This window comes from Grimontia indica (assembly GCF_000333895.2).
Taxonomy (GTDB): domain Bacteria; phylum Pseudomonadota; class Gammaproteobacteria; order Enterobacterales; family Vibrionaceae; genus Enterovibrio; species Enterovibrio indicus.
In genome coordinates this window covers 1-57,671 of sequence record NZ_ANFM02000032.1, presented here as the reverse complement: position 1 = coordinate 57,671, position 57,671 = coordinate 1, and the positions used below count along the sequence as shown (strand labels likewise).

48 protein-coding genes and 2 tRNA genes (1 of these 50 running past the window's edge) are annotated in these 57,671 nt (G+C 49.4%); 36 read left to right on the top strand and 14 right to left on the bottom strand.

Translation table 11 applies throughout. The features are described 5' to 3' along the window. Together lgt and D515_RS17395 are read left to right on the top strand one after the other, a co-directional pair. A protein-coding gene (gene lgt, locus D515_RS17400; RefSeq protein ID WP_002540365.1) for a prolipoprotein diacylglyceryl transferase crosses the window boundary here: on the top strand, positions 1 to 176 show its final stretch. It extends 625 nt beyond the left edge of the window; 176 of the gene's 801 nt are visible here — the last part of the coding sequence; its start codon lies off the left edge, out of view; the stop codon is at positions 174 to 176. Between the two features lie 92 nt (positions 177 to 268). After that, complete coding sequence (locus D515_RS17395) at positions 269 to 1,108, top strand: thymidylate synthase (protein ID WP_002540364.1); 840 nt, start codon at positions 269 to 271, stop codon at positions 1,106 to 1,108. A gap of 197 nt (positions 1,109 to 1,305) precedes the next feature. Here the strand turns inward: D515_RS17395 and D515_RS17390 are convergent, their stop codons facing one another. Then, complete coding sequence (locus D515_RS17390; RefSeq protein WP_002540363.1) at positions 1,306 to 2,451, bottom strand: Na/Pi symporter; 1,146 nt, start codon at positions 2,449 to 2,451, stop codon at positions 1,306 to 1,308. A gap of 424 nt (positions 2,452 to 2,875) precedes the next feature. Between D515_RS17390 and nhaA the strand changes: the two genes are divergently transcribed. The 4 genes from nhaA to D515_RS17370 all read left to right on the top strand — a co-directional run bounded on the left by nhaA (position 2,876) and on the right by D515_RS17370 (position 5,667). Beyond that, positions 2,876 to 4,066: a Na+/H+ antiporter NhaA gene (gene nhaA / locus D515_RS17385; RefSeq protein WP_002540362.1), complete on the top strand. Its 1,191-nt coding sequence runs from the start codon at positions 2,876 to 2,878 to the stop codon at positions 4,064 to 4,066. After that, entirely contained in the window at positions 4,038 to 4,307 is a 270-nt protein-coding gene (locus D515_RS17380) for a hypothetical protein (RefSeq protein ID WP_039850264.1), read from the top strand. The genes nhaA and D515_RS17380 overlap by 29 nt, the downstream gene beginning before the upstream one ends. A gap of 60 nt (positions 4,308 to 4,367) precedes the next feature. Continuing rightward, positions 4,368 to 5,255, top strand: coding sequence for a transcriptional activator NhaR (gene nhaR / locus D515_RS17375; RefSeq protein WP_002540359.1), 888 nt, complete (start codon positions 4,368 to 4,370; stop codon positions 5,253 to 5,255). Positions 5,256 to 5,370: 115 nt separating this feature from the next. After that, entirely contained in the window at positions 5,371 to 5,667 is a 297-nt protein-coding gene (locus D515_RS17370; protein WP_039850263.1) for an ArsR/SmtB family transcription factor, read from the top strand. A gap of 62 nt (positions 5,668 to 5,729) precedes the next feature. Here D515_RS17370 and rpsT read toward each other — a convergent pair whose 3' ends face one another. After that, positions 5,730 to 5,990, bottom strand: coding sequence for a 30S ribosomal protein S20 (rpsT, locus tag D515_RS17365; protein ID WP_002540356.1), 261 nt, complete (start codon positions 5,988 to 5,990; stop codon positions 5,730 to 5,732). Positions 5,991 to 6,286: 296 nt separating this feature from the next. Here rpsT and murJ point away from each other — a divergent pair, with 296 nt between their 5' ends. The 10 genes from murJ (at position 6,287) to D515_RS17315 (ending at position 21,014) form a co-directional block, all read left to right on the top strand. Then, positions 6,287 to 7,846 (top strand): murein biosynthesis integral membrane protein MurJ, encoded by a 1,560-nt coding sequence (murJ, locus tag D515_RS17360; protein WP_002540355.1) that lies wholly within the window; start codon positions 6,287 to 6,289, stop codon positions 7,844 to 7,846. Positions 7,847 to 7,907: 61 nt separating this feature from the next. Next, complete coding sequence (gene ribF / locus D515_RS26060; RefSeq protein WP_002540353.1) at positions 7,908 to 8,849, top strand: bifunctional riboflavin kinase/FAD synthetase; 942 nt, start codon at positions 7,908 to 7,910, stop codon at positions 8,847 to 8,849. Between the two features lie 33 nt (positions 8,850 to 8,882). Next, positions 8,883 to 11,711 (top strand): isoleucine--tRNA ligase, encoded by a 2,829-nt coding sequence (ileS, locus tag D515_RS17350; RefSeq protein WP_002540351.1) that lies wholly within the window; start codon positions 8,883 to 8,885, stop codon positions 11,709 to 11,711. A 22-nt stretch (positions 11,712 to 11,733) separates the two neighbouring features. After that, entirely contained in the window at positions 11,734 to 12,246 is a 513-nt protein-coding gene (gene lspA / locus D515_RS17345; RefSeq protein WP_002540350.1) for a signal peptidase II, read from the top strand. Positions 12,247 to 12,400: 154 nt separating this feature from the next. Further along, on the top strand, positions 12,401 to 12,832 hold the full coding sequence (gene fkpB, locus D515_RS17340) for an FKBP-type peptidyl-prolyl cis-trans isomerase (protein WP_002540348.1): 432 nt from the start codon (positions 12,401 to 12,403) through the stop codon (positions 12,830 to 12,832). A 12-nt stretch (positions 12,833 to 12,844) separates the two neighbouring features. Then, on the top strand, positions 12,845 to 13,789 hold the full coding sequence (ispH, locus tag D515_RS17335) for a 4-hydroxy-3-methylbut-2-enyl diphosphate reductase (protein ID WP_002540347.1): 945 nt from the start codon (positions 12,845 to 12,847) through the stop codon (positions 13,787 to 13,789). A gap of 170 nt (positions 13,790 to 13,959) precedes the next feature. Further along, positions 13,960 to 14,766 (top strand): 4-hydroxy-tetrahydrodipicolinate reductase, encoded by an 807-nt coding sequence (gene dapB / locus D515_RS17330; RefSeq protein WP_002540345.1) that lies wholly within the window; start codon positions 13,960 to 13,962, stop codon positions 14,764 to 14,766. Positions 14,767 to 15,281: 515 nt separating this feature from the next. Continuing rightward, positions 15,282 to 16,421: a glutamine-hydrolyzing carbamoyl-phosphate synthase small subunit gene (gene carA, locus D515_RS17325; protein ID WP_002540344.1), complete on the top strand. Its 1,140-nt coding sequence runs from the start codon at positions 15,282 to 15,284 to the stop codon at positions 16,419 to 16,421. Positions 16,422 to 16,437: 16 nt separating this feature from the next. After that, positions 16,438 to 19,671 (top strand): carbamoyl-phosphate synthase large subunit, encoded by a 3,234-nt coding sequence (gene carB / locus D515_RS17320; RefSeq protein WP_002540342.1) that lies wholly within the window; start codon positions 16,438 to 16,440, stop codon positions 19,669 to 19,671. A gap of 491 nt (positions 19,672 to 20,162) precedes the next feature. After that, positions 20,163 to 21,014: a magnesium transporter gene (locus tag D515_RS17315; protein ID WP_002540340.1), complete on the top strand. Its 852-nt coding sequence runs from the start codon at positions 20,163 to 20,165 to the stop codon at positions 21,012 to 21,014. Here the strand turns inward: D515_RS17315 and dacB are convergent. Both dacB and D515_RS17305 read right to left on the bottom strand, forming a co-directional pair. Beyond that, on the bottom strand, positions 20,989 to 22,404 hold the full coding sequence (dacB, locus tag D515_RS17310; RefSeq protein WP_002540339.1) for a serine-type D-Ala-D-Ala carboxypeptidase: 1,416 nt from the start codon (positions 22,402 to 22,404) through the stop codon (positions 20,989 to 20,991). The two genes, D515_RS17315 and dacB, sit on opposite strands and share 26 nt — an antisense overlap. A gap of 102 nt (positions 22,405 to 22,506) precedes the next feature. Then, positions 22,507 to 23,481 carry a porin gene (locus D515_RS17305; protein ID WP_002540338.1) on the bottom strand — a complete coding sequence of 325 codons (975 nt, stop codon included), beginning with the start codon at positions 23,479 to 23,481 and terminating at the stop codon, positions 22,507 to 22,509. Between the two features lie 476 nt (positions 23,482 to 23,957). On the opposite strand from D515_RS17305, the gene greA reads away from it, so the two are divergent. Then, positions 23,958 to 24,431, top strand: coding sequence for a transcription elongation factor GreA (gene greA / locus D515_RS17300; protein ID WP_192815517.1), 474 nt, complete (start codon positions 23,958 to 23,960; stop codon positions 24,429 to 24,431). A gap of 81 nt (positions 24,432 to 24,512) precedes the next feature. Here the strand turns inward: greA and yhbY are convergent, their stop codons facing one another. Continuing rightward, positions 24,513 to 24,809, bottom strand: coding sequence for a ribosome assembly RNA-binding protein YhbY (gene yhbY / locus D515_RS17295; RefSeq protein WP_002540335.1), 297 nt, complete (start codon positions 24,807 to 24,809; stop codon positions 24,513 to 24,515). 131 nt (positions 24,810 to 24,940) lie between these two features. Here yhbY and rlmE point away from each other — a divergent pair, with 131 nt between their 5' ends. The 15 genes from rlmE to nlpI all read left to right on the top strand — a co-directional run bounded on the left by rlmE (position 24,941) and on the right by nlpI (position 40,831). Beyond that, positions 24,941 to 25,570, top strand: coding sequence for a 23S rRNA (uridine(2552)-2'-O)-methyltransferase RlmE (gene rlmE, locus D515_RS17290; RefSeq protein WP_002540334.1), 630 nt, complete (start codon positions 24,941 to 24,943; stop codon positions 25,568 to 25,570). 50 nt (positions 25,571 to 25,620) lie between these two features. Continuing rightward, positions 25,621 to 27,570, top strand: coding sequence for an ATP-dependent zinc metalloprotease FtsH (gene ftsH, locus D515_RS17285; protein ID WP_002540333.1), 1,950 nt, complete (start codon positions 25,621 to 25,623; stop codon positions 27,568 to 27,570). An 87-nt stretch (positions 27,571 to 27,657) separates the two neighbouring features. Beyond that, positions 27,658 to 28,509, top strand: a complete 852-nt coding sequence (folP, locus tag D515_RS17280; RefSeq protein ID WP_002540332.1) for a dihydropteroate synthase — start codon at positions 27,658 to 27,660, stop codon at positions 28,507 to 28,509. Then, the gene (glmM, locus tag D515_RS17275; protein ID WP_002540330.1) at positions 28,506 to 29,843 is read left to right on the top strand and encodes a phosphoglucosamine mutase; all 1,338 of its coding nucleotides are present in this window, start codon (positions 28,506 to 28,508) and stop codon (positions 29,841 to 29,843) included. The genes folP and glmM overlap by 4 nt, the downstream gene beginning before the upstream one ends. Before the next feature lie 211 nt (positions 29,844 to 30,054). Then, the gene (secG, locus tag D515_RS17270; protein ID WP_002540329.1) at positions 30,055 to 30,387 is read left to right on the top strand and encodes a preprotein translocase subunit SecG; all 333 of its coding nucleotides are present in this window, start codon (positions 30,055 to 30,057) and stop codon (positions 30,385 to 30,387) included. Between the two features lie 8 nt (positions 30,388 to 30,395). Next, positions 30,396 to 30,482, top strand: a tRNA-Leu gene (locus D515_RS17265). 74 nt (positions 30,483 to 30,556) lie between these two features. Further along, positions 30,557 to 30,633 (top strand) — tRNA-Met (locus D515_RS17260). A gap of 169 nt (positions 30,634 to 30,802) precedes the next feature. Then, a complete protein-coding gene (rimP, locus tag D515_RS17255; protein WP_002540328.1) occupies positions 30,803 to 31,258 on the top strand; it encodes a ribosome maturation factor RimP in 456 nt (151 codons plus the stop codon). Between the two features lie 21 nt (positions 31,259 to 31,279). Continuing rightward, positions 31,280 to 32,767: a transcription termination factor NusA gene (nusA, locus tag D515_RS17250; RefSeq protein WP_002540327.1), complete on the top strand. Its 1,488-nt coding sequence runs from the start codon at positions 31,280 to 31,282 to the stop codon at positions 32,765 to 32,767. Positions 32,768 to 32,788: 21 nt separating this feature from the next. After that, entirely contained in the window at positions 32,789 to 35,488 is a 2,700-nt protein-coding gene (gene infB, locus D515_RS17245) for a translation initiation factor IF-2 (protein ID WP_002540325.1), read from the top strand. A gap of 85 nt (positions 35,489 to 35,573) precedes the next feature. Next, positions 35,574 to 35,966, top strand: coding sequence for a 30S ribosome-binding factor RbfA (gene rbfA, locus D515_RS17240; protein ID WP_002540323.1), 393 nt, complete (start codon positions 35,574 to 35,576; stop codon positions 35,964 to 35,966). Continuing rightward, positions 35,966 to 36,916, top strand: coding sequence for a tRNA pseudouridine(55) synthase TruB (truB, locus tag D515_RS17235; protein ID WP_002540322.1), 951 nt, complete (start codon positions 35,966 to 35,968; stop codon positions 36,914 to 36,916). Before rbfA ends, truB begins: the two co-directional genes overlap by 1 nt. A 131-nt stretch (positions 36,917 to 37,047) precedes the next feature. Next, the gene (gene rpsO, locus D515_RS17230) at positions 37,048 to 37,317 is read left to right on the top strand and encodes a 30S ribosomal protein S15 (protein WP_002540321.1); all 270 of its coding nucleotides are present in this window, start codon (positions 37,048 to 37,050) and stop codon (positions 37,315 to 37,317) included. Positions 37,318 to 37,717: 400 nt separating this feature from the next. Next, complete coding sequence (gene pnp / locus D515_RS17225; RefSeq protein ID WP_002540319.1) at positions 37,718 to 39,847, top strand: polyribonucleotide nucleotidyltransferase; 2,130 nt, start codon at positions 37,718 to 37,720, stop codon at positions 39,845 to 39,847. A gap of 78 nt (positions 39,848 to 39,925) precedes the next feature. Beyond that, positions 39,926 to 40,831 carry a lipoprotein NlpI gene (gene nlpI / locus D515_RS17220; protein ID WP_002540318.1) on the top strand — a complete coding sequence of 302 codons (906 nt, stop codon included), beginning with the start codon at positions 39,926 to 39,928 and terminating at the stop codon, positions 40,829 to 40,831. Between the two features lie 56 nt (positions 40,832 to 40,887). Here nlpI and D515_RS17215 read toward each other — a convergent pair whose 3' ends face one another. The 3 genes from D515_RS17215 to D515_RS17205 form a co-directional block, all read right to left on the bottom strand. Beyond that, positions 40,888 to 41,754, bottom strand: a complete 867-nt coding sequence (locus D515_RS17215) for a U32 family peptidase (protein ID WP_002540317.1) — start codon at positions 41,752 to 41,754, stop codon at positions 40,888 to 40,890. 11 nt (positions 41,755 to 41,765) lie between these two features. Continuing rightward, complete coding sequence (ubiU, locus tag D515_RS17210; protein WP_002540316.1) at positions 41,766 to 42,761, bottom strand: ubiquinone anaerobic biosynthesis protein UbiU; 996 nt, start codon at positions 42,759 to 42,761, stop codon at positions 41,766 to 41,768. A gap of 172 nt (positions 42,762 to 42,933) precedes the next feature. Further along, positions 42,934 to 44,976 carry a sensor domain-containing protein gene (locus D515_RS17205; protein WP_002540315.1) on the bottom strand — a complete coding sequence of 681 codons (2,043 nt, stop codon included), beginning with the start codon at positions 44,974 to 44,976 and terminating at the stop codon, positions 42,934 to 42,936. Between the two features lie 199 nt (positions 44,977 to 45,175). On the opposite strand from D515_RS17205, the gene ubiT reads away from it, so the two are divergent. The 4 genes from ubiT (at position 45,176) to rimI (ending at position 47,137) form a co-directional block, all read left to right on the top strand. Then, on the top strand, positions 45,176 to 45,703 hold the full coding sequence (ubiT, locus tag D515_RS17200) for a ubiquinone anaerobic biosynthesis accessory factor UbiT (protein ID WP_002540314.1): 528 nt from the start codon (positions 45,176 to 45,178) through the stop codon (positions 45,701 to 45,703). Next, a complete protein-coding gene (locus tag D515_RS17195) occupies positions 45,687 to 46,190 on the top strand; it encodes a GNAT family N-acetyltransferase (protein WP_002540313.1) in 504 nt (167 codons plus the stop codon). The genes ubiT and D515_RS17195 overlap by 17 nt, the downstream gene beginning before the upstream one ends. A 115-nt stretch (positions 46,191 to 46,305) precedes the next feature. Then, positions 46,306 to 46,701 carry a DNA polymerase III subunit psi gene (locus D515_RS17190; protein WP_039850262.1) on the top strand — a complete coding sequence of 132 codons (396 nt, stop codon included), beginning with the start codon at positions 46,306 to 46,308 and terminating at the stop codon, positions 46,699 to 46,701. Then, positions 46,691 to 47,137 (top strand): ribosomal protein S18-alanine N-acetyltransferase, encoded by a 447-nt coding sequence (rimI, locus tag D515_RS17185; protein ID WP_002540311.1) that lies wholly within the window; start codon positions 46,691 to 46,693, stop codon positions 47,135 to 47,137. The genes D515_RS17190 and rimI overlap by 11 nt, the downstream gene beginning before the upstream one ends. A gap of 48 nt (positions 47,138 to 47,185) precedes the next feature. Here rimI and D515_RS17180 read toward each other — a convergent pair whose 3' ends face one another. From D515_RS17180 to D515_RS25885, 6 genes are all read right to left on the bottom strand, one after another. Continuing rightward, on the bottom strand, positions 47,186 to 49,123 hold the full coding sequence (locus tag D515_RS17180) for an EAL domain-containing protein (RefSeq protein ID WP_002540310.1): 1,938 nt from the start codon (positions 49,121 to 49,123) through the stop codon (positions 47,186 to 47,188). A gap of 61 nt (positions 49,124 to 49,184) precedes the next feature. Beyond that, positions 49,185 to 49,778, bottom strand: coding sequence for an OmpA family protein (locus D515_RS17175; RefSeq protein ID WP_002540309.1), 594 nt, complete (start codon positions 49,776 to 49,778; stop codon positions 49,185 to 49,187). Then, positions 49,778 to 51,184, bottom strand: a complete 1,407-nt coding sequence (locus tag D515_RS17170; RefSeq protein WP_002540308.1) for a TolC family outer membrane protein — start codon at positions 51,182 to 51,184, stop codon at positions 49,778 to 49,780. Before D515_RS17170 ends, D515_RS17175 begins: the two co-directional genes overlap by 1 nt. Positions 51,185 to 51,206: 22 nt before the next feature. Next, entirely contained in the window at positions 51,207 to 52,589 is a 1,383-nt protein-coding gene (locus D515_RS17165) for an HlyD family type I secretion periplasmic adaptor subunit (RefSeq protein WP_002540307.1), read from the bottom strand. Continuing rightward, positions 52,582 to 54,759, bottom strand: a complete 2,178-nt coding sequence (locus D515_RS17160) for a type I secretion system permease/ATPase (protein WP_002540305.1) — start codon at positions 54,757 to 54,759, stop codon at positions 52,582 to 52,584. The genes D515_RS17165 and D515_RS17160 overlap by 8 nt, the downstream gene beginning before the upstream one ends. A gap of 89 nt (positions 54,760 to 54,848) precedes the next feature. Further along, a partial coding sequence (locus D515_RS25885) for an Ig-like domain-containing protein (RefSeq protein ID WP_039850261.1) occupies positions 54,849 to 57,671 on the bottom strand: 2,823 nt, incomplete at its 5' end.

The window sequence follows — 57,671 nt, the reverse complement described above, 5'->3', positions numbered from 1 at the left end:
GTTACGGGGCATTCCGCTTTATTGTCGAGTTTTATCGCGAGCCTGATGCACACTTGGGCCTATTTGGCGATTGGATCAGCATGGGACAAATATTGTCGACGCCAATGATTATTGTGGGTGTGTTGATGGTAGTCTGGGCCTATCGCAGAGACCCAAGCGCAGCGCGCTCCGCATAACATTTTCAGTTTAAGCCGCAGATCCCTGCGGCTTTCTTTATATTTGTGATTTGTCACCCCGCTGTAGCGGGTAGTAAACGAAAGGAAGAACCATGAAGCAATATCTTGATTTGATGCAGGATATCATTGATAACGGCACAGACCGCGGTGACCGCACCGGTGTAGGTACACGTTCAGTTTTTGGTCGTCAGATGCGTTTTGATCTCAGTGAAGGCTTTCCGCTGCTGACAACCAAGAAGCTTTACACTCGTGCCATCATTCATGAGCTGCTGTGGTTCCTCAATGGCGATACCAACATTAAGTATCTGCAAGACAATAACGTGACAATCTGGGACGAGTGGGCAACAGGCGAGGGCGATCTGGGCCCGGTGTATGGTGCTCAGTGGCGTTCATGGGCATGTCCGGATGGTTCTACTGTTGACCAGATTGCCGAGCTGATTGAGCAGATCAAAACTAAACCAAATTCACGCCGCCATATCATTACGGCGTGGAACCCTGCTGACCTGCCTGACGAGACTATCAGCCCGCAAACTAATGCAGAGCAAGGAAAAATGGCACTGGCTCCTTGCCACTGTTTGTTTCAGTTCTACGTAGCTGATGGCAAGCTATCTTGTCAGCTTTATCAGCGTAGCGCCGATTACTTCCTGGGTGTGCCGTTCAACATTGCGAGTTACGCGCTGTTCACCCATATGATTGCGCAGCAGTGCGATTTGGAAGTCGGTGATTTCGTTCATACCTTCGGTGATGTTCACCTTTATCACAATCACCTGACCGATGATATCGTTTACGAGCAGCTCAAGCGTGAGCCGGGTAATCGACCAACCCTGACAATCAAACGTAAGCCTGACTCTATCTTCGACTACAAACTAGAAGACTTTGAGATTGAAGGTTACGAAGCGCTGCCATCGATTAAAGCGCCGATTGCGGTTTAATAGGGTTAAGGGTTCTAGGAAAAGAAGATCCTAGGTCCTAGAAAGAGCAAGAGCAGATCCTAGGAATAGAAAAAGCGGCAACTGATCACCAGTGCCGCTTTTTTAATGTCTCGATGTTCTTGAATAATTGCTCCAGGACCCTAAATACAAAAACGCCCGCATCAGCGGGCGTTTTCAAATCAGTTTGTCAGTATTGCTTACTGGGTTACCAGCATCACCAGCGAAGGAATCGCGATAAATACCAGACCTAAGTAAGCCACGACAGCCATCTTGTTCTTCGCTGCCGCTTCACCCAGCATTTCCGCACACTTCAGTGGGATTTCGCGCAGGAATGGTGTACCGAAGATCAGCAGGGTTGCCATGATGTTGAACGCCAGGTGTACCAAAGCGATCTGCAGGGCAAACACTGCGTTAGGACCGGTCACTGCCGTAGCTGCCAGCAGAGCAGTGATACAGGTACCGATGTTCGCGCCCAAAGTGAACGGATACACGTCACGTACTTTCAGTACGTTGGTACCTACCAGTGGAACCATCAGGCTGGTCGTCGTAGAAGAAGACTGAACCAGAATGGTAACCAAAGTACCTGACATGATGCCGTGGATAGGACCGCGGCCAATCGCTTTGTGCAGCATTTCTTTTGCACGGCCTACCATCAGAGAGCGCATCAGTTTGCCCATCATGGTGATAGAAGCGAAGATCAGTGCAATACCCAGTAGAGCCAGTACGATGCCGCCCCAGCTACCTGGCAGTGTAGACAGCATATCTTTAGTGCCATTAACCAGTGGCTTGGTGATTGGACCCATAAAGTCCAGACCTTTCATGCTCAGGCTGCCTTCAAACATGAAAGGCGCCACCAACCAGCTTGAGATCTTGTCCAGCAGGCCGAACATCATTTCCAGCGGCAGGAAGATAGCTACAGCAATCAGGTTAAAGAAGTCGTGAACAGTTGCACAGGTAAATGCACGGCGGAATTCATCTTTGCAACGCGCGTGACCTAGACTTACCAATGTGTTGGTCACGGTAGTGCCAATGTTTGCACCCATCACCATAGGAATGGCTGTTTCAACTGGCAGGCCGCCAGCGACGAGACCAACAATAATAGAAGTTACAGTACTGGAAGACTGGATGAGCGCTGTCGCTACGATACCAATCATCAGACCCGCAACGGGATGAGATGCGAATTCAAACAAGGTTCTCGCCTCGTCACCCGCAGCCCATTTGAAACCACTTCCAACCATGGAAACTGCCAGAAGCAGTACATAAAGCATAAGTGCCAGGTTGGCCCAACGTACCCAATTCTTAGAGCTGTTAATCGGTGCAGCAGTAGAAGCTTGGGAGGTCATAAGAGAAATCTCCGTGACAGTTAAATGTCAGATTTGTGTCAGTGAAAGAATCTGGCGCGGATATTAGGTACGAAATATTTCACTAATATGACAGTTATAAGGTGGTGTATCAGCCATTGATAAGAAAGGGTGTAAAGACTTTGTGTCACGTGTCCATATTCCTATAAAAAACATGAGGATAAGTTATTTTTGTAAGGGGGGAAATCGCAGTATAAAAAATAGGCACTTGAACCGTTTTAAGGCTTGATGCAGGCTGGGCTGGAACGTTTATTACAGAGTCACCGATTTTCTTTGCGAAAAAAGTAACAACTTTGATTGGATACTTCGGATATTTCGATGTTTAATCTCCGAAGAACCGATTTTTCTTTATCGATGATCGGCGCCTAGACTAGTAGAGATTAACTAATTTAACGGAGTGCTTTTAATGACTGATGCGATTCGTCAGTTTATGAAGATGGAATCAGCTGGTGGTTTAGTGCTGATCGTTGCTGCGATTCTGGCGATCATTATTGCCAACTCGCCTTTGCAACCACTGTATGACGGTGCGCTTCATAGCTACATAGCAGGTTTGTCTGTTGCACATTGGATTAATGACGGCCTCATGGCCATCTTTTTCTTACTGATTGGACTTGAGGTTAAAAGGGAGCTGATTGAAGGCGCTCTGAATACCAAAGAAAAAGCCATCTTCCCTGCTATTGCTGCTGTCGGCGGTATGGTAGCACCTGCCGCGGTATATCTGGCATTTAATGCTGGCGACCCTGTCACCCAAGCGGGTTGGGCAATTCCAGCCGCGACGGACATTGCATTCGCACTGGGTGTGATGGCGCTGCTGGGCAAGCGCGTTCCGTTGGCACTGAAAGTCTTCCTGCTCGCGCTGGCGATTATTGATGACCTTGGCGTTATCGTGATTATTGCTTTGTTCTATAGTAGTGATCTCTCCATTACAGCACTGACAGTTGCCTTCTTGGCTACAGCAGCACTCTTCCTGATGAATGCCAAGGGTGTCACTCAGACCCGGTGGTACTTACTCGTGGGGGCAATTCTCTGGGTCAGCGTTTTGAAGTCAGGTGTTCATGCGACACTGGCGGGCGTAGTGCTGGGTTTTGTGATTCCGCTTGAAGGTGGAAAGGACGGTAAGTCACCACTGAAAGAGCTCGAACATGCGATTCACCCGTACGCTGCTTTCTTAATTCTGCCTATCTTTGCGTTCGCAAATGCTGGTGTGTCACTGGAAGGCGTATCAATAGAAAGTCTAACTAATACGCTTCCATTGGGGATTGCATTGGGTCTGTTGATTGGTAAGCCTCTGGGTATCTTTACCCTGAGCTGGGCGTCAGTAAAACTGGGTATTGCTCGCCTGCCTGAAAACGTAAACTTTAAGCAAATCTTTGCCGTGTCATTGTTGTGTGGTATCGGCTTTACCATGTCCATCTTCATTTCGTCTCTGGCGTTTGTTGGTGTGGATGAAAGCTATATTACCTTCTCACGACTGGGCATTTTGATTGGTTCAACTATCTCGGCTGTGGCAGGTTATGCCCTGCTGAATGCTGTATTGCCGAAATCGAGTGAGGTGGAGGAAGATAGCGATGAGAAAAAAGTTAGCATTGATTATTAGCGGAGTGCTTTTTGCTACACCGGCACTGGCTGCGAACAATTACTCACACTGTTTCGATGATAATTCAACAGAAGTGTGTAAAGCGTTTTTAGCCGGGCTGGAAACAACCCAACCTGAGGTTGTTGAAAAAGCATCGCTGACAACAACGCCAAGCGTCGACAAAGACACCTTATTAGGCAGAGCGCTGGAACAGCGCGCCGGAGGTCGCTACAAGACCTCCACCATTGCCAAGAAAGGATAAGCTACCAGTTCAAAACGCCAGTCGCGGATAACGTGTCTGGCGTTTTTTCGTTGAGAACACATGTCACATTTAAATTATAACCACCTCTATTACTTCTGGATGGTCTGTAAGCAAGGTTCAGTGTCCAAGGCGGCTGATGCCTTGTTTCTGACGCCACAGACCGTTACAGGACAAATCAGGGCGCTAGAAGAGCGGCTCAAAGGTAAGCTGACCAAACGTGCAGGAAGAAACATTGAGCCCACAGAGCTTGGGCAGCTCGTATTTAAGTATGCGGATAAGATGTTTGGCCTGAGCTATGAAATGCTCGATATCGTGAATTACAGTCAACGTGAGCATCAGCTGTTTGATGTTGGGGTGGCAGACGCACTTTCGAAAAGCCTAGTGAGTCGTGTGTTGCTGAAAGCATTGCCGGAAGATGATGGCATTCATCTACGTTGCTTTGAATCGACCCATGAGTTGCTGTTGGAGCAGCTTAGTCAGCATAAGCTGGATATGATCCTGTCTGATTGCCCGGTTGATTCAACACAAAGCCCTGGGTTATTCAGTGTGAAGATAGGCGAGAGCATGATGAGCTTTTTCTGCTCAGGGGATATCTCCAAGAAGCGTTTTCCTGCTGTCATTGAAGAGCATAAATTGTTAATCCCTAGTACACGCACGGCCATGGGGCGAAAGTTAATGCATTGGTTTGATAGCCAGGGTATCACGCCCACCATTCTGGGAGAGTTTGATGATGCGGCATTGATGAAAGCGTTTGGCTCGAATCATAAAGCCATGTTTGTTGCGCCGACATTTTACTCTTCAGATGTGCTGGAATTACCGAATGTGATGGAAGTAGCGAAAGTTGAAGCACTTAAAGAGGAATACTACGTGATTTTCGCTGAGCGTATGATCCAGCACCCTGCAGTAAAACGCATATGTGAAGCTGATTTCAGCAAGTTGTTTCACTAATTCTCAACTTCTATATAGCATTCTTAGTTGCGAACCGTTGTTACTGACCTGAACAGTGTTAAACTTAAGTCAAACACAAACAAACCTTTAGATGTAATTTTTGCAGGCAGTAAGTATGGAACTAGAAAAAATGCAAGAAGCTGGGCCAAAGGCAGTGCAGTTGCTAAAAGCAATGGCAAACGAGCGCAGACTCTTCATACTTTGTTATCTGCTGGAAGGGGAAATGTCTGTTGGTACGCTGAGTGAGAAGCTCCAGCTCAGTCAGTCTGCATTATCTCAGCACTTGGCTTGGTTGAGACGCGATGGTCTGGTAGCAACAAGGAAAGAAGCGCAGACCGTCTACTATTCGCTGAAGAGTGTTGAAGTGCAAACCATCATGACTACGCTGCACCAGTTGTATTGCGCGAAGTAAAACGTTGAACAAATAAAAAAACCGGCCATGAGCCGGTTTTTTTATTTCAAATCGGAGCGCTATTACAGAGCTTTGATTTGAGCAGCCAGAGCAGCTTTATGACGAGCAGCCTTGTTCTTGTGGATCAGGCCTTTAGTAGCCATGCGGTCCAGGATAGGTTGCGCTTCAGCAAATGCTTTAGTAGCCGCTTCTTTATCGCCTGCTGCGATAGCTGCGATAGTTTTTTTCATGTAAGTGCGCATCATTGAGCGACGGCTTGCATTGTGCTGGCGACGCTTCTCAGATTGGATTGCACGCTTCTTAGCAGATTTGATATTCGCCAAGGGTCTAACTCCCAAATCTTATATTCGGTGACAATTTAAGGCCGAGGAATATGCCTCGTTTTACCCGAGTTGTCAATTCATTTGTGCAAATATCCGCCGCACTCACCTTAAGATTGGCGTGCTGCGAACATCGCGGTTAATATGGCGGCAGATTCTACCAGCATTCTTTACTTGAAGTAAGCCTTTTATCTGTGCTTTTCGTGCTATTCAAGATGCCTCCTTTCTTTTTATAACTACAGGGGGCGCGGGCGACAGGCAGGCAGGTTTACTTCCTTTTGTTTTTTAAGGGGATATAGGTGTCAAAGCGATTACTTCGCTCTGGATTGATTGTCAGTTCAATGACCATGATTTCGCGCGTTATGGGTCTTGTACGCGATGTGGTGATAGCGAATTTAATGGGTGCAGGCGCGGCGGCGGATGTTTTCTTCTTTGCCAACAAAATCCCTAACTTCCTGCGACGTCTTTTCGCTGAAGGTGCATTCTCACAGGCTTTCGTCCCAGTGCTGGCAGAATATCAAGCCAGTGATGATAAAACCAAAACCCGGGAACTGATTGCGTATGTGTCGGGCACACTGGGTCTGTTGGTGACAATAGTCACCTTGATTGGTGTGATTGCCTCACCGGTTATCACTGCCTTGTTCGGGATGGGGTGGTTCCTTGATTGGGTGAACGATGGCCCTTCGTCACACAAATTTGAGCTGGCCTCTCTGATACTAAAGATCACCTTCCCATACCTTTGGTTTATTACCTTTGTGGCACTGGCTGGGTCAATATTAAACACCTTGGGTCGGTTTGCGGTGTCCTCTTTTACGCCGGTATTCCTGAATATCGCCATGATTTCGGCAGCGATATGGATATCACCAAACATGGACCAGCCAGAGATAGGTTTGGGTATTGGTGTTTTTCTTGGTGGCCTGATCCAGTTCGGTTTCCAAATCCCGTTCCTTTATCGCGAAGGGATGCTGGTTCGCCCTAAGTGGGGCTGGTCGCACCCAGGCGTGGCAAAAATTCGTACCCTGATGATTCCTGCATTGTTTGGGGTTTCAGTTAGTCAGATTAACCTCTTGCTCGATACCTTCATTGCGAGTTTTCTGGCAACAGGTTCTATCAGTTGGCTTTACTACTCTGATCGCTTGCTAGAGTTTCCATTAGGTTTGTTCGGGATTGCCATCGCGACAGTGATTCTTCCTGCGCTCTCCAAAAAACATGTGGAGCAATCTTCAGGGCAATTTGCGTCCACCATGGATTGGGGGGTGCGCATGGTGTTGTTGCTTGGTGTTCCAGCGATGGTGGGTATGATTGTGCTTGCCAAGCCTATGTTGATGGTGCTTTTCATGCGAGGCGAGTTCGGCGCTGATGATGTGAATGCAGCAGCCATGTCACTGATTGCTTATTCGTCAGGCCTGCTTAACTTTATGTTGATAAAGGTGTTGGCACCTGGCTACTACGCTCGGCAGGACACCAAAACACCCGTGCGATACGGCATTATCGCCATGGCAAGCAATATGGTATTCAATCTGATTTTTGCCTATTTCTACGGTTATGTAGGCTTGGCGATCGCGACGGCGTTATCTGCTTTAGTCAATGCAGGCTTGCTGTATCGTGGTCTCCACAAACAACAGGTTTACCGCGTCAGCAAAGATACGGTGATTTTCACCTTGCGCCTTATCTTGGGTGTGGTGCTCATGGGGGCGGTGGTTTATCACTTTATGCCAGTATTTGAACAGTGGCTGGTGATGGATTTGTGGCAAAGAGTTTATACACTGACCGGCTTAATTGCTGCGGGCGCAATCACTTACGTAGTCTCGCTGGTAATTTTGGGCCTGAGACCGCATCAACTTCGCGCGGAAGGCTGATTGCGGCTTCTGATTAGTATATAATCCGTCGGTTTTTTAAGGGGAAAGCTGTTTTACCGCTATGGAATTAATTCGGGGTATCCATAACATCCGCGACAGACATCGTGGTTGCGTGCTGACAATCGGTAACTTTGACGGTGTCCATTTGGGTCATCAGGAAGTGCTGCGCCGCGTGGTGGAAAAAGCGCGTGAGCTTGGATTGCCTTCAACGGTAATGCTGTTTGAGCCTCAGCCGCGAGAGCTATTTTCAGGAGAAAATGCCCCGGCAAGGCTCACCCGACTTCGCGATAAGTATGTTCAACTGGCCAAACTGGGTGTTGAGCGTCTCGTCATGGTTAACTTCAACGCCAAATTCGCCTCTATCACGCCGCATGACTTCGTTCATCGCTTGTTGGCTGAACAATTGGGTGTTAAGTTTCTCGTGGTTGGTGATGATTTTCGCTTTGGCGCTAAGCGTCAGGGCGATTTTTGTTATCTGCAAAACGAAGCGACAACGGCTGGCTTTGAAGTGGTAAGTACTGACAGCTTTACTGTCTCTGAGCAACGTGTCAGCAGTACAGCCATTCGTAACGAATTGGCTGCAGGGCATCAAAGTGAAGCAGAATCTATGCTTGGCCGCCCTTACAGCATCAGCGGTCGTGTTTCCCACGGTAAAAAATTGGGTCGAACCATCGGCTTCCCGACCGCAAATGTTCCGCTCAAGCGTCGTGTATCTCCGGTTTCCGGTGTCTATGTGGTGCGTGTTGGTGGAATTGAAGAAGAACAATGGCTGGGTGGTGTAGCGAATGTCGGTACACGGCCTACTGTCAACGGTGTGCGCCAACAACTGGAAGTACACCTTTTTGACCTGGAGCGTGATCTCTATGGTCTTCAAATCGAAGTGCAGCTTTTACATAAACTGCGTGACGAGATGAAATTTGGCTCGCTCGATGAGTTGAAAGCCCAAATCGGAATTGATGCCCAGACAGCGCGTGCGTGGCTGGCTGAGCATGATGAGAAATAATGTCTAAACGTCCATATACGGAATGAACAATCAATGAGTGACTTTAAAGATACCTTAAACCTGCCGGAAACCGCGTTTCCGATGCGAGGTAATCTTGCACAGCGCGAGCCACAGATGCTCAAGCGCTGGTACGACGAAGATCTTTACGGTGAAATCCGTAAAGCTAAGAAAGGCAAAAAATCTTTCATTTTGCATGACGGCCCTCCGTATGCGAACGGCAATATTCACATTGGTCACTCCGTAAACAAAATTCTTAAAGACATTATTATTAAGTCCAAAACCCTTTCGGACTTCGACGCACCTTACGTACCAGGTTGGGACTGTCACGGCCTGCCTATTGAACTGATGGTTGAGAAGAAAGTCGGCAAGCCAGGCCAGAAAGTGTCTGCTGCTGAATTCCGTCAGAAGTGTCGTGAGTACGCCGCGAAGCAGGTTGAAGGCCAGAAGGCTGATTTCAAACGTCTGGGCGTGTTGGGTGAGTGGGACAAACCATACCTGACCATGGATTTTGATACCGAAGCAAACATCATCCGTGCACTGGGTAAAATCGCCGGTAACGGTCACCTGCACAAAGGTTTCAAACCTGTTCACTGGTGTACAGACTGTGGTTCTGCACTGGCAGAAGCTGAAGTCGAGTATTACAACAAAGTTTCTCCTTCAATCGATGTCATGTTCGGTGCTGTCGATGAAGCAGCAGTGCTGTCTAAGTTCAACCTGAACGAAGGTCATGCAGGTCAAGGTGATGTGTCTATCGTTATCTGGACCACCACACCTTGGACTCTGCCAGCGAACCGTGCAGTAGCGGTTTCTGATGCGCTGGAATACGTGCTGGTTCAGGTGGAAGGTGAAACGCCACGTCGTCTGATCATGGCAGCAGAGCTTGCGAAAGATGTGATGGATCGTGCCGGTATCGAGCACTTCCACAATCTGGGCTTCTGTAAAGGTGATGCGCTGGAACTGCTGCGTTTCAATCACCCATTCTACAGCTTCGACGTGCCAGTGATCCTGGGCGATCACGTGACCACTGAGTCAGGTACGGGTGTTGTACACACGGCACCTGGACACGGCCAGGAAGACTTCGCGGTTGGTCAAAAGTACAACCTTGAAGTAGCAAACCCAGTAGGTAGCAACGGTGTTTACTTGCCAGACACAGAGCTGTTTGCAGGTCAACACGTATTGAAAGCGAACGATAACGTGGTTGAAGTGCTTAAAGAGCACGGTGCGCTGCTGCATCACCACGCTTACGAGCACAGCTATCCACATTGCTGGCGCCACAAAACGCCAATTATCTTCCGTGCAACGCCTCAGTGGTTTATCTCTATGGAGAAAGCGGGCCTGCGTGCAAAAGCACTGGAAGAAATCAAAAACGTGCAGTGGATCCCTGAGTGGGGCCAGAACCGTATTGAGTCAATGGTAGAAGGTCGTCCTGACTGGTGTATTTCACGTCAGCGTACTTGGGGTGTGCCAATTGCCCTGTTCGTTCATAAAGAAACGGCAGAGCTTCACCCGAACACCGTTGAGCTGATTGAGCAAGTAGCTCAGAAAGTTGAACAGTCTGGCATCCAGGCATGGTGGGATCTAGAGGCTGAAGAGTTGCTTGGTACAGAAGCGGCGAACTACGAGAAAGTGCTGGACACTCTGGACGTATGGTTCGATTCAGGTGCAACGCACTATGCAGTGGTTAACCAGCGTGAAGAGTTTGCTGGCAATGAAGTAGATATGTATCTGGAAGGTTCAGACCAACACCGCGGTTGGTTCCAGTCTTCCCTGATGACCTCTGTAGCGATCAAGAACCACGCCCCTTACAAGCAGGTTCTGACGCACGGCTTCACTGTTGACGGCCAAGGCCGCAAGATGTCGAAGTCTATCGGTAACGTGGTTTCACCTCAGGACGTGATGAACAAGCTGGGTGGCGACATCCTGCGTCTGTGGGTGGCATCGACTGACTACACCGGCGAGATGACAGTTTCTGACGAAATCCTGAAACGCAGTGCAGACGCATACCGTCGTATTCGTAACACCGCGCGCTTCCTGCTGGCGAACCTGAACGGTTTCAACCCTGAAACTGATATGGTTGCAGCGGAAGATCTGGTAGTTGCAGACCGCTGGGCAGTGGGTAAAGCACTAGAAGCTCAGGAAGAGATCGTGAAAGCGTTCGAAGAGTGTAACTTCCACGCTGTTACGCAACGTCTGATGCAGTTCTGCTCGGTTGAGATGGGTTCATTCTATCTGGACATCATTAAAGACCGTCAGTACACCGCGAAAGCGGGTGGTCACGCACACCGTAGCTGTCAAACCGCGCTATTCCACATTGTGGAAGCACTGGTTCGCTGGATGGCGCCAATCATGTCGTTCACTGCAGATGAAATCTGGAACGAGATGCCAGGCAACCGTAACAAGTTCGTTTTCACCGAAGTATGGTATGACGGTCTGTTCGGTCTGGGTGAAGACGAGCAACTGAACAACGCATTCTGGGCTGAACTGCTTCGCGTGCGCGGTGCAGTGAACAAGGTTCTGGAAGCTGCTCGTAACGAGAAAACTATCGGTGGTTCTCTGGAAGCTGAAGTAACGCTTTATGCCAAACCTGAGTTTGCCGCCAAGCTGCAGGCAATGGGCGATGAACTGCGCTTCGTGCTGCTGACTTCAAAAGCTGAGGTCGTTGCTACTGATGCAGCACCAGAAGCGGCGGTAGCGACTGACGTTGAAGGTCTGTCTGTTGCTGTTGCCAAGTCTGACGCAGAGAAGTGCGATCGTTGCTGGCACCATGTTGCGGATGTTGGCACCATCGAAGGTCATGAAGCGATTTGTGGCCGTTGCGTAAGCAACATCGATGGCGAAGGCGAAAAGCGCCAGTTCGCGTAACAGGCAACGATAGGAAAGCTGGATGAAAGATCTGACAGCGAAACAATCAGGATTGCGTTGGCTATGGCTAGCGCTTCTGGTGTTCGTTCTGGATATCGGCAGCAAATTGCTGGTGATGAATACCATGGGTTACGGCTGGTCGAACCGCATTGAGGTCCTGCCGTTTTTTAACCTGCTTTATGTTCATAACTACGGCGCCGCGTTCAGCTTTCTGAGCGATGCAGGTGGCTGGCAACGTTGGTTCTTTGCCGCCATCGCGCTGGGTGTTTCTGGCATGTTGGTTTACTGGATGCGCCAAACACCCTCGACGAACCGTATACTGAATGTTGCGTATGCTTTGGTCATTGGCGGCGCTATCGGTAACTTGTTTGACCGATTGGTACATGGCTATGTGGTCGACTTTCTTGATTTCTACGTCGGTAACTACCACTGGCCAGCGTTCAACCTCGCTGATACGGGGATTGTGATTGGTGCGGTATTGATTGTGCTGGATAGCATCATCGCATCAAAAAAGCCTCAAGCTGAAGCTGAATAACCTTCGCGCTATGCGACGAAGGGATAATCATTGGCGCTGACTGCTCTGTGGTCGGCGCCAAGTCGTATAAACACCTTGATAACCCAAGTTAAATTGGGGATTTAAGGGCTCTGTTGCTTTTGGTAAATTGCCCGCCAACAAAGGATGTGAGTTAATGGCGCAAATTATTGCAAACAGCGAAGTCATCATGCACTTCACTATCAAACTCGAAGATGGCTCTGTGGCCGACAGCACCAAAACCTCTGGTAAGCCAGCCAAACTGGTGATGGGCGATGGTAGTCTGACGGAGAACTTCGAAAAATGTCTGCTGGGCCTAACTGAAGGTGAATCCGCAAGCTTCACGCTTGAACCTGAAGATGCCTTTGGTCAACCAAACCCAGACAACGTCCAGCACATGGACAGAAGCTTGTTTGCGGGTGATGCTCCAGCAGAAGAAGGCACCATCATCGCCTTCTCAGGCCCAGGCAGTCAGGAGATCCCAGGCTTAATCACAGAAGTGGCGGGCGAGTCTGTGACAGTGGATTTCAATCACCCACTGGCGGGACACCGTGTTATCTTTGACGTTGAAATTGTCAGTGTTGCTTAAAAAGGCTATTCCATGAAAGTCATGCTAGCTAACCCTCGTGGTTTTTGTGCCGGTGTTGATCGAGCGATCAGCATCGTTGAACGTGCTCTGGAACTCTACCAGCCACCGATTTATGTGCGTCACGAAGTGGTACATAACCGCTTTGTCGTGGAAGGCTTGAAAGCACGCGGCGCGGTATTTGTTGAAGAACTCAGTGAAGTGCCAGACGACAGCATTGTGATTTTCTCTGCGCACGGTGTTTCTCAAGCAGTACGCAATGAAGCGAAAGCCCGTGCGTTGACCGTGTTTGATGCTACTTGCCCATTGGTGACCAAAGTTCATATGGAAGTGGCACGTGCTAGCCGTCGTAATATGGAAGTAGTGTTGATTGGCCATGCCGGTCATCCAGAGGTGGAAGGCACCATGGGGCAATATGCCAGCGAAACCGGTGGCATGTATCTGGTAGAGAAACCGGAAGATGTCTACAAGCTGGACGTGAAAGATCCTTCAAACCTTCATTTCGTCAGCCAAACGACCTTGTCTGTGGATGAGACGGCAGAAGTGATTGAGACGCTGCGCAAAGTCTTCCCGGACATTCAGGGCCCACGCAAAGACGACATTTGCTATGCGACCCAAAACCGCCAGGATGCCGTTCGCGATCTCGCGACCCAATGTGACGTTTTGGTAGTTGTGGGCTCGAAGAACAGCTCGAACTCAAACCGTCTGCGTGAACTGAGTGAGAAACTGGGGACTCCCGGTTATCTGACCGATTGCGCTGAAGACGTGAAAGCTGAATGGTTTGACGGCAAATCCAAAGTCGGAATTACGGCTGGTGCTTCTGCGCCGGAAGAGTTGGTGAACCTCATTATCGCCCGTATTGAAGAGTTGGGCGGTACTGCGGTGGAAGAGCTGAAAGGTCGTGAAGAGAACATGTTCTTTGAAGTGCCACGAGAGCTTCAAGTAAAAGAAGTGCATTGATCGATAAAACCGAAAGGGAGCGAAGGCTCCCTTTTTTACGCCGCCATTCCCGCGATTGAACGCGCAGAGGTTGATTCACATCACGCGGCGAAAAGGGTAGAGTGGTTATCCAGTTACGAATATAACGCGCACAAAGTGGCGTGATGACAGGAAGTTAAAAGGGGAAATAGATGGTTCGCATTGCAATTGCGGGCGCTGCCGGACGCATGGGCCGACAGCTTATTCAGGCGACTGACGCGATGGAAGGCGCGGTTCTGGCTGCAGCAAGTGAGCGTCCTGAGTCGAGCTTGATTGGTACCGACGCAGGTGAACTGGCAGGTATTGGTAAGCGCGATGTAGCAATCGTTGATGATTTGGCGAAAGTGGCCGATCAATTTGATGTCATCATCGATTTCACTGCACCAGTAGCGACACTGGCAAACATTGAGCTTTGCCGTGCTCATGGTAAGCGACTGGTGATCGGTACGACTGGCTTTAGCGAAGAGCAGCGCGCACAGATTGATGCGGCGACCGATGTTGGTATCGTCATGGCGCCAAACTACAGCGTCGGTGTGAACCTCGTTTTCAAACTGCTCGAAAAAGCTGCCAAGGTGATGGGCGGCTACTGTGACATTGAAATCGTTGAAGCGCACCACAGACATAAAGTGGATGCACCATCAGGCACAGCAATTGGCATGGGTGAGGCAATTGCCGGTGCTATGGGTAACAAGTTGAGTGATGTTGCTGTATATGCTCGTGAAGGTATCACTGGTGAGCGTACCCGAGATGAGATTGGTTTTGCGACCATCCGAGCGGGCGATATCGTCGGCGAGCATACTGCTATGTTTGCAGACATTGGTGAACGCGTGGAAATTACCCACAAAGCGTCTAACCGTATGACCTTTGCAAATGGCGCGGTTCGCGCCGCGGTATGGTTGGCAGCAAAAGAAGCAGGCTTCTATACCATGCAAGACGTGCTTGAACTGGATACCCTGTAAGTCGCTCGTTTTTCCAGTTAATACGCATTCATATAACTATGCAGTGTCTTTCTGTATGCTGCATAGTTTTTCTCAATAAATGGCGATTTTATTTAAATAGTCACAATTTGCAAAAATCCTCCAACTTAACTGTATTTTAAGTGTCGTCGGTTTGGGATTTATGGTTAAGCCATCAAAAACCAAACTAAACTCTGATGATAAAAACGGTTGCGTGATGACCTGACTGTATTTCTTTCCCGTCTCATCCTTCCTTCCTTAAAGTGTTAACCTGTACGATGAAATTTCGTATAGAATCCTCAGATAATACTCACTTTTGCCCGTTTGAGAGGCAAAATCTCAGCTGCAGGCTATAAGTAATATTCTTTTTTTTGCCACTTATTGACAGCTTGTGAATCGATCTCTAGAATGCGCGCAATTTGTCAAAATTCAGCTTTAGTGATTTTTGACACTTGTATGGAATGCTTTGATGCAAGATTATATAGTTTTTCTGCATCTTTATTGATTTGGAGGTTGTCTTGAGCAAGTCTGCGCTCTTAGTCCTGGAAGACGGGACTGTATTCCACGGTGAATCCATTGGTGCTGATGGAACCGCTGTTGGTGAAGTTGTTTTCAATACCTCGATGACGGGGTACCAAGAAATTCTCACCGACCCTTCCTATTCCCAGCAAATCGTTACTCTCACTTATCCCCACATTGGCAATACCGGTACTAATACCGAAGACGAAGAATCCTCAAAAATCCATGCTCAAGGCCTGGTAATCCGCGACCTCCCCCTTATCGCTTCTAACTTCCGTAATCAGCAATCTCTTTCTGATTATCTGAAATCCCAAAACATCGTTGGCATCGCTGACATCGACACCCGTAAGCTGACCCGTTTGCTGCGTGAAAAAGGCGCTCAGAATGGCTGCATCGTTGCGGGCGACAACATCGATGAAGCGCTGGCACTGGCAAAAGCCAAAGAGTTCCCAGGCCTGAAAGGGATGGATCTGGCGAAAGAAGTGACGACAGCTGAAGCGTACGAGTGGAAACAAGGCTCATGGACGTTGGAAGGCGGCCTACCAGAAGCGAAAGATGACAGCGAACTCCCTTATCACGTAGTGGCTTATGATTTCGGCGCGAAACGTAACATTCTGCGTATGTTGGTTGACCGCGGCTGTCGCTTGACTGTGGTCCCTGCTCAAACGTCAGCAGAAGATGTACTGGCAATGAATCCAGACGGTGTGTTCTTGTCAAACGGCCCTGGCGACCCGGCACCATGTGAGTACGCGATTGAAGCGACTAAAGTTTTCCTGGACAAAGGCTTGCCAATCTTTGGTATCTGTCTAGGTCACCAAATTCTGGCACTGGCATCAGGCGCTCAAACCGTGAAGATGAAGTTTGGTCACCATGGTGCGAACCACCCGGTTAAAGACTTGGACCGCAATGTCGTGATGATCACCAGCCAGAACCACGGCTTTGCAGCAGACGAAGAAACGCTGCCAGCTAACCTGCGCGCGACGCACAAATCTCTGTTCGACGGCTCATTGCAAGGCATCCACCGCACGGATAAGCCGGCATTTAGCTTCCAGGGCCACCCTGAAGCGAGCCCAGGTCCGCACGATGCGGCACCGCTTTTCGACCACTTTATTGAACTGATCAAGCAACACAGCGCGTAATCCGGAGTAGCAGAGAATGCCAAAACGTACAGATATTCAAAGTATTCTTATCCTTGGCGCAGGCCCGATTGTTATCGGTCAGGCGTGTGAGTTCGACTATTCAGGTGCACAGGCGTGTAAAGCGCTGCGTGAAGAGGGTTACCGCGTTATTCTGGTGAACTCTAACCCTGCCACCATCATGACTGACCCAGAGATGGCTGATGCGACTTACATCGAGCCAATCCAGTGGGAAGTGGTACGCAACATTATCGAAAAAGAGCGTCCAGATGCGGTTCTGCCTACCATGGGTGGCCAGACAGCTCTGAACTGTGCACTGGATCTGGAAAAACACGGCGTACTGGCTGAGTTCGGCGTGGAGATGATTGGTGCAACGGCGGATGCGATTGATAAAGCAGAAGACCGTTCACGTTTCGACAAAGCCATGAAGTCTATCGGTCTGGAATGTCCACGAGCTGACACGGCTAAGACCATGGAAGAGGCTTACAAAGTCCTCGATATGGTGGGCTTCCCATGTATCATCCGTCCTTCTTTCACCATGGGTGGTACCGGTGGCGGTATCGCGTATAACAAAGAAGAGTTCGACGAAATCTGTCGCCGCGGTCTGGATCTGTCTCCAACCAATGAGTTGCTGATTGACGAGTCTCTGATTGGTTGGAAAGAGTACGAAATGGAAGTGGTTCGCGACAAAGCGGACAACTGTATCATCGTGTGTTCTATCGAGAACTTCGATGCCATGGGTATCCACACCGGTGACTCCATCACGGTTGCACCTGCTCAGACCTTGACTGACAAAGAATACCAACTGATGCGTAATGCATCGCTGGCAGTTCTGCGTGAAATCGGCGTTGAAACGGGTGGTTCTAACGTTCAGTTCGGTATCAACCCGAAAGATGGCCGTATGGTTATCATCGAAATGAACCCACGTGTATCACGCTCTTCTGCACTGGCATCGAAAGCAACGGGTTTCCCGATTGCAAAAGTGGCAGCGAAACTGGCTGTTGGTTTCACCCTTGATGAGCTGATGAACGACATCACTGGCGGTGCAACGCCAGCGTCTTTTGAACCGACCATCGACTATGTGGTTACCAAGATCCCACGCTTCAACTTCGAAAAATTTGCGGGCGCAAATGACCGCCTGACTACCCAGATGAAATCTGTGGGTGAAGTCATGGCTATCGGCCGTAACCAACAGGAATCACTGCACAAAGCGCTGCGTGGTCTGGAAGTTGGTGCGACCGGTTTCGACGAGATGGTTGACCTAGATGAACCAGATGCACTGACCAAAATCCGTCACGAGCTGAAAGATGCAGGCGCAGAACGTATTTGGTACATCGCAGATGCATTCCGTGCGGGCATGTCCGTAGACGGCGTGTTCAAACTGACCAATATCGATCGCTGGTTCCTGGTTCAAATCGAAGAGATTGTGAAGCTGGAAGCGGAAATCAAAGAAGGTGGCTTTGCTGGCCTGAATGCGAAAGTACTGCGCAAACTGAAGCGTAAAGGTTTCTCCGATGCACGCCTGAGCAAGCTGCTGGGTGTGAGCGAAAGCGAAATCCGCAAACTGCGCGACCAGTACGATATTCACCCTGTCTACAAGCGTGTAGATACCTGTGCAGCAGAATTCTCTTCTGACACGGCGTACATGTACTCATCTTACGATGAAGAGTGTGAAGCGAACCCTTCAGATAAAGACAAGATCATGGTTCTGGGAGGCGGTCCAAACCGTATCGGTCAAGGTATCGAATTCGACTACTGCTGTGTACACGCATCACTGGCATTACGTGAAGACGGCTACGAAACCATTATGGTTAACTGTAACCCTGAGACGGTTTCGACTGACTATGACACCTCAGACCGTCTGTACTTCGAACCGGTAACACTGGAAGACGTACTGGCTATTGCGCGTGTTGAGAAGCCAAAAGGCGTTATCGTTCAGTACGGTGGCCAAACCCCGCTGAAACTGGCTCGTGCGCTGGAAGCAGCAGGTGTGCCAATCATTGGTACCAGCCCTGATGCGATTGACCGCGCAGAAGACCGTGAGCGTTTCCAAGCGGCGGTTGAGCGTCTTGGCCTTAAACAGCCTGAAAACGCGACAGTAACAGCACTGGAGCAAGCGGTAGAGAAATCTCGTGAAATCGGTTATCCGCTGGTGGTTCGTCCTTCTTATGTACTGGGCGGCCGTGCGATGGAAATCGTTTACGACGAGAGCGACCTACGCCGTTACTTCAACGAAGCGGTAAGCGTTTCTAACGAGTCTCCTGTACTACTGGACCGTTTCCTGGATGACGCGACAGAAGTTGACGTCGATGCAATCTGCGACGGCGAGCGAGTGGTTATCGGCGGCATCATGGAGCATATCGAACAAGCGGGCGTTCACTCTGGTGACTCTGCATGTTCACTGCCTGCTTACACCCTGAGCCAAGAGATTCAGGACGAGATGCGCCGTCAAGTTGAGAAACTGGCCTTCGAGCTGGGTGTTCGTGGCCTGATGAATACTCAGTTTGCTGTAAAAGACGGCGAAGTTTACCTGATTGAGGTGAACCCGCGTGCAGCGCGAACGGTACCTTTCGTATCAAAAGCGACCGGCGCACCACTGGCGAAGATTGCTGCTCGTGTGATGGCGGGTCAATCTCTGGAATCACAGGGTTTCACTCAGGAAATCATTCCTCCTTACTACTCAGTGAAAGAAGTGGTTCTGCCATTCAACAAATTCCCTGGCGTTGACCCACTGCTTGGCCCTGAAATGCGCTCAACCGGTGAAGTTATGGGTGTGGGCGACACGTTTGCAGAGGCGTTTGCGAAAGCAGACCTTGGCTGTGGCAAAACCTACACTGAGCAAGGCCGTGCACTGCTGTCTGTTCGTAACAACGACAAACAACGTGTTGTTGACCTGGCAGCCAAGCTTATCAAGCTGGGCTTCGAGCTGGATGCGACCCACGGTACTGCGGTTGTTCTTGGCGAAGCGGGCATCAACCCACGCCTGGTGAACAAAGTACACGAAGGTCGTCCTCACATTCTTGACCGTATCAAGAACGGTGAGTACAGCTACATCATCAATACCACCGAAGGTCGTCAAGCGATTGAAGACTCGAAGGTACTGCGTCGCGGCGCACTGGCAGAGAAGGTGAACTACACCACTACGCTGAACGCAGCGTTTGCGACCTGTATGGCGCACGCTGCCGCTGATCTGTCGAAGGTGAACTCAGTACAAGAGCTGCACGCACGCGTGGCAGAAAAGTACGGTAAATAATTAACAAAACTGCCCCGAGTGATTTTGAGCTGACGCTTTAAGTTGTGAGGGGAGAACTAATGAGTCGGCAGTAAGCCGACCGTTACGATAACCTCCTTGCCCGCCTCTATGGCGGGCTTTTTTATGTTTTTAGTTTTTCACACTTGATATTTTTTGCCTTGTTTTTAGTTGAGTTCGCGTGCGTTCCACATAGAATTTACGGGTCGCAATGCTGCGACTGAATTGGAGAAAACCATGAACGTTATCGACCAGCCTCCGAGTTGCAAGGGAAGCCTGTAATACCAGACGGTAACATTCGTGATCATTTCGCGTTTCAACCGTCCGGTTGGAATGCTCCGCTTTAAAGCTCCTTTTTATTCCCTGTGCTTCCCGAAAATTCTGAGTGAGAAAACTGACTGCATTCGTATGTCGTTAAAAGGCTTCTGCACTTTTTCGGCTGAAATCAGTCGCTTTTCTATGGTCGTTACACCTAGCCAATCGGGAGGTTCGCTATGGCGGTAATGAACGCTACTTCGCTGGGAAACCAGCCAACTGCTTTTGCTGCGAGAGAAATTGAAGCAGCAAGAAGCGCATTTTTATTTCATGAAAACAATGAGCGTGTTCGCTTACTCTCTGTGATGCCTGTTAGTGAGGCGATTGCAGTATTAAATCAGTGCCCAGTGGCATTGGTTCGACGGCTGCTTGATGACTTGGCTGAAACTGGGGAGGTAGTGCGTGTCAGGCAAATTGCCACTGGACTTGGGCTTATCAGCTCCGAAGTTGAGCCTGATGGCAATTATCTGACTAACTCGGTATTGAGCCATGTCCGTCAACGGATTGGTTGGATTATCGGATTAGCACTGCTTGGTATCGTTTCGGGACTTATTATCTCGCATTACGAAGATACTTTGAGCCAGCTTGTGTTACTGGCTATCTATATGCCTGTCATTGCAGCTGCAGGCGGCAATGCAGGCTCTCAAGCAGCGACACTGGTAGTAAGGGCGCTGGCGATGAATGAAGTCAGACCGGGACAATGGCTGCTCGTGATGTGGAAAGAAGTGAGGATTGCGGCGATCATTGCTATTACACTGGCGGTCGTCATCATGGCACGGGTGATGTTGTTCAGTGATAGCAGCGCGTTGCCAGCTGGCATGGCACTGATTGATATCGCTACCGCCATTGGCCTTGCGCTAACCATTCAAGTCACGGTATCGACCACGCTTGGTGGTGTATTACCCTTGGTGGCGAGAAAGCTCAAGCTTGACCCTGCTGTGTTGGTCAGCCCTGTGCTAGCCTCTGTGGTCGATATCAGTGGGATGGCAATCTATTTCGTTACGGTTAACGCGTGGTTAGGCTTGACGTAAGTAAAGCCTGATAAAGCTCCCGTTCGAATTGGGTGATTGGGCTGGCGACATTGGCTGGCCTATCATCTGATTCGGGGATGTGGTAGTTCGTCACCAATTGTACGACCAATATATCTTTACCTTGCTGATTTCTCAGTACGCCAGCGAGGTTATAACTGCCATATAACGAGCCCGTTTTTGCAGCGAGTCTTTGTTTTAAAGGTGCATGGCGCACACTGGAGCGGTATTTCAGGGTACCATCGACGCCTGAAACTGGAAGCATGGAAAGCACGCCGAGACTCGGGTTTTCATAAACGTAATGCATGACGTTCATCAATTGAGAAGCCGTCATGCGGTTGTTACGCGACAGGCCTGAACCATCAACTATCACCGCATGGGTTAAATCCAGCCCTGCTTTTTCCTGTAAAATGGCCTTCACCGCTGCAGCACCATTTGCAAAGGTGCCAGGTTGACCGTAATAACGGTGCCCCATGGTTTTTAAAAGGTTGTCGGCCAACAAGTTATCAGAGCGCTTCAGCATGACTTTTAGGAGAGCATCCCGCGAATCCGACCTATGTCTTGCTAGCAAAGTGCGGTTCCCCTTGACTGCGCCCAATCGAATCTTTCCATCCAATTTGATAGCGACGCTTTTCAGCTCTGAAGCCAATACATCTTCGACATATTTTTGTGGATTCTGAACTGCAAATTTGAGAGGGAGTGGGTTAGACCGATGCTGTAAACAACCACTCAGCAAGTACTGGTTGTTATTGTCGTAATGAAGTTCCAAATCACATAGATTGGCTTCCTGCTCGCTTTTGGTCACGGCGAGCGCGTCAGTGTCGACTTGTACAGGCTGGTGTTCGGGGACAAAGACCCGGGTAATTTTTTGATTTTTTTCACTGTATATCGAACCTTGAACACAGTTTCGTTCCAGCGCCACTGCGCTGGAAGGGGCGCTATAACAAACCCCCAGAATATCCCACGGCCATCCTACGGCTCGCTCGTAGCCAGCAAACACAGTCCCATCCAGCCAAACATCGCCTCTGATTCGCTTTACGCCTTTTGCTTTAAGGGCGCTCACCATAAGCTGGAGGTCTTTTCGCGTTAAAGTGGGGTCACCCGAAAAGGTAAATACGATGTCATTGCCAGCCTGTTCAACTTTGGTTTCAAAGGCAAAGTCTTTAGGAAGATAGAGGCTAGCTGCAAGCGCAGTGATCACCTTCTGGGTACTGGCTGGTGGTAGAAGAATGTCGTCGCCAACTGACACAATTTCAGAGCCAGAATTTGCATCATGGACAGAGAGTGCCAATTGGCTTCCTGCGGGGAGCATTGCTTGAATTTTATTGAGCGGAACGGCGTGAGTTGAGAAAGAAAGCGAGATGAAAAATAGCAGAGTAAGAAGGCGCACCATGAATTCTCCGGCAAAGAAGGCAGATCCAGTATGGTACAAAAAACGCCTACACGTAGGTAGGCGTTTTGATATTCAATATTAAGTAATTAACTTAACAGAGAATTAGAAGTCGTAACGCAGGCCAACAACAAATTGGTCTTCTGCGTCTTTAGCGTTTTCTACGTCATTTTTGTCCAACAGGTTAAAGTTGTACGACGTGTAAGCGCGGAAGTTGTCGTTGAAGTAGTGGGTCGCATCGATTGCAATAGAATCGTAAGTGTCTGACTTGTCAGAGCCAGTTTTAGATTCTGCGTTGTTGTAAGTGGTGGTGAACTTGGTTTGACCCATTTTGTAAGCGGCTGCCAGCTCGTAACCGGTCAGGTCAGTAGTTGTGCCAGCTTTTTTCACTTCACCGTCTTTGTACAGCGCTGCAACGTAGATGTTGTTGATTGAGTAAGACGCAGCCGCTTGCATTTGGCTTTCTGCAGCGTACTGCTTACTTGAAATGACTACATCTTTACCTTGGTCAGCGTAACCCAGACCCAGTGCCAGACCGTTCTCCATCGCGTATACCGCACCCAGAGAGTAGCCGCCGTCAACAACCAAGTTGCCGTTCAGGTCAGTGGTTTCGCCAACGTAGTTTGCTTTAACAGTCAGGCCACCAAACTCACCCATGTAAGCCAGGTTGTTTTGAATACGGTCAGCAACGGCGATTTTACCGCTCGCGCCAGCACCGTGGTAAGACATGATATCGGTAAAGTCAGTGATCATGCCCAGAGAGCCGTCAGTTTTACCGTAAGCGATTTTGCCGAACTCGGTACCGATACCCGCGAAGCCGTAACGTACTTCGTCAGTAGTCGTTGTGTACTCGTGCTCGAAGAAACCAAAACCAGTGACGTTCTCAGCAATTTCAGTTTGACCCAGGATGTTCATACGAGCACGACTCTTGTCTGTCATGTCGCCGTCTTGCATCAGGGCGCGCGCTTCGATACGGCCACCGATAGCCATTGAAGAAGTGCCATCGTTAAAAACTTCAGCAGCAGAAACAGAGGTAGAAGCTACAGCAGCTACAGCAAGAGCAATCAACTTTTTGTTCATTACGTTGTCCTTTATATGAATTTGATTTTCGAGACGTTATCTCCAAACGTCACGATGCCTTGTTTGTAACCGCTCCCGATTTGGGACTGTTAGTAAAACAATCAAAAAACAAATAGAAAACACTGTTTTTTATATTGAGGAGCACTGCTAATGGCTTTAATAACAGGTGGTTATGGCTTCTTTGTAAAGTTCATTGAATGTGGGGTGATTTAGATTTTTTTATGTTTAATTACGAGCTAAATCTCCAAGCTGTTGGTTTGATATGTGACATACATTTGAGAATTGCACTCTAAAGTATGTCTTGGCTTTTCCGCTCACGATTTTGGGAAGCTAGGCTTTCAAATCCTTGGTGACCTGAACAGATAACTTGTTTACACTGAGATGAAAGTAATTCGTTGGCTGCGCTCAAACTCTGTCTGGGCGTGGCTTTGTTTTTGCCAAAACATATGGTTTTGGTCACAGAGGTAATGTCATTTATGGATAAAGTACCAATGACTGTGCGTGGCGAACAGCAATTGAGAGAAGAGCTGGATCGCCTGTTGAAACGCCGTCCGCTTATTACTCAAGCGATAGCAGAAGCTCGCGAACTTGGTGACCTGAAAGAGAATGCGGAGTACCACGCTGCTCGCGAAGAGCAAGGCATTTGTGAAGCACAAATCCGTGATATTGAGTACAAGCTTTCTGTCGCTCAGGTGATCGACATTGCGAAAATGCCAAATAACGGCAAAGTCATCTTCGGTTCAACCGTCACGCTGATTGACTGCAACACTGACGACGAGGTGACTTACCAAATCGTGGGTGATGACGAGGCGGACATCAAACAGAACCTGATTTCCATTAACTCGCCAATCGCACGTGGTCTTATCGGAAAAGAAGAAGGCGACGAAGTGTCTATCACTGTGCCTGGCGGCGTGAAAGAGTTTGAGATCGACAGCGTCCAATACGTTTGATAACAGGGTGCTTGCGAACAATAAAAATGTTAGTGATTGTTACAAGCACCAGATGCAAAAAAGGCCGCTAAGCGGCCTTTTTTATTTGCGTGGCAATTCGATCTTGCGCTCTTCGCTTTGACGGTACAGAACCAGAACTTTACCGATAACCTGTACTTTCTCTGCTTTAGTTTCACGAACGATTGCGTCTACAATCAGGTTCTTAGTGTCGCGATCTTCTGATGCCACTTTCACCTTGATCAATTCGTGATGATCGAGAGCGATTTCAATCTCAGCAAGCACGGCTTCTGTCAGGCCATTCGCACCCATGAGTACAACCGGCTTCAGGTTGTGTGCAAGACCTTTCAGATACTGTTTTTGTTTTGTGCTTAGATTCATTGATGACTCGATTTATTGTTTTATCGGGGTTGAAAACGTGACATTCTACCGCCATCTCTATCCAAACTGAACAAATATCCCCCTGAATCGACCGCAAGAAATTTGTGGCAGTATTGTGGGCTAGGTAAAACATGAGCAAAAAGAAACACTCAGCGAGCTCCGGTCGCTGGTTGAAAGAACATTTTGATGATAAATATGTTCAAGAGGCCCAGAAAAAAGGCTTTCGTTCCCGAGCCATTTTTAAGCTCGATGAAATCCAAGGTAAGGATAAACTGCTAAAACCGGGTATGACGATTGTGGATTTGGGTGCTGCTCCTGGCGGTTGGTCTCAATACGCAGTCGAGCAAGTCGGTGATAGTGGACAGGTGATTGCCTGTGATATTCTGCCTATGGACTCGCTTCCAGGCGTGGCCTTCTTGCAAGGCGATTTCCGTGAAGAAGCGGTGCTGAATGCGTTACTTGACCGTATCCAACCGGACATGGTGGATGTGGTGATGTCTGACATGGCACCTAACATGAGCGGTAATTTGGCGTCAGACCAACCACGAGCCATGTATCTTGTTGAGCTTGCATTGGATATGTGTCGTGAAGTCTTGGCACCGAATGGTTCATTTATTGTTAAGGTTTTCCAAGGTGAAGGCTTTGATCAGTACTTGGCCGAAGTGCGTAAGATGTTTAAAGCGGTGAAAATCCGCAAACCTGATTCCTCCCGTGCGCGCTCGCGTGAGGTCTACATTGTGGCTACAGGGTATAAACTGTAGTACTCTACCATTATTAATATAGTTTTTGCGGGGCTAACACCTTGAGTGACATGGCAAAAAACTTGATTTTATGGCTGGTTATCGCTGTTGTATTGATGTCTGTGTTCCAAAGTTTTGGACCAGGCGACAGTGCTGGCCGTCAAGTCGACTACACAACGTTCGTCCAAGAGATAGGACAGGATAAAATACAGGATGTACAGTTCGATAACCGCGAACTGAAAGTGACACGTCGTGATGGCACTGGCTATGTCACGTATATGCCTGTACTTCAAGATCCTAAGCTGCTTGACGATCTGATCAACGCGAAAGTTCAGGTGCGTGGTACACCGCCTGAAGAACCAAGCATTCTTGCGTCTATCTTCATCTCTTGGTTCCCAATGCTGCTACTTATCGGTGTGTGGATTTTCTTCATGCGCCAGATGCAAGGCGGCGGTGGCAAAGGTGCGATGTCTTTTGGTAAGTCAAAAGCGCGCATGATGAGCGAAGAGCAAATCAAAACGACTTTCGCAGACGTTGCTGGTTGTGACGAAGCAAAAGAAGACGTTAAAGAGCTGGTTGATTACCTGCGCGACCCAAGCCGTTTCCAGAAGCTGGGCGGTAAGATTCCGACCGGCGTCCTGATGGTTGGTCCTCCAGGTACCGGTAAAACTTTGCTGGCAAAAGCTATTGCTGGTGAGGCGAAAGTACCTTTCTTCACCATTTCTGGTTCTGACTTCGTTGAAATGTTCGTGGGTGTGGGTGCATCGCGTGTACGTGACATGTTCGAACAAGCGAAGAAGGCATCACCATGTATCATCTTCATTGATGAGATTGACGCAGTTGGCCGTCAGCGTGGTGCTGGTTTGGGCGGTGGTCACGATGAGCGTGAGCAGACTCTGAACCAAATGCTGGTTGAAATGGATGGCTTTGAAGGTAATGAAGGCATCATCGTTATTGCAGCAACTAACCGTCCAGACGTTCTTGACCCAGCACTGTTGCGTCCTGGCCGTTTCGACCGCCAAGTTGTTGTTGGCCTGCCAGATGTTCGTGGTCGTGAGCAGATCCTGAAAGTTCACATGCGTAAAGTGCCATTAGGCAGTGATGTTGAAGCATCACTGATTGCTCGTGGTACCCCAGGCTTCTCGGGTGCAGATCTGGCTAACCTTGTCAACGAAGCTGCACTGTTTGCTGCGCGTGGTAATAAGCGCGTTGTTTCAATGGTTGAGTTTGAACTGGCGAAAGACAAAATCATGATGGGCGCAGAGCGCAAGTCTATGGTGATGTCTGAAGAGATAAAAGAATCAACGGCATACCACGAAGCTGGTCACGCTGTTGTTGGCCGTCTGGTGCCTGAGCATGATCCTGTGTACAAGGTCTCTATCATCCCACGTGGACGTGCGCTGGGTGTAACCATGTACCTGCCTGAGCAAGACCGTGTCAGTATGTCCCGTCAACACTTGGAGTCGATGATTTCAAGCCTGTACGGTGGCCGACTGGCTGAAGAGCTCATTTACGGTGTAGATAAAGTGTCTACCGGTGCATCTAACGACATCGAGCGAGCGACAGATATCGCCCGTAAGATGGTGACTCAATGGGGCTTCTCTGAGAAATTAGGTCCACTGCTGTACGCAGAAGACGAAGGTGAAGTGTTCCTGGGTCGCTCAGTGACACAGAGCAAGCATATGTCTGATGAGACAGCTCGTCTTATCGATGGTGAAATTCGTGAACTGATTGACCGCAACTACTTGCGTGCGCGTAAGATCATCGAAGAAAACATGGACATCATGCATGCCATGAAAGATGCGCTGATGAAGTACGAAACTATTGATGCGGCGCAAATTGATGACCTGATGGCGCGTCGCCCAGTGCGAGAGCCAGCGGGCTGGTCAGCTGACGACAGTTCAGACAATACACCGACCAAGCCAAGTGCTGAAGCGAAAGCATCTGACGTTCCTCCTTCCTCTGATGATGTCGAGTCTGGCAATAAGTCAGTCGACCCAGACGGCAAGTCGGAAGCGTAATTGGTGATTCATACCGACAAAACCCCGGGATAACTCGGGGTTTTTCTTTTATCCGTAGAAAATTATCTTCCCGAACAAAGCCTTCATATGAAACTCGTCAGCAAAAACAAAACTCTCGATCTGTCTACACCGCAGGTAATGGGGATCCTCAATGTGACACCGGATTCGTTTTCTGACGGTGGAAAATTCAATCGGCTGGATACAGCGCTAAAGCATGCAGAAGCCATGTTGAAAGCGGGTGCAACCATACTCGATATCGGCGGCGAATCGACCCGTCCTGGTGCCGCAGACGTTTCCTTGGATGATGAGTTGGAGCGTGTAAATCCTGCTATTGAAGCCATTCGTTCTCGCTTTGACTGCTGGATATCCATTGATACCAGCAAAGCGGCCGTCATGCGTGAAGCCGTAGTGTCTGGTGCCGATATCATCAACGACGTCCGTGCACTTCAAGAGCCGCTTGCTTTGGAAGAGGCTGCAAAAGCCAACGTGCCAGTTTGTTTGATGCACATGCAGGGGCAACCGCGCACCATGCAAGCCAACCCTACCTATGATGATCTGCTGGGCGATATTTTTACCTTCTTTGAAGATCGTATTTCGGCCTGTGAACATGTTGGGATCGAGCGGGAAAAAATTATTCTCGACCCTGGATTTGGCTTCGGGAAAACACTGACACATAACTACCAGCTCCTAGCAAAGCTGGAAGACTTTCATCAATTTGGCCTGCCAGTTCTGGCGGGAATGTCACGAAAGTCTATGATTTTTAAATTATTAGAAAAATCCCCGACCGAGATTCTCGGGGGGAGCTTAGCTTGCGCCACCATAGCTGCGATGAAAGGGGCTCAAATCATCCGCGTTCATGACGTGGCTGAAACCTCTGATGTCGTCCGTGTTGTGAATACAATGCGAGAAGCAGCTGGTTTATTTGGAGATACACAATGACAGAACGTAAGTACTTCGGCACTGATGGTGTCCGCGGTAAGGTGGGTCAATTCCCAATCACGCCTGACTTTATCCTGAAGCTTGGTTGGGCGGCAGGTCGCGTACTGAGTCAGCAGGGCACTAAGAAAGTATTGATTGGCAAAGATACCCGTATTTCTGGTTACATGCTGGAATCGGCGCTTGAAGCTGGTCTTTCAGCAGCAGGTCTACAGGCCGCTTTTACTGGCCCAATGCCAACCCCTGCTATCGCTTACCTCACGCAAACGTTCCGCGCTGAAGCGGGGATTGTGATTTCAGCTTCACACAACCCTTACTATGATAACGGCATCAAGTTCTTTTCATCAGAAGGGACTAAGTTGCCCGATGCTATCGAGCATGCGATTGAAGCAGAACTTGAAAAGCCACTAACCTGTGTCGAGTCGGCGCAGTTGGGTAAGGCGAAACGCATTGTCGATGCAGCAGGGCGCTATATCGAATTCTGTAAAGGCACTTTCCCTTCTGAAATGAACCTTAAGGGCATGAAGATAGTTATTGACTGTGCCCACGGTGCGACCTATCACATTGCACCCTCCGTGTTTAAAGAGTTAGGTGCTGATGTTGTCGCGATGGGTGTTGAGCCGAATGGTACCAATATCAACGATGAAGTAGGTGCAACTGATGTGCGTGCGCTTCAGGCTCGTGTAGTAGAAGAGCAAGCTATGCTGGGGATCGCCTTCGATGGTGACGGTGACCGAGTCATCATGGTTGACCATGAGGGTAACAAAGTTGATGGTGATCAGATCGCTTATATCATCGCCCGAGAGTCACTGCGCCGCGGTGAACTGAAAGGCGGGGTAGTGGGCACATTGATGACCAATATGGGCATGGAAGTGGCGCTGAAAAACCTTGGCATTCCATTTACCCGAGCCAAAGTGGGCGATCGCTATGTGATGGAAAAGCTGTTGGAAAACGGCTGGACGATCGGTGCGGAAAACTCAGGTCATGTCATTTTACTGGATAAAGTGACGACCGGTGATGCCATTGTGGCTGCGTTGCAAGTACTGGCAAGTATTGTCGGTACCGGCATGTCGCTAAAAGAGCTTTGCGATGGTATGAGTATGTTCCCACAGGTGCTTGAAAACGTGCGTTTCAGCGGTGACAGTGACCCGCTTGAGTCCGACGCCGTCCTATCAGCGAAAGCGTCTGTAGAAGCCAAACTTGGCGAGACAGGTCGCGTGTTGTTGCGTAAGTCTGGCACTGAACCGCTAATCCGCGTTATGGTGGAAGGCGAAAATGCGGAAGATGTAAAATCTTACGCATTGGAAATTGCAGATGCGGTGAAAGCAAACTGCTAATTTCAAAGTCCTTACAAGGATTGTAATGGAGCGGGAGTGTCCGGTTGGTTACAAGATGTGCAAACGAAATGAAAAGTGCTGTTTTTTTGCATTTTTCACTTGTTTCACCTGCTGGCATTCGTTAGTATTCTCCCGCTCCCAATGATGGGAGTTGCGCTGGTGAACTTGAAATGGTCATCTGGCTCAACAATTTGGAACATAGGTGGAACCCATGTACGAAATTCTACTTGTGATTTATCTGTTGGCCGCACTTGCTGTTATTGGCCTGGTTCTGGTTCAACAAGGTAAAGGCGCAGATATGGGAGCCTCATTTGGGGCTGGGGCATCAAACACTGTGTTTGGCTCTGGCGGCTCTGGAAACTTCCTCACCCGAATGACCGCGATCTTCGCGACGATATTTTTTATTCTCAGCCTAGTGCTAGGTAATCTGACTGCAAAGCAGACCAACGCCGGCGGAGAATATGATGACTTGAGTGTTCCAGTGGAACAGATCCAGTCAGGTGATGTGCCAGCTGCTGGTAACAACAGCGACATCCCGAACTAATACCTTTCGCTGAGGTGGTGGAATTGGTAGACACGCTGTCTTGAGGGGGCAGTGCCTTAACAGGCGTGCGGGTTCAAGTCCCGCTCTCAGCACCAATTTAAAAGTCCTGAATAAGGCCATCGCACTTGAATTAGTGCATGAGGCGACGATATAATGTGCGCCGTTCGGACGCGGGGTGGAGCAGCTTGGTAGCTCGTCGGGCTCATAACCCGAAGGTCGTCGGTTCAAATCCGGCCCCCGCAACCACTTTGAGGTGATTGTTTATAGAGACCAAAACAGTCACTGGTCATGAGAAATCATGACATCAGGGTCCAGTTACATTAAACCCCGACATTCGGGGTTTTTTGTTATCTGAAGATGACCATTCGGATGGATAACTGGGCTTTTAGGCCCTTTTTTTATTTCTGGGGTTTGTATGACCGGACTAGAGAAACAGCTTCATGCCTTGCTTGAAGCGCCTGTAGAGGCATTAGATTACGAACTGGTCGGGCTCGAGTTTGTTCGTGCAGGACAACACTCCACCCTTCGTATCTATATTGATCACGAAAACGGCATCACAGTTGAAGACTGTGCTGAAGTTAGCCGCCAGGTTAGCGCAGTAATGGACGTCGAAGATCCAATTACTGTGGCTTACAACCTGGAAGTGTCGTCTCCTGGTTTGGAGCGACCACTGTTTAAAGCAGAACATTATCAGCGCTTTGTTGGCCATGAAGTGAACATTGTGCTGAAGATGGCCATGCAGAACCGCCGCAAGTGGAAAGGTGAAATTCTTTCTGTCGAAGGCGAAACCGTCACCATCAAGGTCGATGGCAACGAAGAAGCGTTCGCCCTGAGCAATATCGCCAAGGCCAACCTGGTTCCTTCATTTTAAGGTTAAATGAGGCATTAGTTCATGAACAAAGAAATCTTGGCTGTCGTAGAAGCGGTATCCAACGAAAAAGCAGTTCCACGTGAGCGCATTTTTGAAGCACTGGAAACGGCGCTGGCTACAGCTACAAAGAAAAAATACGAAGCTGACATCGATGTACGTGTTGCTATCGATCGTAAAACTGGTGAGTTTGACACCTTCCGCCGCTGGTTGGTGGTAGAAGATGTGGCGCTGCCAACGCGTGAAATTACGTTGGAAGCGGCACAATTTGAAGATGAGACACTGGATCTGGGCGGTTTTGTTGAAGACGAAATCGAATCAGTGACGTTCGACCGCATCACGACCCAAACTGCTAAGCAAGTGATCGTGCAGAAAGTACGTGAAGCAGAGCGTGCACAAGTGGTTGAGCAGTTCATGGACAACGAAGGTGAGCTGATCACCGGTGTCGTTAAGAAAGTAAACCGCGATGTGATTATCGTTGACCTGGGTAACAACGCAGAAGCGGCAATCCAGCGTGACGATCAACTGCCACGTGAAAACTTCCGCCCAGGCGACCGCGTTCGTGGTTTGCTGTATGCTGTACGCCCAGAAGCGCGCGGTTTCCAGCTTTTCATGACCCGTTCAAAGCCAGAAATGCTGATCGAACTGTTCCGCATTGAAGTGCCAGAAATCGGCGAAGAGATGATCGAAGTGATGGGCGCGGCTCGTGACCCGGGCTCTCGTGCAAAAATCGCGGTAAAAACCAACGACAAGCGTATCGACCCAGTAGGTGCGTGTGTGGGTATGCGTGGTGCGCGTGTTCAAGCAGTATCTGGTGAGTTGGGCGGCGAGCGTATCGACATCGTGCTGTGGGACGACAACCCAGCGCAATTCGTTATCAACGCAATGGCACCAGCAGACGTTGCTTCCATCATCGTGGATGAAGACACCCACACGATGGATATCGCTGTTGAAGCTGACAACCTGGCACAGGCTATCGGCCGTAACGGTCAAAACGTACGTTTGGCGTCTCAGCTGACAGGCTGGGAATTGAACGTAATGACCGTGGAAGATCTTCAGAAGAAACACCAGGAAGAAGCTGGTCAGTCTATCGAACTGTTCAGCAAACATCTGGACATCGATGAAGACTTCGCTGCAGTGCTGGTTGAAGAAGGCTTCACGACGCTGGAAGAAGTGGCTTACGTACCAGCAGCAGAGCTTCTGGAAATCAATGGTCTGGATGAAGACACCGTTGATGAATTGCGTAACCGTGCGAAAGAAGCACTGACCACTATTGCGTTGGCAAAAGAAGAAATCCTTGATGGTGCAGAGCCAGCAGAAGACTTGCTTGGTCTGGAAGGTTTGGAGCGTGAAATGGCGTTCCGCCTGGCGTCGAAAGGCGTTTGCACTCTGGAAGATCTGGCTGACCAAGGCACAGATGATCTTCTGGATATCGAGGGAATGGATGAAGTTAAAGCGGGCGAGCTGATTATGGCTGCGCGCAATATTTGCTGGTTCAGCGACGAAGCTTAAGCGCAGCAAAGGAGGAGCAGAATGTCAGAGGTTACAGTTAAAGCACTGGCGAGCGAAATTGACACGCCGGTAGAACGTTTGCTGAAGCAATTTCAAGATGCAGGCATTCAGAAATCGGCAGACGACAATGTAAGCCAAGATGAGAAACAAACCTTACTGTCTCACCTTAAGCGTGAGCATGGTGATGATGGTAGCGCTCCAACTCGACTGACGTTACAGCGCAAAAAACGCAGCACATTGAGTGTTTCAGGTGCTGGCGGAAAGAGTAAGGATGTTCAGGTAGAAGTGCGTAAAAAGCGCACCTACGTGAAGCGCAGTGAACTGGAAGAACAGCGTGTAGCTCAGGAAGCTGCACAACGTGAAGCTGAAGAAGCAGCACAACGCGAAGCCGAGGAAAAGGCACGTCGTGAAGCTGAAGAAGCAGCGAAACGTGAAGCTGAAGAGAAAGCAAAACGTGAGGCTGAAGAGAAGGCCAAGCGCGAAGCAGAAGAAAAAGCACGTATTGCGGCTGAGAAAGCAAAAGCTTCGAACGAAACTGCGGAAGAAACTGCAGCTCGTGAAGCAGCTGAGGCGCAAGCAAAGAAAGAAGCTGATGAACTCAAGCGTCGCCAGGAAGAGGAAGCCAAGCGTAAAGCTGAAGAAGAAAGTCAGCGCCAGCTAGAAGAGGCACGCAAAATGGCAGAATTGAACGAAGAGCGCTGGAGTCAACAAGACGCAGCTGCTGTTGAAGTAATGGAAACAGCTGATCACCACACCACGACGTCGAAATATGCACGTGAAGCAGAAGATGAGGCAGATCGCCGTCAAGAAGCTGCACCACGTCGTCGTAAAAAGAAAAAATCTGCACAAGAGAAAGATGACTCTTCATCTTCTCGTCCACGCGGTGGCAAGGGTGGCAAGATCAAAGGCCGTATGGCTAAGCCAACCTCAATGCAGCACGGTTTCCAGAAGCCTGCTCAGAAAGTGACCCGTGATGTAGAAATCGGCGAAACTATTACTGTTGCTGAGCTGGCTAACAAGATGGCAGTGAAAGCGACCGAAGTGATCAAGGCTATGATGAAGATGGGTGCAATGGCAACCATCAACCAGGTTATCGATCAGGAAACCGCTCAGCTGGTAGCTGAAGAAATGGGCCACAAGGTTGTTCTTCGCAAGGAAAACGAGCTGGAAGAATCAGTACTGTCAGATCGTGACGGTGATGCGGTTCGTGAGCCACGTGCGCCAGTTGTCACTATCATGGGTCACGTTGACCACGGTAAGACGTCGCTGCTGGACTACATCCGTAAAGCGCACGTTGCATCGGGCGAAGCGGGTGGTATTACCCAACACATTGGTGCATACCACGTTGAAACCGACAATGGCATGATCACCTTCCTGGATACTCCTGGACACGCAGCGTTTACGTCTATGCGTGCTCGTGGTGCGAAAGCAACGGACATCGTTGTTCTTGTTGTTGCTGCAGACGATGGCGTAATGCCACAGACTATCGAGGCAATCCAGCACGCGAAAGCGGCTGAAGTTCCTCTGATTGTTGCAGTGAACAAGATCGATAAAGAGGCGGCTAACCCAGATCAAGTGAAGAATGAGCTGGCACAGCACAACGTTATCCCGGAAGACTGGGGCGGCGAGAACATGTTTGTTCACGTTTCTGCGAAGCAAGGTCTGAACATTGATGCGCTGCTGGAAGCTATCCTGCTGCAATCAGAAGTTCTGGAACTTGAAGCAGTACGTGATGGCATGGCGAGTGGTGTGGTTGTTGAATCACGTCTGGATAAAGGCCGTGGTCCAGTCGCAACTGTTCTGGTTCAGGAAGGTACGCTGAAGCGTGGCGATATCGTTCTGTGTGGCCTGGAATATGGTCGTGTTCGTGCGATGCGCGACGAGAACGGTAAAGAGATTGACGAAGCAGGTCCTTCTATCCCTGTGGAGATCCTGGGTCTGTCAGGTGTTCCTCAAGCAGGTGACGAAGCGACTGTTGTACGTGACGAGCGTAAAGCACGTGAAGTTGCACTGTACCGCCAAGGCAAGTTCCGCGACGTGAAACTGGCTCGCCAGCAGAAAGCGAAGCTGGAGAACATGTTCTCTAACATGGCTGAAGGTGAAGTGTCTGAACTGAACATCGTTCTGAAAGCAGACGTACAAGGTTCAGTTGAAGCGATTGCTGATTCACTGGTGAAACTGTCTACTGACGAAGTGAAAGTGAAGATTGTCGGCTCTGGTGTGGGCGCAATCACTGAAACTGACGCAGTACTGGCAGCAGCATCGAACGCGATTCTGGTTGGCTTTAACGTACGTGCTGATGCATCTGCACGTAAGACTATCGACACTGAAAGCCTGGATCTTCGTTACTACTCAGTGATTTACGCACTGATCGACGAAGTGAAACAAGCGATGAGCGGCATGCTGGCACCTGAGTTCAAACAAGAAATCATGGGTCTGGCAGAAGTACGTGACGTGTTTAAGTCACCGAAACTGGGCGCAATTGCAGGCTGTATGGTTACTGAAGGTACCATCAAGCGTAACAACCCAATCCGCGTACTGCGCGATAACGTGGTTATCTACGAAGGTGAGCTTGAGTCACTGCGTCGCTTTAAAGACGACGTACAAGAAGTGGCGAAAGGTTACGAGTGTGGTATCGGCGTTAAGAACTACAACGATGTACGTGTAGGCGACCAAATCGAAGTATTCGAAATCGTCGAAGTAAAACGTACTATCGAATAATAACCGACTGTAACAGGTTGTTTATAAACACCATGGGGGGAAGTGCTCAGCGCTTTCCCCCCATTTCTTATGAGAGAAGAGCGTTATGGCAAAAGAATTTAGCCGCACTCAACGCGTGTCGCAGCAGCTGCAAAAAGAAATTGCCCTGATCCTGCAACGCGAAATTAAAGACCCACGCATTGGTATGGTCACGGTTTCCGGCGTAGAAGTTTCCCGCGATCTGGCTTACGCAAAAGTATTCGTGACTTTCCTGACTATGGGTGAGCAAACTCCACAAGGTGGTCTGGAAGCGCTTCAAGAAGCGACTGGCTACATCCGAAGCCTGCTGGGCAAAGCGATTCGTCTGCGTGTCACTCCTGAAATTACTTTCTTCTTTGATGAATCACTGACAGAAGGTATGCGTATCTCCAACCTGGTTTCTCAAGCCGTGAAATCAGACGAAGAGCGCCGTGTGGATGAAAACGGAGAAGAAGAGTAATGGGTCGCCGTCCTCGTCGTCGCGGACGCCCTGTCGACGGCATTATCCTGCTGGATAAGCCGACAGGCATTACATCGAACTCCGCACTACAGAAAGTAAAAAACATCTACTTCGCTGAAAAAGCAGGCCATACCGGTGCGTTGGATCCACTGGCAACCGGTATGCTGCCAATTTGCTTCGGTGAAGCGACCAAGTTTTCACAGTTCCTTCTCGATTCTGACAAACGCTACCGTGTGATTGCCAAGCTTGGCGAGCGCACGAACACCTCAGACTCTGACGGTGAAGTGGTTGAAACCCGTGAAGTGAAAGTGAACATGGGTGATCTGGAGCGAAGCATTGCGTCGTTCCGCGGTGAAACCATGCAGGTTCCTTCTATGTTTTCGGCATTGAAGTACGAAGGTAAGCCGCTATACGAATACGCCCGCAAAGGCATTGAAGTACCGCGTGAAGCCCGTAAGATCACTGTGTACGAAATCTCGCTGCTGCGCTTTGAAGGCCAGGAAGTCGAGATGGAAGTCCATTGCTCGAAAGGCACTTACATCCGCACTATCGTTGACGATCTGGGCGAGATGCTGGGCTGTGGTGCACACGTGACTATGCTGCGCCGTACCGGCGTTTCAGGCTATCCATACGAGAAAATGGTGACGCTTGAGCAACTGGAAGCGCTGCTTGAACAAGCCCGTGAGCAAGACATTCAGCCGCGTGAGTTGCTGGACCCGCTGCTTCTGCCACTGGATACTGCTGTACAGGATTTGCGTGAAGTGAACCTGCTGCCTGTAGTGGCGAGTTATGCACTGCAAGGTCAGGCGGTTCAAATCCCCAATGCGCCAGCAGAAGGCGAAGTTGTCCGTGTGACCATGGGTGAAGACAATACCTTTATCGGTGTCGGTGAAATCGATGCTGAAGGCATGTTGAAGCCGCGCCGTTTAGTACGCACGCACGACGCATAAATTTATGGCGTGATGAAGCCTGCAGCGGTTGCCTTATGTTGGGAATCGCTGTAGAATTCGCCGCCTCGGGTGTCGGCTGAATCAGAGATTGGCTGACACAAATTAAAACCTTTTACATTTAGGAAAAGACTATGTCTCTGAATGCAGAAACTAAAGCAGCAATCGTTGCTGAATACGCGCAAGGCGCAAACGACACTGGTTCTCCAGAAGTACAAGTAGCTCTGCTGACTGCTTCTATCAACCACCTGCAAGGCCACTTCGCTGAGCACAAAGGTGACCACCACAGCCGTCGCGGTCTGCTGCGCATGGTTTCTCGCCGTCGTAAGCTTCTTGACTACCTGAAAGGTAAAGATGCTGACCGTTACCTGGAGCTGATCAAGCGTCTGGGTCTGCGCCGCTAATAAGCCTCTGGCTTTTAAGTATCGCATTCCGAAAAGGAGCCCTTGTGGCTCCTTTTCTCGTTTTTGCTCCCCGAAACCTCCTCCCTTCGACTAGGCTTAGCCTTCGGTGCGCTTTCCTCACAATGCCTAAAAGGGCGATTGCGGATAAACCTTCAACATCCGTAGATTTTTGTGGCATTTACGCACGAAACTTACGGTCTCACGTTACCGTTCATCGTGTAGCCGTGTATAATGTTGGCGCTTTCATCGGACTCACAGTCAACGAAGTCGACCATCAGGTCGCGACTATTGAGAGAGCTTTCCAGCCAAGGCGAAAACTTTCTCATTAGTCGCGATTGGTGAGACCTTTGAAAGAAAAGTAAAACCGCGCGTATTCGCGCACAACTACAAGGAATCTCTCGTGAATCCAATCGTAAAAACGTTCCAGTACGGTAACCACACCGTGACTTTGGAAACTGGCGTAATGGCTCGCCAGGCGACTGCTGCAGTTATGGTTAGCATGGACGATACTTCGGTATTCGTTTCTGTTGTTGGTAAAAAAGAAGCGGTTGAAGGTCAAGACTTCTTCCCTCTGACTGTGAACTATCAAGAGCGTACTTACGCGGCAGGTAAAATCCCAGGTGGTTTCTTCAAGCGTGAAGGTCGTCCTTCTGAAGGTGAGACCCTGACTGCGCGTCTGATCGACCGTCCAATCCGTCCGCTGTTCCCTGACAACTTCAAAAACGAAGTGCAGGTTATCGCGACTGTGGTTTCTGTAAACCCGAACGTTAGCCCAGACATCGTGACCATGATTGGTACTTCTGCGGCGCTGGCGATTTCTGGCATCCCATTCAACGGCCCAATCGGTGCTGCACGCGTTGGTTTCATCAACGATGAGTTGGTACTGAACCCAAGCAACACTGAGCTTGAGAATAGCCGTCTGGATCTGGTTGTTGCTGGTACTGAAGGCGCAGTTCTGATGGTTGAATCAGAAGCTGACCGTCTGTCTGAAGAGCAAATGCTGCAAGCGGTTGTGTTCGGTCACGATCAACAGCAAGTGGTTATTCAGGCTATCAACGAGTTCGCAGCAGAAGTTGCTACTCCAGCTTGGGATTGGACTGCACCAGAAGTAAACACTGAGCTGAAAGCGCGTGTTGCTGAACTGGCTGAGGCACGATTCACCGAAGCGTACCAAATCACTGAGAAAATGGCGCGTTACGACCGTGTTGGCGAAATCAAGTCAAGCGTGAAAGAGCAACTGCTTGAGCAAGACGAGACGCTGGACGCACGTGAAATCCAAGGCATGCTGTACAGCCTTGAGAAGAACGTAGTACGTAGCCGTATCATTGCTGGCGAACCACGTATCGACGGCCGTGAGAAAGACATGGTTCGTGCACTGGACGTTCGTACTGGCGTTCTGCCACGTACCCACGGTTCTTCACTGTTCACCCGTGGTGAAACTCAGGCGCTGGTAACGGCAACTCTGGGTACTCAGCGTGATGCGCAAATCATCGACTCAATCACTGGTGAAACAACGGATAACTTCCTGTTCCACTACAACTTCCCTCCATACTGTGTAGGTGAGACCGGCTTTGTTGGCTCTCCTAAGCGTCGTGAAATCGGCCACGGTAAACTGGCGAAGCGTGGTATCCAGTCAGTGATGCCATCTCAGGAAGAATTCCCATATACGGTTCGCGTAGTATCTGAAATCACTGAATCTAACGGTTCTTCTTCAATGGCTTCTGTTTGTGGTTCATCGCTGGCGCTGATGGACGCAGGTGTGCCAATCAAGAAATCTGTTGCGGGTATCGCGATGGGTCTTGTGAAAGAAGGCGAAGATTTTGTTGTTCTGTCTGACATCCTGGGTGACGAAGACCACCTGGGTGACATGGACTTCAAAGTAGCGGGTACTGACGACGGTGTGACTGCGCTGCAGATGGACATCAAGATCGAAGGTATCACCAAAGAGATCATGCAGATCGCTCTGAACCAAGCAAAAGGTGCGCGTCTGCACATCCTGAGCGTGATGGATCAGGCTATCTCTTCTGCACGTGACGATATCTCTGAGTTCGCACCACGTATCCATACCATCAAGATCAACCCAGAGAAGATCAAAGATGTTATCGGTAAAGGCGGTGCGGTTATCCGTGCGCTGACTGAAGAAACTGAAACCACCATCGAAATCGAAGACGACGGTACTGTGAAGATCGCAGCAACCGACGGCGAGAAAGCGAAAGCGGCTATCGCGCGCATCGAAGCGCTGACTGCAGAAGTGGAAGTAGGTCGTATCTACACTGGTAAAGTTACCCGTATCGTAGACTTCGGTTGCTTCGTGTCTGTTATCGGCACCAAAGAAGGCCTGGTACACATTTCTCAAGTGGCTGATAAGCGCATCGAGAAAGTGTCTGACTACGTTGAAATGGGTCAGGAAGTACAGGTTAAGGTTCTGGAAATCGACCGTCAGGGTCGTATCCGTCTGTCAATGAAAGAAGCGGTAGAGCAAGCGCCGGAAGCTTCAGAAACTGACGCACAGCCAGAAGCTGACGCATAACGGTTTACGCTTTAGCGTGAAACACGGTATAACAAAGGGGGCAATGCCCCCTTTTTGTTTTTCAGGAGAGAAGCGCTAATGCGAAAACTTAACTGGCTGCCACTGACGGTTCTAGGCTCTGCACTGCTGCTGTCAGGCTGTGTGACCTCGGGCAATTCAGTGAACAGCAACCAGCCTTGGCACATGCTGCCAATGGCGGTGCCACTGCAGCCAACCACGCAGCAGGAAGTGCAGCTGGCGCGTATCGACCAAATTTTACTGCGTGATGACTTAACCGAAAAAGACAGGGCGCAGCTTTTCTACGAGCGTGGCCTGATTAATGATAGTCTGGGTCTTCGCGATCTGGCGCGTCTGGATTTTAACCGTTCACTTTCCTATAACCCTGCTCAGCCAGATGTGTTTAACATTCTGGGTGTCTATTTTACCCAGAGTGGTATGTATGACGCCGCCTATGAAGCTTTCGACTCCAGCCTTGAACTGAACGAGCAGCACCAGTTTGCCGAGCGAAACCGCGGTATTGCTTTGTATTACGGCGGCCGTTACGAACTGGCTGTCCGCGATCTACTCAAGCACTACAACGATAACGAGAATGACGCTTACCGCGCACTGTGGTTGTATCTTGCTGAGCTCGAAAAAGATGGCCCGGAAAAAGCCCAGCAGGGGCTGAGAGCCCGCTATGACCGCTCAGACAAGCTTGATTGGGGATGGTTACTGGCAAGAATGTACCTGAACGATATCAGTGAAGAAGCTTTCTTCCGTGAGGTGATGAACACCAGTACGGATAATGCTCAGCTTGCAGAGCGACTCTGCGAAGGTTACTTCTATCTTGCCAAGCGCTATCAGGCGCAGGGTGATATTAATTCCGCAGTGGCCCTTTATAAGCTTGCAATGTCTGGCAATGTGTATGACTTCGTTGAACACCGCTACTCCATGTTGGAGTTGAGCCGTATCGCTTACGATCTGAGTCATCCGCCATCTTCATGATGAGGTTCAGATAAAGAAAAAGCCGCGTTCGCGGCTTTTTTCGTTTTTCAGGCGGCTTAAGGCTGTGTCGCCATCCCTTGAATGCTGTGCCAGTAGCCATTGCAGAAATGACTTTTCGGTGCAAACCCTGACTCGCCGCGTTTAAAGCCGGCAAGCACATCAAGCGTTGCTTTGCTTTGCGGGCTGATGCGAACGACATCCACTAGGCCTTCCATCGAAGCCGTATCTGCACTTAGGTCATAACAGTAGCCAGATTGAGTCTGGATACCATTCAGGGTGAACACGGACTGGCCTTCCTGGCTTTTTACTTCAAGACCTTGCGGATAGTTGATACAGCAGGTTTCGCATTTATCCTTTGGACGATTCTCAGCACGAGCGCTGAAACAGCGGGCGGAATAGGCCAGTGGCAAGTTGCCGTAAGAGAAGACTTCCACTTCAAACTGATCGCGAATCCCAATCGTCTCGGCTTCTGTCAGCACTTTGCGCAGCCATTCACGCGACAACTCAACAGGCATACACCAGCGGGTCATACCTTTTTTCAGCACCACTTGAAGTGCTTGCGCGTTATAAAGGTTAAGTGCAGGACCCGCGACAAAAGGGATGCATTTTTCGTGCGCCAGTTGAATAGCGGAGACATCATTGGCTTCAACAATGAATTCGCCATTGTCGATGTAGGTTTGCATCACTTTCACTTCGCTTGGCGCTTCCAGCAGCGCCATAGTGGAAAGCACGACTTGTTTGCCACTGGCTGCCAGTTCGCGGCCCAGGTTCATCCAGTCTGCAGGACGCACTTCACGTCGCTTGGAGCAGACGGTTTCACCGAGATAGACGATATCCGCATCACTGCTCACCGCTTTTTGATAGAAGGTTTCTACATCGCTTTTTGGCCAGAAGTAGAGGAGTGGGCCAAGTGAGTATTTCATAGAAGTCTCCTTTACTGCCATTTACGGTGATAAGCGCCAAGGGTGGTCTGCGCACCTTCTGAAACGCTGTCCAGACACTGATTCCATTGAGGTAGCACCTGATAACTTTCCGGATTGCGTTGATAGCTGTCGATTGCCTGACGCCAAGTGCGGGTGACCTGCTCAACATAGGCAGGGCTGCGCTGACGACCTTCGATTTTCACTGATGCGATATTCGCTTCAAACAGTTCAGGCAGAATCGATAGGGTGTTGAGGCTGGTGGGTTCTTCTAGTGCATGGAAAGGCTCACCATCAGTGACGAAGCGGCCTTTACACAGCGTCGGATAACCAGCATTTTCGCCCGCTTTATAGCGATCGATCAAAATGTCATTCAGGCGTGATTCGAGGCCTTCTGAGGTTTCTTGCCAGCGGACGTACTTGGCCGGTGAGCATGCACCAACAGTGTTAGGCGATTCACCGGTCAGGTATGACGACAGGTAGCAGCGACCTTCTGACATGATGCAAAGGCTACCGAAGGCAAACACTTCCAAATCCACGTCTGTGGTGCGAGCCAACTGCTTCACCTGATGCATCGACAGCACGCGTGGCAACACAACGCGCTTCACATTGAAATGATCTTTGTAGAACTGGATAGCTGCGCTATTGGTGGCTGACGCCTGTACAGACAGATGGATTTCCATATCAGGGTGTTTGGTGGCGGCGTAATCAAGCACGGCGAGATCGGCAATGATCAGCGCGTCAACGCCCAGATCCACTGCCGCATCTACGGCGTCTGTCCAACGTTGGAAGCCATCTGGGTGCGCGAAAGTATTCAACGCAACATGGATATGTTTCTGACGGTCATGAACGTAAGAAACGGCTTTTTCCAGCTTCTTACCATCAAAGTTCAGGCCTGCGAAGTGACGGGCGTTGGTACCGTCTTTGAAGCCAATGTATACCGCATCCGCACCATTATCGATGGCGGTTTTCAGGGCAGGAAGGTTACCTGCCGGGCAAAGCAATTCCATATTTCTCCCCACATCGCGTGGTCAGCATCAGGCTGGTTATTCGTATTTCGATAAACCCTGAATTGTAGGGAGTGTTGGGGAGAGGGATTTTGATGTAAGGCAGGTTAGTGCCAACAAACGGATAAGAGGGAAGAGAAAAGAGGTGTCAATGGCACCTCTCTAGTTGTAATCGTTAAGACGCAATTTTTGCTTTGCGGTTGTTGTTCAATAATGCTTCAAACTCAGCCCGAGGCATGGGTTTGTAGAAATGGAACCCTTGAATCGTGTCGCACTTTAGGTTTGCAAGCACACTGGCCTGTTTCCCGGATTCGACACCTTCGGCTACCACGGACATGTTCAGCGAGCGGCCAAGATTGATGATATTTTCAATCAAAGTGACCTGCTTGGGGAAGGTTTCCATGTCGCAGATAAAGGCTCGGTCAATCTTAATCTCATCCAATGGGAACTTGGCGAGATAAGAGAGCGAGGAGTAACCGGTACCAAAATCATCAATCGATAGTGAGAAGCCAAGATCTTTGATGGCGTTGAGCATCTGGATTGCGTGCTCGCCGTCATTCATCACCGCACTCTCTGTAAGCTCAAAGGTTATGAGCGAAGGGTCGGTTTGGGTCGCCGCTTGCAGCTTTTTCATGTGTGAGGTCAGGTTCGGGTTACGGAACTGCTGTGGTGACAGGTTGATGGCCACGCGGCCCGGCAGTACTTTCATGTTCTGCCAGCGACGGACAGTCTGGAACACTTCACGCATGACATTGCGACCCAGCAGTTCAATCATGCCAGAGCGTTCAGCGACCGGAATAAAGCGCCCCGGACTGATGTACCCTTCTACTGGGTGCTTCCAGCGTACCAGTGCTTCTGCCCCATTAATGGTGTAGTCCTTGGCGTTCACCTTAGGCTGATACCAGACTTCCAATCCATTGTTTTGTAGCGCTTTTTGAAGTTCTATTTCCAGCCAAAGACGCATGCGCGCTTCTTTGTTCATGTGCTGGTTGTAAGTCACTACACGGTTGCGACCCTGCTCTTTCGCCTCGTACATCGCGGTATCGGCATTTTGGAGCAGGCTGCGGGCATCTTTACCGTCGCCGGGGAATTTCACCAAGCCAATAGAGCAGGCGAGGTATTTACTGAAATGGTAGAGGTCAAAAGGCTGGCTGATCACGTCGACCACCTTCTGTGAAAGCTCTTCAGCCACTTCATCGCTGCTTTGTTCTGGTAGCAAAATTGCGAATTCATCACCACCAAGGTGCCCAAGAATGGTATCTGCAGGGAGTTGCTTTCGAAGACGTTGTGCAATGTCCTGCAACACGCGATCGCCAATATGATGACCAAGGGAATCGTTGATGTTTTTGAAGTTGTCGACATCAAGGTAAAACATCAGAAGCGGCGTATTACTTTTGATGAGTTGTTCCAGACGTCGGGAGAAGCCATGACGGTTGTAAAGACCCGTTAAGGCGTCAAATTGTGCCAGCTTCTCAATCGTCTGTTTGTGGTCAGTGACGGCTGCGGTGCGGGAAAGCGTGATGATCGCACCACTTCCACCTAGCAGACTCACCGAGCCATAAGACACATTAATGGTTTGACTGTCACCGGTTCCTTTAGTCTGGCATACCAGTTGTTGCCCCGATTTCAGTGAGGTCAGGGAGGCGACGACCGATTGGCCTTTCACTGGGGGCACCAGCAGGTTTTCGATGTCTTCCCCGAGAATCTCATTCTGGCTGTCAAAGCCAAGCAGTTTCACCGCATGCTGATTGGCGCTCAGAACCACACCGTCGTCCAGCACACAGCATCCCTCACCAACGAGTTGGCAAAGGTTATTGAATCGGCTTTCTGAAGATTCGAGTGCGCTAGTCAGAACCTGCCTTTCTGAGGTATCTGCCGCATGGAAAATGACCGCGCCATCGGCCCACTCGCTGTTGGTGAGTGGCGTCACGCTGAAATGGAAGCTGGAGTCATGAATGCCATCGTTCAGGACGATTTCTCCTTCAGTGGCTTCGCCACCAAAGGCACGTTCGTAGTGAGGCTTTAGCGCATCATAAAAACTGGCGCCAAGGATTTCTCGGTCCTGTTTTCCTACCAGTTCGTCCTGCTCCAGTCCGCTGATTTCACAATAGCGCTGGCTCACCCAGAGGTATTGGTGATGTTTATCGAGAACGGCAAAGAGAAACGGACTGTTTTGAGTAAGACGTGAAAACCAATAGGTCAACTGCTCAACGGGCATTTAGGCACCATACATCGTAGCTAGTGAAGCTATATCCAAATTCAACTCCATTATTGAGACAACACTATATAATGTGAGAGCTCAACGTTAAACCTTTATGGGGAAGAGCTTTGTTTTTTTGACTCAAGGCATGAAAAAACACGCGAGCAGTGTCATACAATGGCGAATACTTTCGGCCCATTCATATTGGAACATCACTTTGTTCGACAAACTCCATTCAACGCTGGTGCAACAGGCACCCGGATTTCTGCGCTTTCCTGTAAAGCTTGTTCCTGCTTCGGTTCAGCAAAAAGTCATGCTGGAAACCCTGAAGCGTGTTTTTCATGAAGCTCTGGATGATGGTGAATTCGAGTTTCTTCAAAACCGCTGGCTTGAAGTGCATGTGCGCGACATTGATTTGAAGAGCTTCATCAGCTTTGCTGATGACAAGCTTGTGGTGCGCAGTGACATTGAAAATGCCGATGTGCGTTTTAGTGGTGATATCAACGACCTGATCCTTATTGCCGCTCGAAAGGAAGATCCAGATACTCTGTTCTTCCAACGTCGACTACTGATCGAAGGTGACACTGAGCTGGGTCTGGAAGTGAAGAATCTGATGGACAGCGTCGACTTGGACTCACTGCCTTCTGCATTGCGCCAGGCTCTATTTACATTGGCAGACTTCGTACAAAAAGGGCTACAATCGACACCCAATGTCAACGAGGCCCAATATGCTCATAAGATCTGAAGCGCTGGCTGATCAGCTGGCCATCGATAGATTGTTGAAAAACGTATTCCCGACTGAGGCGGAAGCAGCTTTGGTCCGTGCGCTGCGAGAGAATGGTCATAACACCTTGTCACTGGTTGCCTGTAACGATGACGGTGAAGTGGTGGGACATCTTATGTTCAGCCCTGTTCAAGTCGGTGACACTGATACAGGCGTTCAGGGATTAGCTCCTTTGTGTGTGCACCCTGATTATCGTCAACAGGGCATTGCTGCTCAGCTGGTTCGTGAAGGCTTTGATACGCTGAACGAATTTGGTTATCCCGCTTGTGTGGTCCTGGGTGACCCAGCTTACTACAGTCGATTTGGCTTCAAGCCAGCAGCCGACTTTGGCCTTCGCTGTAAATGGGATGCACCGGCAGAAGCTTTCATGGCGTTTGAATTTGCTCAAGGTGCATTCAAGCAAGCCAGTGGTGAAGTGGCTTACTGCCCAGAGTTTGATGCGCTGTAAGCCATCGTGGTCCAACCCAAAATGTTAAGGGCTGCAGCGGCAGCTCTTTTTCTTTGTGTTGTTTTCCCATAGTTTTGATAGCATTTGTTCACACGGCAGAGTCAGCGAGGCAGGTATGAACGATTTACAGAGACTGAAGGAAATGGGGATCACGGTCTGGGAGGTGAGGCGCTCTGAGTGTTATCCCAACTTGTCTCCTCAGCCTGTTTCTTTGCCTGACGATTGTAAGCTGTTACTGGTGTGTAATGCTCAGCCCAGTGAGCAGGAAGCCTGGCTATTCAGTAAAGTGCTTGCCAGTATGAAGTTATCTGTCGAACAGGCACTTTATCTTCCGCCGCAGGCAGTTAATTTGCTTGGTGAACACCAGTTGGAGTGGTGTTGGTTTGCTGGTAGCCAAGAAGCAGAAATTGAGGGTGTAAAGCGTTTAATCTCTCCCTCATTGTCCGCCCTCGATAATGATCAACTCGCCAAAAAACAGCTTTGGCAGCAGATAAAGCAATATGAATCCTGAAATTCTTCCGATGGACGGCCAATGGCTGGATGAAGTCGCGCGCGTAGAAAAAGCTGCGCATACCCACCCTTGGGCTGAAAGCCTGCTAAGAAAACCCGAAACCAAATTTGGCTGCAACCGCGTATTGGTTCTTAATAATCAATTGATTGGTTACTTCTTTGCCCAATGTGTGGCAGGCGAAGCATCTTTGTTAAATATTGCCGTTTCTCCAGAATGTCAGGGAAAGGGGTATGGCAAGCAGCTACTTCAGGCATTTCTTGATTGCATGCGCGAAGCGGGTGGAGAAGAAGCCTGGCTGGAAGTGCGAGAGAGTAATCAAGCGGCCATCAGACTATATGAAACACTCGGTTTTAATGAGTTTGACCGCCGGTATAATTATTATCCGACAGCATCCGGCAGAGAAGATGCGCTCATTATGAGCTACTGGTTCGAATAAATCGGCCAGATGCCTTAAAAGAAAACCCGCACTAGCGGGTTTTCTTGTTTACGCGGTTTGTTCTGGTTGGCTGATTGGCGCTGGTGGGTGAATAAATCCTTGGTAAGCATCGATGAAATTGGCATTTATCCTCGATTTACTTTCATCGTCTTTTACGCCAGTGGCAATCACAATGATGTTTTTTGACTCAGCAATGTTAGCCAGCGTTTCAGTAAACACGCGGTTCTGTGCATTCTGGTTCTGGCTGAATGCCTGGTCCAACTTCACGTAATTTGGCTTCAATGCAGACAGATATTCGACCTCCTGCAAATAGCGCCCAAAGTGATCGATGCCTATCGTGGCGCCGACTTTTCGCATTGCTTCGCTAAAGCTGATGCAAGCCGTGAGATTATTCCGGGCACTGGCTTCACTGATCTCAAAACAGATTTTATCTGCTGGCAGTTCACTTTTCAGCAAGTCCTGAAGCCAACTGGTGAAAAGTCTGTTTTCCAGACTTTCATCTGTCAGGTTCAAGGCAAAAGGTTGGGTAATAGGGGCTTCTTTGTGAAGTTTCACTAACTGCTCCACCACCACACGATCAAACTCAACGCCTTTCTCAAACAACTGGATATAAGGCATCAGTCTGCCACCGGATTGCCAGGTTCCTTCAATATTGGCCTGAGTAAAGACTTCTTGGTGTAGTGGCTCTGTTGTGTTGCCAGATAAACGATATACGGGCTGGGATAACAGGCGAACAGCCTTATTTTTCAAAGCACCATTGAGCAATGAACGCCAGGTTTCTCGGTCGATAACCTGCTCTTCTGAACCACGGTTAAACACAAACACATCATGCTGTTTTATAGCGCGTTGCAGAGCGTTGTCAGCTAATGACATCAGCTTCGTTCCTGGCAAACCATGACCATGCACCACACCAATGTGGAAACCCTCATTGGTATCAAACCCTGCCATGTTCACTTCGTTGTTGAGGGTACTGATAAGAGTGTGAAGACTATTGCGGCTTTGCTCTTCGCTGCACTCGGGAAGGATCAGTGCAATTTCCGTTTCGCTGATGCGTGCCACGCACACATTGGGGAAGGCACTGAAAGCTGATTGCAATGAAGTGGACAGCAGGCGCCAGGTTTCATCGCGTGCGGCATAGCCATAGCGGCGGTAGATGGTGTCCAGCCACCCCATATTAGCGATCACAACAGCACCCGGGACACTTTCATCATCGCCCATCCAACTGTTGAGCTGGTGGATAAAAAACTGACGGTTGGGGAGACCGGAGGCAGCATCATACATCATGCTGTTGTTCAGGGTTTTCAGTTCTTTGTGGAGCGATTGGATCATCCGCTGGATGTGGGAAGAAAGGTTATCCAGTGCGGCATCCAACGACTTCACGCCAGAACGTTGCTTTGACTGAGAGGACGTGAAGTCTTGTTCAGCCAGGCTATTTAGTGTTTTAGTGACGCGTGCTACGGCTCTCTTTCCACGGTTGAACGCTAGTGTGAAAATAGCCAGCAATGCAGCAATCGCAGCACTCAATGTCAGTGCGCTTTGATTGAAGTCTTTCGCAATTTGCTGGTTGGCGAAATGGGATGAGAATGACAGAGTCAAGGTCGCCACTTCTGAACCATCGTGGCGCAGTTGAATAACCCGCTCGATAGGCTGCACTGAATCCAGCGTTTCAAACCAGAAGGCTGTTTGGACAACGGCGTCTTCCCTAGACCAAATACCTTGCTCCGCGGTGATCTGGTCGGTCAATGTTATCTGGATCAATTCAGATGAAAGTGAAGCGTTAGTGATGCGTGAAATCGCTTCAGTGTCGTAGTAAGCCACCAAGGTAGGCAGAACCTGAGTTAACTGGCTTTCGACTGTGTCAGCATGTCGGGTCAATTGTTGTCGTTGTTGACTAATGCCACTCGACAACATGGCGAGTAGCGACAGCATGAGCAACAAAATAGCCGACAGGTAAACCCCAACCAGTGGCGAGCGTCGTGTAAACATAGTGAGTCTCTAATTAACACACAGTAAGTGAAGACCGACAGTAGCTGTCGGTCTTTACCCATCAATTGGCTGTAAAAATAGTCCAGCGCATGTCCGTGGTGCTGTAGCTACCTGAAAGGGTGGCCATGACACGTCGGTTCACATCATGTGCATATTCAGAGTCTTCATCGATCAGTGGTTCGGTGTCGCCGTAGCCAATGGCCTCAACACGAGATGCATCGATACCGAAGTCGTTGACTAATGCTTTCGCTACTGCGTCAGCGCGACGTTGAGACAGTGCGAGGTTATATTCGGGGCTTCCGACTTTGCTAGCGTGGCCTTCGATGGTGACATTGGCATCAGTTTGATCGTTTAGAAAATCCGCCAACTGCTCAAGTTTGGCATAGTTGCTTGGACGTAATTCTGAAGAGTCATTCGGGAATGTGACATTCAGACGAAAGCTCTGCTTAACGGTTTTATCTTTCGGGCAACCATCGTTGTCGACAGCTGCTCCATGCAGTGTCTCCTCACATTTTTCACGGGCTTTGATCACGCCGTCATAGTCAAGGTCGCGAAGATCGTTCACTTGTGGTGATTCGTCCTGCATGGTCACAATGTCTTGTGAGCTGCAGCCTGCCAAGAGCAGTACTGAAAGAATAGCGAGTGTCTTTTTCATTACTGTACCCCTCCTTCGTAGTTCTCGTCACCTTTCCATACTTCGGGGGTGGTGATGCGCAGTGATGCCAACAACTGCCCGGTGGCATTCAGCAGTCGATATTGGGCAATCAGATCATCATATTCCGCTGTTAGATATTCCCGACGTGCCTGGAACAGTTCATTTTCTGAATCCAGCACATCAATCAGTGTGCGTTGACCCAGTTTGAACTGATCTTCATAAGCATTTCGTGTTTCTGTTGCTGCTTCAACGTGCTGGCGGAGGTACTGCATTTGCTGTTTCAGGAAAACGCGGGCATTCCAAGCTAGGGTGGTGCCTTCTTCAATGTCCCTGTAGGCATTGAGCTGAACTGCTTTTGATTCATTGATACTGTAAGCAGCTTCACGCTCACGGGCTTTATCTGCACCGCCAGAGAACAGGTTGTAATTGACACGAACCATAGCAAGGATTTCATCATTGTTTCCGCCAACATCAGGACCACCACTCAAAGAAGTGCCGTCGTTACCATCTAGGTTGTCATCCCAGCTGGCTGACAGGTCAAAAGTCACTTCCGGATAGTAGTTACCTTTTGCGGCCGCGCGTTGTGCTTTGGCTGCTTTGATGTCATTGCCTGCAGCTCGTAAGGTTGGATGCACTGCTTTTGCCATTTCCATTGCTGATTCCAAAGAGGTTGGCAGCATCACGGCATCCGGCACCGGAATACGAGTATCTTCTGGCGCGCGGTTCACAATGCGTTGGTAGGAAATTTTGGCATCAGAGAGGTTGTTCTGCGCTGAGATTAGGTTTGAGTGTGCACGAGCCAGTCGACCGGTGACTTGGGACAAGTCAGCGGTTGAGCCAAGACCAGAGTCGGTTTTCTGTTTGACCTGATCATAGATAACCTGATGGCTTTCCAAGTTATGTTGTGCGAGCCCTACTATTTGCTCTGCACGCAAGAACTCGAGATAAGCGCGCGAGACTTCTAGTGCCAAATCTTCTGCAGTAGCGTATAGGGTCCACTGTTCGGCACTGGCTTCGAATTCGGTCCGTTTCACTTCATTAGTGGTTTGGAAACCACTGAAAAGCACCTGACGAAGTGATACGCCGATTTCGCGGCGCGTCAATTCAACTTCTTCATCGACACCGTAGGTTACAGAGTCTCGTCTGGTCGACGGACTTTCCGTCCACTCTCGGCCAATACCAGCATCAAAGTCGATGGTTGGATAGTAGCCCGCACTGGCTTGATTGACTTGCTCTTCGCTTGCCTTAAAGCGATTGAATGCTTGCCTGATTTGCGGGTTGGTATCCAGTGCTGTTGCTACTGCCTGCTCGAGTGATTGAGCAGCAGCCGCTGCAGGAAGTAAGGTCGCCGCAACTGCCAAAGCGGTAACACTTCTTCTGAGCGCGTGGCCAACACTGTTTTTCATTACTCTCTCCTTGTTATTATTATCAGCGCTCACGGAGCGCTGACTCTTTCGCTCTCAGTATGGGATTTAGCAAATAGTCGAGAACTGTCCGTTTACCGGTAATGATGTCGACAGAGGTCAACATGCCCGGAATGATCGGCAGTTCGCTGCCATCCTTTTTCTCTAGACTGGATTTCTCTGTCCTGATCCTAACCAGATAAAAGCTGTTACCCTCTTCATCCTGCGTAGTGTCCGCGCTGATGTGCTCCAACGTACCGTTGAGGCCGCCATAACGCGTAAAATCGTATGCCGTTACCTTAACGACGGAAGGCAGGCCCGCGTGCAGGAACGCGATATCCTTCGGTGCGATCTTGGCTTCGATAAGAAGCTGATCCTCGGCAGGAACGATTTCTATCAAATCAACACCCGGCTGAACGACGCCTCCAAGGGTATTGATATGAATGGTTTTGATAGTGCCGGTGACTGGCGCAGTGATAACGGCTTTGTCTACTTTATCTTGTGCGCCTACCTGGGCTTGGCTTAAGCGAGAAAGACGGGTTTCCAACTCACTCATCTTTGAGCGGGTTTCATTGCTGAATGCAAGAACCGCTTCGCGACGTTTCAAAATGGCTTCATCGACCGTCGCTTTGATTTTCGGCTGCATTAGGCGAAGGGAGTCCAACTCGCCTTTGAGATCATTGACCTGGCGCTCGAGTTTGAGCAAATCGACTTCTGAAACGATGCCTTTTTTCGCCAATGGAATAGTAATCTTGAGTTCACGCTTTATCAGGCCGAAACTGTCTGACAAAGTGCGAATTTTGGATTCGACTTCCTGACTCTCTTGCTGTTTTTGTAAAATTTGGCGAGCCAAAATCTCAAGGCGGTTTTTCAGATCCAATAAACGGCCTTCGTATTCCTGACGCTGCCCTTCAATAAGCGCAGGCTCTGACTCTTCAAGCTCGCTAGGAAACTCAAGCGGAGACAGGGTGATGGCAATTTGTTCCCGCCAATTTGGCGCGGTAGGAGACAGCTCAATGCTGCGAAGCTCTGATCGCATACGAATAATGTTGGCACGTAGGCTGGAGACTTCTTCTTCTTGCTGCGCAAAGTCAGAACGGAAGCGGGTATCATCAATGCGGGCTAGGGGCTCGCCTTGTTTGACTAACTGGCCTTCTTGCACATACATGGCTTGTAAAATACCGCCATCCAAGCTTTGAATGAGCTGGACCTGAGAGGAAGGAATAACCTTGCCTTCACCGCGGGTGACACGGTCTAAAGAAGCAAATGCCGCCCAGGCGATAATGGCAGCGAAGAAAGCAAATACGCCCCAGATAACAAGACGGTAACGCACCGGCGCGTCTGTCAGCATGGCACCATAGACGTCATCGGTCATTTCAATGTCATCACGCTTTAGTGCGTTAGTCATTTTGACCTCCTCCGTTGGCGTTTAGACGCTCAAGCACCTTATCCCTTGGTCCATCCATGACAATGCGGCCTTTGTCCATCACAATCACACGGTCAACCAATTGAAGCAGCGCCATCTTGTGAGTGATCATCACCAAAGTGCGGTCTTTCGAGGCGAACTTCATGGCATGAATAAATTGGTTTTCCGCATGGGCATCAAGGCTGGCGGTTGGCTCGTCCATGATGAGTAGTGGCGGGTCATTGAGCAGAGCACGAGCCAGTGCGACAGATTGTCGCTGACCACGGGAGAGGGCCTCACCACGTTCTCCCACCTGCTTATCAAGTCCTTCACTGTCCTGCGAGGTAAATATCCCCACACCTGACAGTTGTGTGGCACGGATTAACTGGTGCTCTGTCACCTGTCTTGTGCCAAACATGATATTTTCGCGTATCGTACCGTGAAATAACGTTACATCCTGCGCCAGATAACCCACATTGCGACGCAGATCTGCTGGGTGAATTTGCTTGGCATCGATACCATCAAATCGCAAGCTGCCTGCCGTTGGCTGATAAAGGCCTGATAGCATTCGGATAAGGGTACTTTTACCTGTACCGTTCTTACCAAGAATGGCAATTTTCTCGCCAGCGTTGATGGTCAGGCTGGTGGGGTGGAGGGTTGGTTTTTCTGACTCTGGGTAGCTAAAACCAATATTGTCTGCGTAGATATCACCTTTAAGGCGCTTGCGGCTAACCAAGTGGCCTTTGTTTGCAAACTCATCTTCCTGATCCATCATGGCATTGAGCTGACGCATACCGGATTGTGTCTGATTCCAGCGGCTCATGAGACCTGCCAGTTGCGCCATTGGCGACACGGCTCGGCTTGAAAGCATTACCGCTGCGATAATCCCACCCATGGTAATTTGCGCATCTGCTACGCGATAAACACCGAGGACAACAACCGCAACAGAGGTGACCTGCACAATAAAAGAGGCAAAGTAGGAAACTGAGTTGGTGATTTGTTTCACCTTGAGGTTCCAGTTTGCCGTGTGAGCGGTCATCTGCTGCCAGCTCTTTTGAACTATTCCTTCCGCGACATTGGCTTTGATGCCTTCCAGTGCCGAGAGACTTTCAATCAAATGGCCATGCTTTTGGCTGGCATATTTGTTTGATTCTTCAATGGCGGCTTTGAGCTTTGGCTGAACCAGCAGGGCATAGCCGACAATAAGAATGCCAGCGACGACAGGGACAGCTGCCAAATCACCAGCGAAGATATAAATCACAAACAGGAAGAAAAGCGCGAACGGCAAATCTACTAAGGTGGTGATGGTGGCAGAGGTCAGCATATCTCTGATGCCGTCAAATTCGCCAAGCTGCTTCGCCATACCGCCGACACTTTTTGCTCGCTTCTCAAGTGGGATCCCCATAAGGCGAGCGAACAGACGAGAAGACACAATGATATCGACTTTCTTACCTGCAATATCAATCAGGTAAGAGCGCATCTTTTTCATCAGAAAGTCAAAGCTAAAGGCTATCAGCGCACCGGTTGCCAGTACCCAAAGTGATTCAAACGCAAGGTTAGGTACCACTTTGTCGTAGACATTCATGACAAACAGAGGTGAAACCAACGCGAAAATGTTTACCAGCACAGAGGCAATCAGCGCATCGCGATAAATGGGCGAGGCATCCTTAACGGTCTGCCAGAACCAATGGATTTTGGTGTCGTGGAGGTGCAGATCGATGCTGTTGTCACCACGGTACTGGCGTTTAACCAAAAACGCATAGCCGGTATACATGGCTTCCAGATCTGCTAAGGAGATTTCTTCCTCGCCTCCAGTCTCAGAAGTTTGGATTAATGCTGTACCTTCTTTGGTGCTTATCTCACGAAGAATACAAGCTTTTTTGTCGGTCAAAAGAAGTATGCAGGGCAATAAAAGCTTTGGTAGTGCTTTTAATTGCCTGCGGGAAAGCTTGGCCGTCAGCCCTGCACGGGCTGCAGCCTGAGGAAATAAATCCGGTGTCAGCAGGGCATCTGTCATCGGAAGACCTGCCGTTAAGGCATCTCCCGAGCACGGCGAACCATAGTGCTCAGTCAAAAAGACCAAGCAATCTAACAACGGGTCGTCTACCGCTTGCGTTGACGCACTAATGCGCCATTGCTGCGGTTTGCGTTCGGCAATCGCTGCGTCAGTCACCTATTTCTCTCTATGAAAAAATAAAAACAAAAAGAGTTAACGAAAGAGCATCGGCCACATAGCCGATGCTCCAGAACACCATCTTTGAACTATGGCAACTCTTCAGGTGCGGGCATCGGCGAGATAACCTGCACACTTAATTCGCCACCACTATCAGTAATAGCGAGTCGCTTTTCTTCGCCATTAATCAAGGTATTGATAACAATTCCATCATTTTTCAGGCTGCCGTCGCTCTCGTAGATTGTCGAGTTGTGGACACCACCTTGGCTGAATTCATCCAACACAATATGTTGTGTCACTTCTCCATCGGCTTCGGCGTTGCTGCCGGTCTCGTCGATACCGTCTACATCGATGGAAATGACAATCCGAGATTCAGCATCGTATTTGACAGTCATGTTTTCCAAAGTGTTATCGTCGCTTAATACAACCAGATCGCTAAGGTTTAATTTGTCCTCGTATTGATTGAAATCACCAATAAAGTCAGTGATATGGTCGTATCCGCCTACCGTGCCAATGTTGACTAAATCCTCTTTCATCCAAAGGAAAGTATCTGAACCGGCTCCACCCTCAAGTCGGTCCCCTTCGCGGGCTCCGACGTTGCCAGATGAGCCGTGTCCGTTTGAACCACCTCGGATGATGTCAGCACCGTCTCCTCCAACAATGTTGTCGTTACCACCACCACCGTTAATGTAAGCGCCCGTTAGTGGGTCATACTCGGTCTTAACGATGGGTTGAGGGAGCTCCCAGCCGTGTTCTGATTCCGTCCAACCAGCCTCTCGAAGTGCTTCTTCCGTATACGCTTGCCCTGAGCCTGTAGGGAAAGCACCGCCGACAAATCTAATGTCAGAGTTGTTGTCGATGGTAATGCTATCGTCTGCACCAAGCCCTGACGTTGTTGGCGTTGGTCCTTCAGGTGATGGAAGTTGAAGGACATCGGAGAATTCAACAGTTACCGAATCCGAGTTAGTGTCTCCATCTTTGTCGGTGATCTGGATATTAAAGCTGAATGAATCACCATCAATGGCTTCATACTGCTCAAGCACCCATTCTGGTGGGGAAATATTGGTGTTTAGCGTTATTTTAAATGCAGGCTGGTTTTCATCTTCGTTAATCAAACCGACCAAATTGCCATCAATTAGCTTCACGATAACAGCTTCACCAGCGACGGTTAGACTTGGCTGAGTAGCTGGCAGCAGCAGTTGCAAGGGCAACGTCGCCGCTTCACCATCACCACCAAAGTTGGCAGTGATAGAACCAGACTGTTGATGGGAATCAGTTTGAGGCTCAGTAAATATTTCAAGATCTTTTAGCGTAAAGTCACTGTTGTCACGGTCGTTATCGTTATTTACAGCGATAAGTTCGACACGATCGAAACCTTGAGTTGTGCTGATAGTGACAGAACCAAACTTATCAGGTCCTTTCGATGTAAACTCCAGATCAGATTCACTCAATTGCATTTGGCCGATGACTGAACCATCTTTGTAGAAGCGGACAATAAACTCGGTCTCAAATGAGTCATTCTCCTGAAGAGAGCCCAGAGTGATTTTCGCGCTATAACCCGTTTCAGGTAGCACCGCCTCTATCGATTCAAAGCTATCAGTACCCAAATACTGTACTTCATGCTTGTTTGAAGCATTTTCCCCATGATCATTTCCCGAAACGACGCCATACCCATGACTACCGTGAGAATCGACGCCATGGCTGACATCTATTTTTTGATAGTTTGAGGTATACACATAACCTTTTAACGTTATTCCTCCGTCGTTGTCGCTAAGTTTGAATGAACTGCTATCGTTCGAATCATACGTCGGGGATTGTGCTGAGACTGAAGGCCCGTGATCCTCAACTTGAATATTCAAGTCGGCGGTATCCGTCAGAACTCCGTCAGTCACAGTGATTTTTACTGGGATATTTAGGACATCGTTAGATTTATTCGTATGAGAATGCTTAATGGCTTCATGCAATGTGACGTCATAACTCCATTTACCTTCAGCATCTTTCTCTGGTGGTGTTAGCGCAACGGTGACAACAGCCACCTCGCTTAGGGTTGCATCTTGGTAATAGCCTACAAGCTTGGCAGTCTCGCCATTTTCTGCAGGTATCCATTTCCAAGACAATGTTTCACCGGAGGCAGTTTTAATAGATTTGTCTTCAGGCAGATTGATACTTAGCGAAACGCTACTTTCTACCAGCTCTGAATCGGGATCTGAGATATCAATTGTTCCCGATACGATTGGCAATGCGACATCGTTATCTGCGAGCTTGGCTTCTTGAAGTGACTCACTAGGTGGGGAAATTATAATCTCAGGTGCTTGAGGCTTTACAACGGCTTCCTTACCAATAATGTCTATGTGTACTTTCGCCGTATCGGTATCGCCTTTCACATCTTTGATTGTGTAGTCGAAGATAAAGGTATCGGTTTCACCTTGGCCCAACTCGTCACGATCATTGGCTTCGAAATCAAACTCTCCCGTCACACCATTTATAGTCAGTATCCCTTCGTCGAAGACGACCGTCGCCTCGTCACCGATAAAGGCGAGCGGTTCGCCGTTGATTTCAGTGATGCTAAACGTGTGGCCTTCAGGATCGATGTCGTTGCTAAACAGAGAGCCTTGAATAGTTGCTGTGGATTCTAGTGTGTCGCCTTCGATAACTTGATAAACACCCGTGCTATGGACGGTGATTTCGGTGATGACGAAGTCCGAAGAGTCTCCACCGTTTTTGTCGCCATCGTCTTTACGTTCAGTCGATTCCAGGACCACACGGTCAAAAGGAACATCCGAGCTGATATTGATGATGCCAGTGTGTCCCTCTTCAAATGAGAAGGTGACTTCATCAATCAATACATCACCGTCGTAGATCAGGTATTTACCGACTTCACCACCGTTTTCTGTAGCAAAGAGCCTCGCAAT

What these genes read in the sequence shown, in the direction of transcription:
- D515_RS17205 (WP_002540315.1), bottom strand. Translation starts at nt 44,976, where the DNA reads ATGCCCGTTGAGCAGTTGACCTATTGGTTTTCACGTCTTACTCAAAAC.
- nhaA (WP_002540362.1), top strand. Translation starts at nt 2,876, where the DNA reads ATGACTGATGCGATTCGTCAGTTTATGAAGATGGAATCAGCTGGTGGT.
- folP (WP_002540332.1), top strand. Translation starts at nt 27,658, where the DNA reads ATGAAACTCGTCAGCAAAAACAAAACTCTCGATCTGTCTACACCGCAG.
- yhbY (WP_002540335.1), bottom strand. Translation starts at nt 24,809, where the DNA reads ATGAATCTAAGCACAAAACAAAAACAGTATCTGAAAGGTCTTGCACAC.
- nhaR (WP_002540359.1), top strand. Translation starts at nt 4,368, where the DNA reads ATGTCACATTTAAATTATAACCACCTCTATTACTTCTGGATGGTCTGT.
- D515_RS17190 (WP_039850262.1), top strand. Translation starts at nt 46,306, where the DNA reads ATGAACGATTTACAGAGACTGAAGGAAATGGGGATCACGGTCTGGGAG.
- ispH (WP_002540347.1), top strand. Translation starts at nt 12,845, where the DNA reads ATGAAAGTCATGCTAGCTAACCCTCGTGGTTTTTGTGCCGGTGTTGAT.
- fkpB (WP_002540348.1), top strand. Translation starts at nt 12,401, where the DNA reads ATGGCGCAAATTATTGCAAACAGCGAAGTCATCATGCACTTCACTATC.
- ftsH (WP_002540333.1), top strand. Translation starts at nt 25,621, where the DNA reads ATGGCAAAAAACTTGATTTTATGGCTGGTTATCGCTGTTGTATTGATG.
- greA (WP_192815517.1), top strand. Translation starts at nt 23,958, where the DNA reads ATGGATAAAGTACCAATGACTGTGCGTGGCGAACAGCAATTGAGAGAA.
- dacB (WP_002540339.1), bottom strand. Translation starts at nt 22,404, where the DNA reads ATGGTGCGCCTTCTTACTCTGCTATTTTTCATCTCGCTTTCTTTCTCA.
- D515_RS17380 (WP_039850264.1), top strand. Translation starts at nt 4,038, where the DNA reads ATGAGAAAAAAGTTAGCATTGATTATTAGCGGAGTGCTTTTTGCTACA.
- infB (WP_002540325.1), top strand. Translation starts at nt 32,789, where the DNA reads ATGTCAGAGGTTACAGTTAAAGCACTGGCGAGCGAAATTGACACGCCG.
- nlpI (WP_002540318.1), top strand. Translation starts at nt 39,926, where the DNA reads ATGCGAAAACTTAACTGGCTGCCACTGACGGTTCTAGGCTCTGCACTG.
- D515_RS17305 (WP_002540338.1), bottom strand. Translation starts at nt 23,481, where the DNA reads ATGAACAAAAAGTTGATTGCTCTTGCTGTAGCTGCTGTAGCTTCTACC.
- truB (WP_002540322.1), top strand. Translation starts at nt 35,966, where the DNA reads ATGGGTCGCCGTCCTCGTCGTCGCGGACGCCCTGTCGACGGCATTATC.
- D515_RS17215 (WP_002540317.1), bottom strand. Translation starts at nt 41,754, where the DNA reads ATGAAATACTCACTTGGCCCACTCCTCTACTTCTGGCCAAAAAGCGAT.
- rlmE (WP_002540334.1), top strand. Translation starts at nt 24,941, where the DNA reads ATGAGCAAAAAGAAACACTCAGCGAGCTCCGGTCGCTGGTTGAAAGAA.
- D515_RS17195 (WP_002540313.1), top strand. Translation starts at nt 45,687, where the DNA reads ATGCTCATAAGATCTGAAGCGCTGGCTGATCAGCTGGCCATCGATAGA.
- glmM (WP_002540330.1), top strand. Translation starts at nt 28,506, where the DNA reads ATGACAGAACGTAAGTACTTCGGCACTGATGGTGTCCGCGGTAAGGTG.
- D515_RS17170 (WP_002540308.1), bottom strand. Translation starts at nt 51,184, where the DNA reads ATGAAAAACAGTGTTGGCCACGCGCTCAGAAGAAGTGTTACCGCTTTG.
- carB (WP_002540342.1), top strand. Translation starts at nt 16,438, where the DNA reads ATGCCAAAACGTACAGATATTCAAAGTATTCTTATCCTTGGCGCAGGC.
- D515_RS17175 (WP_002540309.1), bottom strand. Translation starts at nt 49,778, where the DNA reads ATGAAAAAGACACTCGCTATTCTTTCAGTACTGCTCTTGGCAGGCTGC.
- rbfA (WP_002540323.1), top strand. Translation starts at nt 35,574, where the DNA reads ATGGCAAAAGAATTTAGCCGCACTCAACGCGTGTCGCAGCAGCTGCAA.
- ileS (WP_002540351.1), top strand. Translation starts at nt 8,883, where the DNA reads ATGAGTGACTTTAAAGATACCTTAAACCTGCCGGAAACCGCGTTTCCG.
- nusA (WP_002540327.1), top strand. Translation starts at nt 31,280, where the DNA reads ATGAACAAAGAAATCTTGGCTGTCGTAGAAGCGGTATCCAACGAAAAA.
- rpsO (WP_002540321.1), top strand. Translation starts at nt 37,048, where the DNA reads ATGTCTCTGAATGCAGAAACTAAAGCAGCAATCGTTGCTGAATACGCG.
- D515_RS17370 (WP_039850263.1), top strand. Translation starts at nt 5,371, where the DNA reads ATGGAACTAGAAAAAATGCAAGAAGCTGGGCCAAAGGCAGTGCAGTTG.
- lspA (WP_002540350.1), top strand. Translation starts at nt 11,734, where the DNA reads ATGAAAGATCTGACAGCGAAACAATCAGGATTGCGTTGGCTATGGCTA.
- D515_RS17390 (WP_002540363.1), bottom strand. Translation starts at nt 2,451, where the DNA reads ATGACCTCCCAAGCTTCTACTGCTGCACCGATTAACAGCTCTAAGAAT.
- ribF (WP_002540353.1), top strand. Translation starts at nt 7,908, where the DNA reads ATGGAATTAATTCGGGGTATCCATAACATCCGCGACAGACATCGTGGT.
- rimI (WP_002540311.1), top strand. Translation starts at nt 46,691, where the DNA reads ATGAATCCTGAAATTCTTCCGATGGACGGCCAATGGCTGGATGAAGTC.
- D515_RS17180 (WP_002540310.1), bottom strand. Translation starts at nt 49,123, where the DNA reads ATGTTTACACGACGCTCGCCACTGGTTGGGGTTTACCTGTCGGCTATT.
- D515_RS17315 (WP_002540340.1), top strand. Translation starts at nt 20,163, where the DNA reads ATGGCGGTAATGAACGCTACTTCGCTGGGAAACCAGCCAACTGCTTTT.
- ubiU (WP_002540316.1), bottom strand. Translation starts at nt 42,761, where the DNA reads ATGGAATTGCTTTGCCCGGCAGGTAACCTTCCTGCCCTGAAAACCGCC.
- D515_RS17165 (WP_002540307.1), bottom strand. Translation starts at nt 52,589, where the DNA reads ATGACTAACGCACTAAAGCGTGATGACATTGAAATGACCGATGACGTC.
- secG (WP_002540329.1), top strand. Translation starts at nt 30,055, where the DNA reads ATGTACGAAATTCTACTTGTGATTTATCTGTTGGCCGCACTTGCTGTT.
- rimP (WP_002540328.1), top strand. Translation starts at nt 30,803, where the DNA reads ATGACCGGACTAGAGAAACAGCTTCATGCCTTGCTTGAAGCGCCTGTA.
- dapB (WP_002540345.1), top strand. Translation starts at nt 13,960, where the DNA reads ATGGTTCGCATTGCAATTGCGGGCGCTGCCGGACGCATGGGCCGACAG.
- D515_RS17395 (WP_002540364.1), top strand. Translation starts at nt 269, where the DNA reads ATGAAGCAATATCTTGATTTGATGCAGGATATCATTGATAACGGCACA.